The 57,384-nt window shown below is 66.0% G+C and carries 48 protein-coding genes (1 of these 48 only partly in view); 28 read left to right on the top strand and 20 right to left on the bottom strand.

Annotation, left to right across the window (positions count from 1 at the left end; genetic code table 11):
- Together P5705_RS11600 and P5705_RS11595 are read right to left on the bottom strand one after the other, a co-directional pair.
- A protein-coding gene (locus P5705_RS11600; RefSeq protein ID WP_277461012.1) for a sulfurtransferase crosses the window boundary here: on the bottom strand, positions 1-794 show its 5' portion. The gene continues 61 nt to the left of window position 1, outside the view; the window shows 794 of its 855 coding nt (coding positions 1-794); the start codon lies at positions 792-794; its stop codon lies off the left edge, out of view.
- A gap of 35 nt (positions 795-829) precedes the next feature.
- Complete coding sequence (locus tag P5705_RS11595; protein WP_277461010.1) at positions 830-1,495, bottom strand: TetR/AcrR family transcriptional regulator; 666 nt, start codon at positions 1,493-1,495, stop codon at positions 830-832.
- Positions 1,496-1,641: 146 nt separating this feature from the next.
- Here P5705_RS11595 and P5705_RS11590 point away from each other — a divergent pair, with 146 nt between their 5' ends.
- The 6 genes from P5705_RS11590 (at position 1,642) to ggt (ending at position 7,941) form a co-directional block, all read left to right on the top strand.
- Positions 1,642-3,072, top strand: coding sequence for a coniferyl aldehyde dehydrogenase (locus P5705_RS11590; protein WP_277461009.1), 1,431 nt, complete (start codon positions 1,642-1,644; stop codon positions 3,070-3,072).
- Positions 3,073-3,086: 14 nt separating this feature from the next.
- Positions 3,087-3,572, top strand: coding sequence for a twin-arginine translocation pathway signal protein (locus P5705_RS11585; RefSeq protein WP_277461007.1), 486 nt, complete (start codon positions 3,087-3,089; stop codon positions 3,570-3,572).
- Positions 3,573-3,694: 122 nt separating this feature from the next.
- On the top strand, positions 3,695-5,293 hold the full coding sequence (locus P5705_RS11580) for a GMC family oxidoreductase (protein WP_277461005.1): 1,599 nt from the start codon (positions 3,695-3,697) through the stop codon (positions 5,291-5,293).
- A gap of 111 nt (positions 5,294-5,404) precedes the next feature.
- Positions 5,405-5,884 carry a pantetheine-phosphate adenylyltransferase gene (gene coaD / locus P5705_RS11575; protein WP_011531712.1) on the top strand — a complete coding sequence of 160 codons (480 nt, stop codon included), beginning with the start codon at positions 5,405-5,407 and terminating at the stop codon, positions 5,882-5,884.
- Between the two features lie 108 nt (positions 5,885-5,992).
- A complete protein-coding gene (locus P5705_RS11570; RefSeq protein ID WP_011531711.1) occupies positions 5,993-6,244 on the top strand; it encodes a YfhL family 4Fe-4S dicluster ferredoxin in 252 nt (83 codons plus the stop codon).
- The gene (ggt, locus tag P5705_RS11565) at positions 6,244-7,941 is read left to right on the top strand and encodes a gamma-glutamyltransferase (RefSeq protein ID WP_277461001.1); all 1,698 of its coding nucleotides are present in this window, start codon (positions 6,244-6,246) and stop codon (positions 7,939-7,941) included. The genes P5705_RS11570 and ggt overlap by 1 nt, the downstream gene beginning before the upstream one ends.
- 109 nt (positions 7,942-8,050) lie before the next feature.
- Here the strand turns inward: ggt and mutM are convergent, their stop codons facing one another.
- Positions 8,051-8,863 (bottom strand): bifunctional DNA-formamidopyrimidine glycosylase/DNA-(apurinic or apyrimidinic site) lyase, encoded by an 813-nt coding sequence (mutM, locus tag P5705_RS11560; protein WP_277461000.1) that lies wholly within the window; start codon positions 8,861-8,863, stop codon positions 8,051-8,053.
- Between the two features lie 3 nt (positions 8,864-8,866).
- The gene (locus tag P5705_RS11555; protein WP_193383918.1) at positions 8,867-9,685 is read right to left on the bottom strand and encodes an HDOD domain-containing protein; all 819 of its coding nucleotides are present in this window, start codon (positions 9,683-9,685) and stop codon (positions 8,867-8,869) included.
- A 327-nt stretch (positions 9,686-10,012) separates the two neighbouring features.
- Here P5705_RS11555 and P5705_RS11550 point away from each other — a divergent pair, with 327 nt between their 5' ends.
- Positions 10,013-11,209, top strand: a complete 1,197-nt coding sequence (locus P5705_RS11550) for a class I SAM-dependent rRNA methyltransferase (protein ID WP_011531707.1) — start codon at positions 10,013-10,015, stop codon at positions 11,207-11,209.
- Between the two features lie 58 nt (positions 11,210-11,267).
- On the opposite strand, the gene P5705_RS11545 is transcribed toward P5705_RS11550, so the two are convergent.
- Positions 11,268-12,941: a DUF4153 domain-containing protein gene (locus P5705_RS11545; RefSeq protein ID WP_277460999.1), complete on the bottom strand. Its 1,674-nt coding sequence runs from the start codon at positions 12,939-12,941 to the stop codon at positions 11,268-11,270.
- A gap of 318 nt (positions 12,942-13,259) precedes the next feature.
- Between P5705_RS11545 and ilvD the strand changes: the two genes are divergently transcribed.
- The gene (gene ilvD / locus P5705_RS11540; protein WP_248918283.1) at positions 13,260-15,101 is read left to right on the top strand and encodes a dihydroxy-acid dehydratase; all 1,842 of its coding nucleotides are present in this window, start codon (positions 13,260-13,262) and stop codon (positions 15,099-15,101) included.
- Between the two features lie 208 nt (positions 15,102-15,309).
- Here the strand turns inward: ilvD and P5705_RS11535 are convergent, their stop codons facing one another.
- Positions 15,310-16,365, bottom strand: coding sequence for a haloacid dehalogenase-like hydrolase (locus P5705_RS11535; RefSeq protein WP_277460996.1), 1,056 nt, complete (start codon positions 16,363-16,365; stop codon positions 15,310-15,312).
- A gap of 247 nt (positions 16,366-16,612) precedes the next feature.
- Between P5705_RS11535 and P5705_RS11530 the strand changes: the two genes are divergently transcribed.
- Entirely contained in the window at positions 16,613-18,004 is a 1,392-nt protein-coding gene (locus P5705_RS11530; RefSeq protein WP_277460995.1) for an L-cystine transporter, read from the top strand.
- Positions 18,005-18,109: 105 nt separating this feature from the next.
- Here P5705_RS11530 and P5705_RS11525 read toward each other — a convergent pair whose 3' ends face one another.
- The 4 genes from P5705_RS11525 to P5705_RS11510 form a co-directional block, all read right to left on the bottom strand.
- Positions 18,110-20,497: a TonB-dependent siderophore receptor gene (locus tag P5705_RS11525; RefSeq protein WP_277460993.1), complete on the bottom strand. Its 2,388-nt coding sequence runs from the start codon at positions 20,495-20,497 to the stop codon at positions 18,110-18,112.
- Positions 20,498-20,621: 124 nt separating this feature from the next.
- Entirely contained in the window at positions 20,622-21,599 is a 978-nt protein-coding gene (locus tag P5705_RS11520; RefSeq protein ID WP_277460992.1) for a FecR family protein, read from the bottom strand.
- A complete protein-coding gene (locus tag P5705_RS11515; RefSeq protein ID WP_277460991.1) occupies positions 21,596-22,123 on the bottom strand; it encodes an RNA polymerase sigma factor in 528 nt (175 codons plus the stop codon). Before P5705_RS11515 ends, P5705_RS11520 begins: the two co-directional genes overlap by 4 nt.
- Before the next feature lie 140 nt (positions 22,124-22,263).
- Positions 22,264-22,779, bottom strand: coding sequence for a dihydrofolate reductase (locus P5705_RS11510; protein WP_277460990.1), 516 nt, complete (start codon positions 22,777-22,779; stop codon positions 22,264-22,266).
- 54 nt (positions 22,780-22,833) lie between these two features.
- On the opposite strand from P5705_RS11510, the gene P5705_RS11505 reads away from it, so the two are divergent.
- A complete protein-coding gene (locus P5705_RS11505) occupies positions 22,834-24,222 on the top strand; it encodes a DUF2868 domain-containing protein (protein ID WP_277460988.1) in 1,389 nt (462 codons plus the stop codon).
- Positions 24,215-25,579, top strand: a complete 1,365-nt coding sequence (locus P5705_RS11500; protein ID WP_277460987.1) for a GTPase/DUF3482 domain-containing protein — start codon at positions 24,215-24,217, stop codon at positions 25,577-25,579. The genes P5705_RS11505 and P5705_RS11500 overlap by 8 nt, the downstream gene beginning before the upstream one ends.
- A gap of 67 nt (positions 25,580-25,646) precedes the next feature.
- Here the strand turns inward: P5705_RS11500 and P5705_RS11495 are convergent, their stop codons facing one another.
- The 4 genes from P5705_RS11495 to P5705_RS11480 all read right to left on the bottom strand — a co-directional run bounded on the left by P5705_RS11495 (position 25,647) and on the right by P5705_RS11480 (position 30,156).
- A complete protein-coding gene (locus P5705_RS11495; protein WP_277460986.1) occupies positions 25,647-26,192 on the bottom strand; it encodes a phosphonate degradation HD-domain oxygenase in 546 nt (181 codons plus the stop codon).
- 126 nt (positions 26,193-26,318) lie between these two features.
- Complete coding sequence (locus P5705_RS11490; protein WP_277460984.1) at positions 26,319-27,341, bottom strand: putative 2-aminoethylphosphonate ABC transporter substrate-binding protein; 1,023 nt, start codon at positions 27,339-27,341, stop codon at positions 26,319-26,321.
- 30 nt (positions 27,342-27,371) lie between these two features.
- Positions 27,372-29,096: a putative 2-aminoethylphosphonate ABC transporter permease subunit gene (locus P5705_RS11485; protein WP_277460983.1), complete on the bottom strand. Its 1,725-nt coding sequence runs from the start codon at positions 29,094-29,096 to the stop codon at positions 27,372-27,374.
- Position 29,097: 1 nt separating this feature from the next.
- A complete protein-coding gene (locus P5705_RS11480; RefSeq protein ID WP_277460982.1) occupies positions 29,098-30,156 on the bottom strand; it encodes a putative 2-aminoethylphosphonate ABC transporter ATP-binding protein in 1,059 nt (352 codons plus the stop codon).
- 348 nt (positions 30,157-30,504) lie between these two features.
- Between P5705_RS11480 and P5705_RS11475 the strand changes: the two genes are divergently transcribed.
- Complete coding sequence (locus P5705_RS11475; RefSeq protein ID WP_277460981.1) at positions 30,505-32,175, top strand: FMN-binding glutamate synthase family protein; 1,671 nt, start codon at positions 30,505-30,507, stop codon at positions 32,173-32,175.
- Positions 32,176-32,205: 30 nt separating this feature from the next.
- On the opposite strand, the gene P5705_RS11470 is transcribed toward P5705_RS11475, so the two are convergent.
- Positions 32,206-33,528, bottom strand: a complete 1,323-nt coding sequence (locus P5705_RS11470) for an OprD family porin (RefSeq protein ID WP_277460980.1) — start codon at positions 33,526-33,528, stop codon at positions 32,206-32,208.
- Positions 33,529-34,020: 492 nt separating this feature from the next.
- Here P5705_RS11470 and P5705_RS11465 point away from each other — a divergent pair, with 492 nt between their 5' ends.
- Positions 34,021-36,123 carry a TonB-dependent receptor gene (locus P5705_RS11465; RefSeq protein WP_277460979.1) on the top strand — a complete coding sequence of 701 codons (2,103 nt, stop codon included), beginning with the start codon at positions 34,021-34,023 and terminating at the stop codon, positions 36,121-36,123.
- Between the two features lie 558 nt (positions 36,124-36,681).
- Here the strand turns inward: P5705_RS11465 and aguA are convergent.
- Together aguA and P5705_RS11450 are read right to left on the bottom strand one after the other, a co-directional pair.
- Positions 36,682-37,788: an agmatine deiminase gene (gene aguA / locus P5705_RS11455; protein WP_277460976.1), complete on the bottom strand. Its 1,107-nt coding sequence runs from the start codon at positions 37,786-37,788 to the stop codon at positions 36,682-36,684.
- Positions 37,789-38,031: 243 nt separating this feature from the next.
- On the bottom strand, positions 38,032-40,932 hold the full coding sequence (locus P5705_RS11450; protein ID WP_277460975.1) for an aminotransferase: 2,901 nt from the start codon (positions 40,930-40,932) through the stop codon (positions 38,032-38,034).
- A gap of 266 nt (positions 40,933-41,198) precedes the next feature.
- Between P5705_RS11450 and P5705_RS11445 the strand changes: the two genes are divergently transcribed.
- From P5705_RS11445 to P5705_RS11385, 13 genes are all read left to right on the top strand, one after another.
- The gene (locus tag P5705_RS11445; RefSeq protein ID WP_277460974.1) at positions 41,199-41,957 is read left to right on the top strand and encodes a WbqC family protein; all 759 of its coding nucleotides are present in this window, start codon (positions 41,199-41,201) and stop codon (positions 41,955-41,957) included.
- Complete coding sequence (locus P5705_RS11440) at positions 41,941-42,663, top strand: class I SAM-dependent methyltransferase (RefSeq protein WP_277460973.1); 723 nt, start codon at positions 41,941-41,943, stop codon at positions 42,661-42,663. Before P5705_RS11445 ends, P5705_RS11440 begins: the two co-directional genes overlap by 17 nt.
- Positions 42,663-43,514, top strand: coding sequence for an NAD-dependent epimerase/dehydratase family protein (locus P5705_RS11435; RefSeq protein ID WP_277460972.1), 852 nt, complete (start codon positions 42,663-42,665; stop codon positions 43,512-43,514). Before P5705_RS11440 ends, P5705_RS11435 begins: the two co-directional genes overlap by 1 nt.
- Positions 43,511-44,494, top strand: coding sequence for an ATP-grasp domain-containing protein (locus P5705_RS11430; protein ID WP_277460971.1), 984 nt, complete (start codon positions 43,511-43,513; stop codon positions 44,492-44,494). The genes P5705_RS11435 and P5705_RS11430 overlap by 4 nt, the downstream gene beginning before the upstream one ends.
- Positions 44,475-45,194 (top strand): metallophosphoesterase family protein, encoded by a 720-nt coding sequence (locus tag P5705_RS11425; RefSeq protein ID WP_277460969.1) that lies wholly within the window; start codon positions 44,475-44,477, stop codon positions 45,192-45,194. Before P5705_RS11430 ends, P5705_RS11425 begins: the two co-directional genes overlap by 20 nt.
- Positions 45,191-46,336: a dTDP-4-amino-4,6-dideoxygalactose transaminase gene (rffA, locus tag P5705_RS11420; RefSeq protein ID WP_277460968.1), complete on the top strand. Its 1,146-nt coding sequence runs from the start codon at positions 45,191-45,193 to the stop codon at positions 46,334-46,336. Before P5705_RS11425 ends, rffA begins: the two co-directional genes overlap by 4 nt.
- A gap of 62 nt (positions 46,337-46,398) precedes the next feature.
- Positions 46,399-47,484: a dTDP-glucose 4,6-dehydratase gene (rfbB, locus tag P5705_RS11415; RefSeq protein WP_277460967.1), complete on the top strand. Its 1,086-nt coding sequence runs from the start codon at positions 46,399-46,401 to the stop codon at positions 47,482-47,484.
- Complete coding sequence (rfbA, locus tag P5705_RS11410) at positions 47,481-48,356, top strand: glucose-1-phosphate thymidylyltransferase RfbA (RefSeq protein ID WP_277460966.1); 876 nt, start codon at positions 47,481-47,483, stop codon at positions 48,354-48,356. The genes rfbB and rfbA overlap by 4 nt, the downstream gene beginning before the upstream one ends.
- On the top strand, positions 48,353-48,898 hold the full coding sequence (gene rfbC / locus P5705_RS11405; RefSeq protein WP_277460964.1) for a dTDP-4-dehydrorhamnose 3,5-epimerase: 546 nt from the start codon (positions 48,353-48,355) through the stop codon (positions 48,896-48,898). The genes rfbA and rfbC overlap by 4 nt, the downstream gene beginning before the upstream one ends.
- Positions 48,895-49,755, top strand: a complete 861-nt coding sequence (gene rfbD, locus P5705_RS11400) for a dTDP-4-dehydrorhamnose reductase (RefSeq protein ID WP_277460963.1) — start codon at positions 48,895-48,897, stop codon at positions 49,753-49,755. The genes rfbC and rfbD overlap by 4 nt, the downstream gene beginning before the upstream one ends.
- A gap of 39 nt (positions 49,756-49,794) precedes the next feature.
- Positions 49,795-51,609 (top strand): sensor histidine kinase, encoded by a 1,815-nt coding sequence (locus P5705_RS11395; RefSeq protein ID WP_277460961.1) that lies wholly within the window; start codon positions 49,795-49,797, stop codon positions 51,607-51,609.
- Positions 51,606-53,018 carry a sigma-54-dependent transcriptional regulator gene (locus tag P5705_RS11390; RefSeq protein ID WP_277460960.1) on the top strand — a complete coding sequence of 471 codons (1,413 nt, stop codon included), beginning with the start codon at positions 51,606-51,608 and terminating at the stop codon, positions 53,016-53,018. Before P5705_RS11395 ends, P5705_RS11390 begins: the two co-directional genes overlap by 4 nt.
- Positions 53,015-53,470 carry a YiiD C-terminal domain-containing protein gene (locus tag P5705_RS11385; RefSeq protein WP_277460959.1) on the top strand — a complete coding sequence of 152 codons (456 nt, stop codon included), beginning with the start codon at positions 53,015-53,017 and terminating at the stop codon, positions 53,468-53,470. The genes P5705_RS11390 and P5705_RS11385 overlap by 4 nt, the downstream gene beginning before the upstream one ends.
- Positions 53,471-53,585: 115 nt before the next feature.
- Here P5705_RS11385 and cysQ read toward each other — a convergent pair whose 3' ends face one another.
- Together cysQ and nudE are read right to left on the bottom strand one after the other, a co-directional pair.
- Positions 53,586-54,419 (bottom strand): 3'(2'),5'-bisphosphate nucleotidase CysQ, encoded by an 834-nt coding sequence (gene cysQ, locus P5705_RS11380; protein WP_277460958.1) that lies wholly within the window; start codon positions 54,417-54,419, stop codon positions 53,586-53,588.
- A complete protein-coding gene (gene nudE, locus P5705_RS11375) occupies positions 54,416-54,982 on the bottom strand; it encodes an ADP compounds hydrolase NudE (protein ID WP_277460957.1) in 567 nt (188 codons plus the stop codon). Before nudE ends, cysQ begins: the two co-directional genes overlap by 4 nt.
- Before the next feature lie 64 nt (positions 54,983-55,046).
- On the opposite strand from nudE, the gene yrfG reads away from it, so the two are divergent.
- Positions 55,047-55,709 carry a GMP/IMP nucleotidase gene (yrfG, locus tag P5705_RS11370; RefSeq protein WP_277460956.1) on the top strand — a complete coding sequence of 221 codons (663 nt, stop codon included), beginning with the start codon at positions 55,047-55,049 and terminating at the stop codon, positions 55,707-55,709.
- A gap of 108 nt (positions 55,710-55,817) precedes the next feature.
- On the opposite strand, the gene lysM is transcribed toward yrfG, so the two are convergent.
- Complete coding sequence (lysM, locus tag P5705_RS11365) at positions 55,818-56,258, bottom strand: peptidoglycan-binding protein LysM (RefSeq protein WP_277460954.1); 441 nt, start codon at positions 56,256-56,258, stop codon at positions 55,818-55,820.
- A gap of 174 nt (positions 56,259-56,432) precedes the next feature.
- Here lysM and fdhD point away from each other — a divergent pair, with 174 nt between their 5' ends.
- On the top strand, positions 56,433-57,260 hold the full coding sequence (gene fdhD / locus P5705_RS11360) for a formate dehydrogenase accessory sulfurtransferase FdhD (protein WP_277460953.1): 828 nt from the start codon (positions 56,433-56,435) through the stop codon (positions 57,258-57,260).
- Positions 57,261-57,384 lie beyond the last annotated feature (124 nt).

The raw sequence follows: 57,384 nt of genomic DNA, 5'->3' as shown, positions 1-57,384 counted from the left end.
TACAACCGCCCCAATGGATATCCCGCCAGCGCCAGGGCGAACAGGTTGTGGCAGGCCGTCACGCCCGAGCCGCAATAGGCCACCAGGTGCTCCGGCGAGCGGCTGCCCAGCTTTTCGGCAAAACGCTGCTTGAGCTGCGCGGCAGGCAGGAACCGCCCGTCGGCACCAAGGTTGTCGGTAAACGCCGCACATTGTGCACCCGGGATGTGCCCGGCCACCGGGTCGATCGGCTCGACCTCGCCTCGGAAACGCGGCAACGCACGGGCATCGATCAGGGTCAGGTCCGCTTCGCCCAGGCGCTTGGCCAGGTGCCCGGCATCAATCAGCAGCTTCATGTCCGGCTCGCCGCTGAAGTTGCCCTCGCGCCGCGCAGGCGAGTCCAGGCTCAGGGGCAGGTGTGCCGCGTGCCAGGCTTTCAGGCCGCCATCGAGGATCGACACCCCGTCGCGCTTACCCAGCCAGGCCAGCAGCCACCAGGCACGGGCGGCAAACGCGCCGGGACCGTCGTCGTAGAGCACCACCTCGCTGTCATCGTCCAGGCCCCACTCGCGCAGGCGCTCGACCAGGCGCTGCGCATCGGGCAACGGATGCCGCCCGGTACGCCCCTTGACCACCGGCCCGCTCAGGTCACGCTCCAGGTCGGCGAAATGCGCTCCGGCGATATGCCCCTGGGCATAGCTGCGCTGGCCATAGTCGACATCTTCCAGGGCGAAACGACAGTCGAGGATCACCAGCCCGGGCGAGTCCAGGCGCTCGGCCAGTTGCTGCGGGGTGATCAGTTGCGCAAGGGGCATGACAATCTCCTGTTGAATGGCTCGAAAACCCCGGTTCAGTGCTCCAGGGCCTGGTTGAACGGAACGTGATACTCATCGCACAGCGCCTGCACGGCAGCCCGCGAGGCTGGGGTGACATAGCCCAGTTCCAGCACCACCACCTGATAGACGCCGCGCTTGAAGGCTTCTTCACCCAGGTGGGCGGTGTGCTCGCGGGTGGTGCTGAGGAAACGGACCCAGGACGTCAGGACGATCCAGGCATTGATCGTCAGCGACTCGATCTGCGTCGAATCCATGGCCAGGATCCCGGCGTCGACGAAACCACGGTAGATGGCCTGGCCATGTTGCAGGCAGCGCCGGGAAAACCGCCGATAGCGCGCGGCCAGCTCCGGGTCGCTGTCGAGCAGGTGCTCCAGGTCGCGGTGGAGGAAACGGTAGTTCCACATCGCCGCCAGCAAGGCCTTGAGGTAGAAACGTTTGTCCTCGACCGTGGCGGCCCGCCCCTGGGGGGCGCGCAGGAAGCTGTCGACCAGTTCTTCGTACTGGTTGAACAGCACGGCGATGATCGCCTGCTTGTTGGGGAAGTGGTAGTACAGGTTGCCGGGCGAGATTTCCATGTACGCGGCAATGTGGTTGGTGCTGACGCTACGCTCGCCCTGCTGGTTGAACAGCTCCAGGCTGTTCTGCACGATGCGCTCTCGGGTCTTCATGCGCGGGGCCATGCTCAGCTCCGGTCTCCAGGGTGAATGATCAGGGCCATCTTACGGCCTCCTGCCGGTCGGGTGCACCGCCAAGGTCATGAAAAAAGGTGCACCATCGTACCAATTAGAGTATATGCTCTAGCCATTCGCCACTCCTCGGAGCCGCCATGACCTCGCCTGCCGTTCTCCCTCCCGTGCAATCCGACCTCGACCTGCAAGCGACGTTCGACGCCCAGCGCCAGGCGTTCGCCAGCAACCCCATGCCCCCGGCCGCCCAGCGCCGGCAGTGGCTCAAGAGCCTGCGCGAGGCACTGCTGGCGGACCAGGAAACCCTGATCGCCACCATCGATGCCGACTTCAGTGGGCGTAGCCGCGATGAAACCCTGATCGCCGAGCTGATGCCCTCGGTGCTGGGCCTGCGCGATGCCGAGCGCCACCTGCAGCGCTGGATGCGCGCGTCGCGACGCAAGGTCGGCCTGGCCTTCCAGCCCGCCAGCGCACGGGTGCAGTACCAGCCACTGGGGGTGGTGGGGATCATCGTGCCGTGGAACTACCCGCTTTTCCTCGCCATCGGCCCGCTGACCGGCGCCCTGGCCGCAGGAAACCGGGTGATGCTCAAGCTCAGCGAGTCCACCCCCGCCAGCGGCCAGGCACTCAAGGCCCTGCTGGAGCGAGTGTTCCCCAGAGACCTGGTCAGCGTCGTGCTGGGTGAGGTGGAGGTCGGCCAGGCCTTTGCCCGCCTGCCATTCGACCACCTGCTGTTCACCGGCGCCACCAGCGTCGGCCGCCACGTGATGCTGGCGGCCGCGCAGAACCTCACCCCGGTGACCCTGGAACTGGGCGGCAAGTCGCCAGCTATCGTCTCGGCGGATGTGCCACTGGACACCGCCGCCGAGCGCATCGCCTTCGGCAAGACCCTCAATGCCGGGCAAACCTGCGTCGCCCCCGACTACGTGCTGGTGCCCCGCGAGCGCCTGGGCGCCTTCGCCGAGGCCTACCAGCGCGCCGTGCGCAGCGCCTACCCTCGCCTCGCCGACAACCCCGACTACAGCGCGATCATCAACGAGCGCCAGCTCGCCCGCCTGAACCACCTGCTGGATGACGCCCGTGCCCAGGGTGCCAAGGTGCTCGACCTGTATGCCGATGAGCCGCGCCAGGGTCGGCGCCTGCCGCCCCACCTGCTGCTGGAGGTGAACGACAGCATGCAGGTGATGCAGGATGAGATCTTCGGCCCACTGCTGCCGCTGGTGCCCTACGACCGGCTCGACGATGCCCTGGCCTACATCAACCAACGACCACGGCCACTGGCGCTCTACTACTTCGGCTACGACCGTGGCGAGCAGGCGCGGGTACTGCGTGACACCCACTCCGGTGGCGTGTGCCTCAACGACACCCTGTTGCACGTGGCCCAGGACGACCTACCGTTCGGCGGCATCGGCCCGTCCGGCATGGGGCACTACCATGGCCACGAAGGCTTCCTTACCTTCAGCAAGGCCAAGGCGGTGCTGGCCAAGCAGCGCATCAACGCTGCCAAGGTGATCTACCCACCTTATGGCAAGGCCTTGCAGCGCCTGGTCTACAAGCTGTTCATCCGCTGAGCGGGGGGCAGGTCATGCAGCGTCGCGACCTGCTCAGGTTCAGCCTGGGCGCCAGCCTGTTCCTCGGTGCCGCGAGCCTGGTCGGCTGCTCGAAAGAGGCGCCCTCCTCTGGCTATCAGGTGCTGCGCGAGGACGACCTGCCGCTGTTGCAGGCCTTGATCCCGATTGTGCTGGCGGGAACCCAGGCCTCCACCAACACGGTGCTCGCGAGCCTCGACCACAAGCTGGCGGCGCTTTCCCCGGCCATGCTCAAGCTGACCCGGCAGTTGTTCGATGTGCTCGGCATGCCTCTGACCCGTGGGCCATTGACTGGCGTCTGGGGCAGTTGGGACAACGCGACAGGGGCGGATGTGGAGCGGTTCCTGGATCGTTGGCGCGCTAGCTCCTTGAACCTGTTGCGCCAAGGGCATGCCTCGCTGCTACAACTGTTGCAGATGGCATGGTACGAGCGCCCGGAAGCCTGGGCCGCCTGTGGTTATCCGGGGCCGCCGAAGATCTGAACGGACACTCATGCACCGCCTGATGTGGGAACCAGGGATGTGCTTTGGCTGTACCGGCCCTTTCGCCGGCAAAGCCGGCTCCTACAGGGTTCGCCGCTGCCTTGCTCAGAAGGAATCACTTCATGCCCGTCCCTGACCCGTTCCGCCAAGGCCTTGAGCGAGGCTGGACAACCTACGATGGCTCACGTTTGGACCAGGACCTGGCGCTCGAAGCCGATGTCGCCGTGATCGGCAGCGGTGCCGGGGGGGCTACCACGGCCGAGTTGCTCAGCGCCGCCGGCCTGAAGGTGCTGCTGATCGAGGAAGGTCCACTGAAGACCAGCAGCGATTTCCATCTGCTGGAGCACGAAGCCTACGCCGACCTCTACCAGGAGGGCCTGGGGCGGATGAGCAAGGAGGGCGCCATCACCATCCTCCAGGGCCGCGCGGTGGGCGGCACCACGCTGGTCAACTGGACATCGAGCTTCCGCACCCCGCCACAGACACTGGAGCACTGGGCCCGCGAGCACGGGGTGAAGGGCCTGGACGGCGAAACCCTGCGCCCGTGGTTCGAGCGCATGGAGCAGCGCCTGGGGATCGCCCCCTGGGCAATGCCACCGAATGCCAACAACGACGTGCTGCGGCGCGGCTGCGAGGCACTGGGCCACCGCTGGGCGGTCATCCCGCGCAACGTGCGCGGCTGCTGGAACCTGGGCTACTGCGGCATGGGCTGCCCGGTCAACGCCAAGCAGTCGATGCTGGTCACCAGCATCCCCGCCACCTTGGACAAGGGTGGCGAACTGCTCTACCTGGCCCGTGCCGAGCGCTTCAGCCATGACGGCCAGCGCATCGACCACCTGCAGTGCCAGGCCTTGGACGCCAAGGGTATCCAACCGACAGGGCGCCAGGTCCGCGTGCGCGCCCGTCACTACGTGCTGGCGGGTGGCGGCATCAACAGCCCGGCCCTGCTGCTGCGCTCGCAGGCGCCCGACCCGCACCAGCGCCTGGGCAAGCGTACCTTCCTGCACCTGGTCAACTTCAGCGCCGCGCAATTCGCCGACAGGATCGACCCGTACTACGGCGCGCCGCAGTCGATCTACAGTGACCAGTTCCAGTGGCAGGACGGCGTCGCCGGCCCGATCGGCTACAAGCTCGAGGTCCCCCCGCTGCACCCGGCCCTGGCCAGCACCCTGCTGGGCGGGCACGGCCAGGACAATGCCCTGCGCATGGCCGAGCTGCCCCACACCCATGTGATGCTGGCGCTGCTGCGCGATGGCTTCCACCCCGACAGCCCGGGCGGGCAGGTGGAACTGCGTGGCGACGGCTCCCCGGTGCTCGACTACCCCGTCACCGACTACCTGCGCGACGGCCTGCGCCGGGCCTGGCACAGCATGGCGCAGATCCAGTTCGCCGCCGGCGCCCGCCAAGTGCTGCCGGTGCATGGCGACGCCCGCTACGTCGAGACGCCGGAGCAGGCCAAGGCACTGATCGACGGCCTGCCCCTGGCGCTGTTCCGCATGCGCCTGGGCAGCGCCCATGTCATGGGCGGCTGCGCCCTGGGCGAAGACCCGCGCCAGGCGGTGTGCGACAGCCTGGGCCGGCATCACCAGCTGGAGAACCTGTCGATCCACGACGGCTCGCTGTTCCCCACCAGCATCGGCGCCAACCCGCAGTTGTCGGTCTATGCCCTGGCCGCGCGGCTCAGCGACGGGCTGATCGGCCGCCTGGCAAACGGCGCATGACAGCCAATACACGCACTGTTTATAGTGCCATCAGCCAGCCACGCGACTTGGCCGGGCGCAATCGCTGCGCTACCATCCGACTCCCCAACGCACTCCAGCCAGGATGACGCGATGAACCGAGTGTTGTACCCGGGTACTTTCGACCCCATTACCAAAGGCCATGGCGACCTGGTCGAGCGCGCCTCGCGGCTGTTCGACCACGTGATCATCGCCGTGGCGGCCAGCCCCAAGAAAAACCCCCTGTTCCCGCTGGAACAACGGGTCGAGCTGGCCCGCGAGGTCACCAAGCACCTGCCCAATGTCGAAGTCATCGGCTTCTCCTCGCTGCTGGCGCATTTCGCCAAGGAACAGGGCGCGAACGTGTTCCTGCGCGGTCTGCGCGCAGTTTCCGACTTCGAGTACGAGTTCCAGCTGGCCAACATGAACCGCCAGTTGGCGCCGGACGTCGAGAGCCTGTTCCTCACCCCGTCCGAGCGCTATTCGTTCATTTCCTCGACGCTGGTCCGGGAAATCGCCGCGCTGGGCGGTGATATCAGCAAGTTCGTCCACCCCACCGTGGCCGACGCGTTGACCGAGCGCTTCCGCAAGTAACCACGCGGTCAGGATGTCGCGCCCACGTGCACTGCGGGCGCGAATCCGGCACAATTGCGCTTGTCGCTTTGAAACATGCCCGGGCCCGACGCCCCGGCCGGAGTCTCCATGTCCCTGATCATCACCGACGATTGCATCAACTGCGACGTCTGCGAACCCGAGTGCCCGAACGCCGCCATCTCGCAAGGCGAGGAGATCTACGTGATCGACCCGAACCTGTGCACCCAGTGCGTGGGCCACTACGACGAGCCCCAGTGCCAGCAAGTCTGCCCGGTCGACTGCATCCCCCTGGATGAAGCCCACCCGGAAACCGAAGACGAACTGATGGCCAAGTACCGCCGGATCACCGGCAAGGCCTGATGCCGTTCGTCGCCGCAGTTCGACGCTCACTCCTCGGCGCCGCCCTGGCGCTGCTGGCCACCGCCGCCCAGGCTGATGGCCCAGGCCGCGCGGCCATTGCCAGCCCGCACGGCGAAGCCACCGCGGCAGCCCAGCAGGTTCTCGCCCAGGGCGGCAACGCCTTCGATGCCGCCGTGGCCATCAGCGCCGCGCTGGCGGTGGTCGAGCCCTATGGCTCGGGCCTGGGCGGTGGCGGTTTCTTCCTGCTGCGCGAAAGCGGCGACTCACCACGCTACGCCTTCCTCGATGCCCGTGAGCGGGCGCCGGCCGCCGCCCGGGTGGACATGTACCTGAAAGACGGCAAGGTCCAGCCAGGGCTGTCGATCAACGGCCCTTTGGCCGCCGCCATCCCCGGCCTGCCCCAGGCGCTGGCCGACCTGGCCGCGACCCACGGCAAGCTGCCCTTGAAGGACACCCTGGCCCCGGCCATCCGCCTGGCCAACCAAGGCTTTGCCGTCGACCGCATCTACCGCGACCGGGCGACCATGCGCCTGGGTGCCCTGCGCGGCGACGCTGAAAGCGCCCGGCTGTTCCTCCGCACCCACGACGTGCCGGCGTTGGGCACGCTGATCCGCCAGCCGGAACTGGCCGCCACCTTGCAGCGTATGGCCGAACACGGCCGTGACGGCTTCTACCGGGGCCCGATGGCCCAGCGCCTGGTCGATGGCGTACGCCAGGCCGGTGGCATCTGGACCCTCGACGACCTCGCCGGCTACCACACCGCCTGGCGCGAACCTCTACGCTACTCGTTGGCCAACCAGCGCGAGCTGATCAGCAGCCCGCCGCCGTCGGCCGGTGGCGTGGCCCTGGCCCAGAGCCTGGCCATGCTCCAGCGCCTGCCCTGGCAAAGCGCCGAGCCGGTGCAGCGCAGCCATTATGTGATCGAAGTGTTGCGCCGGGCCTACCGTGACCGCGGCCTGCTCGGTGACCCGGACTACGTCGCCAACCCGATCAATCGCCTGCTGGCGCGCCAATACCTCACCGGGCTGGCCGACAGCATCGATGTGCACCAAGCCACGCCCAGCAGCGCCCTGCCGCCCTCGCCGGCCTGGCGCGAGGGCGACCACACCACCCACTTCACGGTGATCGACGCCGACGGCAACGCAGTGTCCGCCACGCTGTCGGTCAACCTGCCGTTCGGCGCGGCTTTCAGCGTGCCGGGCACCGGCGTGGTGTTGAACAACGAGATGGACGATTTTGCCGCCGACCCCAGCGGCAGCAACAGCTACGGCCTGGCGGGCAGCCCGGCCAACGCGGTGGCGGCGGGCAAGCGGCCGCTGTCGAGCATGAGCCCGACGTTCATCGAGAGCCCCAGCCAGTTCGCCAGTTTCGGCACGCCAGGCGGCAGCCGGATCCCGAGCATGGTGCTGCTGTCGGTGATGGGCTTCCTGGAAGGTCGGCCGGTGGCTGAATGGCCGGCGACGGCACGCTACCACCATCAGTACCTGCCGGACGTGGTCGAGCATGAGCCGGGGGCGTTCAGCCCAGGGCAGAAAGCCGAACTGCAAGCGCGTGGGTATCAGCTGAAGGACATGGGGCGCAGCTACGGGAACCAGCAGGTGCTGTATTGGGACAAGGCGGGAGGGACCGTGGAAGCGGCCAGTGATCCGCGAGGTGTTGGCGAGGCGGTGATTCTCGGCAAGGCAACACGGCCCTGAGGACTGCTGCGCAGCCCATCGCGGCGCAAGGCCGCTCCTACAGGGGATCGCGTTCCGTCTGTAGGAGCGGCCTTGTGCCGCGAAAGGGCCGCATAGCGGCCCCAGGGGATCAGCGCTGGCATTTCGGGCAGAACACGCTCGCCCGCTGCCCCAGCTTCACCTCTCGCAGCTCGGTGCCACACACCTTGCACGGCTGCCCACCGCGCCCATAGACGAACAGCTCCTGCTGGAAATACCCCGGCTGCCCATCGCCACCGATGAAGTCACGCAGCGTTGTCCCGCCCTGCTCGATGGCCGCCGCCAGCACGCGCTTGATCTCGATGGCCAGCTTCAGATAGCGCGCCCGGGAGATGCCCCCCGCCTCGCGGCGCGGGTCGATGCCCGCCGCAAACAATGCCTCGGTGGCGTAAATGTTGCCCACACCCACCACCACCGCGTTGTCCATGATGAACGGTTTGACCGCCATCGAGCGGCCACGGGACAGCTGGAACAGCCGCTCGCCATCGAACAGGTCGGTCAATGGCTCCGGCCCCAGGCGGATCAGCAATTCGTGATTGAGCGGGTCGAGGCTCCACAGCATGGCCCCGAAACGCCGTGGGTCGGTGTAGCGCAGCATCAATCCCGACTCCAGCTCGATGTCCACATGCTCGTGCTTGGCCGCCGGCAACCCCAGCTCGACCAGGCGCAGGTTGCCGGACATGCCCAGGTGGCTGATCAAGGTGCCGACCTCGGCGTTGATCAGCAGGTACTTGGCGCGGCGCTCGACGCTGATGATGCGCTGCCCCGACAGGCGCACGTCGAGGTCTTCCGGGATCGGCCAGCGCAGGCGCCGGTCACGCACCACCACACGGCTGACCCGTTGGCCCACCAAGTGCGGGGCGATACCGCGCCGCGTCGTCTCGACCTCTGGCAATTCCGGCATGGCTCAGTGCCCGCCCAGTTCGCGGATGTTCTGCTTGAGCTGCTCGAAGTCGTATTCGGTCAGGCCGATGTAGTCCAGCACCAGCGGCCCGACCATCTCCCACTCGTGGTCCACGGTCTGGTTGCCCAGCACGCGGTAGGACGCGCAGATGTGCTCGGACATCTTCAGCACCGCCAGCAGGTTCTTCAGCTGGGTCTGGGTGTTGCGCGAGGATTCGTCGCGGAACACCGCCAGGGCATTGTGGTGGTTGGCGATGGCGGCGCTGATGTGCTCCGGCAGGCGCCAGGACTTGGCGGTGAAGTAGCCGACCACCGAGTGGTTGGTGTTGAACACGCGGTTTTCGGTGTCCACCACGCGGATTTCGTCATTGGCCTTGGCGTAGGACTCTTCCAGCACTTCCATGTAGTTGGGGAAACGCTTGTGCATCAGCGGCACGCCGCAATCGTGGAACAAACCTAGCGTGTAGGCCTCGTCGACCGCCTGGATGCCGGTGCGCTTGGCCAGGGTCAGGCAGGTCATGGCCACGTCCTGGGCGGTATCCCAGAACGGGTTGAGGGTGACGATGGTCTCGTCGCTCATCTCGCCCTTGATCGACTGGGCGTTGATCAGGTTGATGATCGAGCGGCTGCCCAGCAGGTTCACCGCGCGCTGGATCGAGCCGATCTTGTTCGCCAGGCCGAACTGCGCCGAGTTGACCAGCTTGAGCAGGGCACCGGACAGGCCCGGGTCCTGGCTGATCAGCTTGGCGATGGTCTCAAGATCAGGGTCGGGCATGTACTGCTCGAACTGCAGGTCGACCATGATCTGCGGCTGTGGCGGGATGGTGATGCCTTGCAGGGCTTGCTGGATCTGTTCGGCGGTAAGTTCCTGGGACATAAGTACACACTCGCGGGGGACGGGGGATTCTAACCCTGTACGCCGGCAGGGCAACCTTTCAGTGGATCGTTGGATCCAGGAATTTCTTTAGCGCTGTAGGAGCCAGCCTTGCTGGCGAACACCGGCAAGGCCGGTGCCATGCACCGGGGCGCCTGGTTCGCCAGCAAGGCTGGCTCCTACAGGATGAAGCGATAAGCTCACGCTTGGTCGCGGCCCACAGCGAATCCGGGGCCAACACGGTATACTCCCGCTCTTTTTTCCCGGAGCGACGTCATGTCCCTGCCCAGCCTTCGCCTCAAAGCCAATGCCGACCGCCGCCTGCGCGCCGGCCACCTGTGGGTCTACAGCAACGAAGTCGACGTCGCCGCGACCCCGCTGCAGGGCCTGAAGGCCGGCCAGCAGGCGATCCTCGAAGCCGCCAACGGCAAGCCTCTGGGCGTGGTGGCCATGAGCCCGAACAACCTGATCTGCGCCCGTCTGCTGTCGCGCGACGCCAAGCTGCCGCTGGACAAGTCGCTGCTGGTGCACCGCCTGAACGTGGCCCTGTCGCTGCGCGAGCGCCTGTTCGACAAGCCTTGCTATCGCCTGGTCTACGGTGACTCCGACCTGCTCCCGGGCCTGGTGGTCGACCGCTTCTTCGACATTCTGGTGGTGCAGCTGGCCTCGGCCACCATGGAAGCCCATAAGGACGACGTGATCGCCGCCCTGGTGCAGGTGCTCAAACCCAGCGGCATCCTGTTCAAGAACGACTCCGCCGCCCGCGACGCCGAAGGCCTCGAGCGCTATGTCGACACCGTCTACGGCGAAGTGCCGGACTGGGTGGCGCTGGAAGAGAACGGCGTGAAGTTCGAAGCCCCGGTGCGTGAAGGGCAGAAGACCGGCTGGTTCTACGACCACCGCATGAACCGCGCGCGCCTGGCGCCCTACGTCAAGGGCAAGCGCGTGCTCGACCTGTTCAGCTACATCGGTGGCTGGGGCGTGCAGGCCGGCGCGTTCGGCGCCAGCGAAGTGTTCTGCGTGGACGCGTCTGGCTTCGCCCTCGATGGCGTGGAACGCAACGCCGCGCTGAACGGCATCAGCGAGAAGCTGACCTGCATCGAAGGTGATGTGTTCGAGGCGCTGCGTGAGCTGAAAGCCGCCGAAGAGCGCTTCGACGTGATCATTGCCGACCCGCCCGCCTTCATCAAACGCAAGAAGGACCTGAAGAACGGCGAGGCCGCCTACCGCCGCCTCAACGAACAGGCCATGCGTATGCTGAACAAGGACGGCATCCTGGTCAGCGCCTCGTGCTCGATGCACCTGCCGGAAGACGACCTGAACAACATCCTGCTGACCAGCGCCCGCCACCTGGACCGCAACCTGCAGCTGCTCGAGCGCGGCGGCCAGGGCCCGGACCACCCGGTGCACCCGGCGATCGCCGAGACCCGCTACATCAAGAGCATCACCTGCCGGTTGCTGCCCAACAGCTAAGGCGTTCGCTACAAGAAAATCCCGGCCATGCGCCGGGATTTTTCATGCCTTTGGAAGGCTACTTCTCCAGCCGCAGGGACAGTTCCTCGCCATTGAGGCTCAGGGTCTTGTACTTCGGCGTGACCGGTTTCATTGCCCCCTGGCGTATCTGCCTGACCAGTTCTTCGGTGTTCTCGAAATCACCGTACAGGGTGCCAATCTGGTGCCACCCGCCTTCACTGGCGAAGACGAACACGTTGGACGCATAGACATGACGTGGAATCATCAGCACTTCGTCGCGCCCATCGCCATCCATGTCCACCGCCCACAGGAAACAGCCTTTGCCGCCGCACTGGCTCTCGGTCATGACCAACGTATCGAATGCCTGGCTGTTGCGTACCGCGGCGCCCAGCCACTCGAGCTGCGGGCCACGGGGCTCTTCGACCGGCGGCTCATGCACCTTGGCCATGTTCAGCAGCAGCCGTTCGCGGCCGGCCTGGTCGAACAACTCCGGACCTTGCAGCTGCGCCTGCAACTCATCGAATGCCGCACGTCCCGGGTCGCCCAGGCGGTAGTACAGGTGGCTGGCATCGAACTCATCGATAGGCGTGCGCCCGCTGACCAGGCGTTCGACCTGGTTCTTCGCGCTCAGCGCCAGCGGATCCAGCAGCGGTGTATAGAACAGCACCACCAGCACCGCGCTGAGCAAGGCGATCCACGGGTTGCTCAGCCGCAGGCTGTACAGCCAGGCCTGCCGTGAACTCACCACCGCCCACACCGCCGCCAGGCTGTGCGCCACCATCACGCCCACCAACAGCATGGCCATGATGCGCGACGGGGTCAGCCCGTACTGGTCGATGCGCAACCAGCTGGCATAGGCCGCCAGGCCCACCAGCACCGGCAGGCACAACAGGCTGGCCTCGACCAGGCGCTTGAGCGGCGCAGGATAAGCGTTGCCTTGATGGCCGTCCTGGAACACACCATTGGTCAGGAACAGGTTGATGCCTGCCAGCACCAACAGCAGAGCGGTGGAATAACCAGTGTCCCACACGGGTTGCAGGCCGCTGAAAGGCAGTGTCAGGGTGAACACCACGGCGATCACCGCACTCAATGGCAACAGGAAGCGGCACAGTGTCAGCAGGATACCGCGCAGCAGCCCGATGACCTTTTCGTTTTCCCGGCCCATGCGCATCCCCAGGGAGAACACCACCGGCAACAGCAGACAGAGGAACTCGGGGGCCTCCACCACATGCTTGACCTGCGGGATGCCCAGCATGGCGAACAACAGTGCGCACAGCCAAAGCAGCTGCCAGAACAGGCCCATCAGCAACTGCGCCAGGAACAGGATGAACACGTTGTTCCAGGCATGCCTGAACAGGTCTTCGTAGCGTGGACGCAGCCCTTCGCGAGTCGGCCAGGCAAGAATGAACGCAGTGCCGATATACCCCAGCACGATGGCGGCCAGGCACCAGGTCTGCTGCAGCCATCCCAGGTGCTCGAAACGGGAGAGCCAGCCACTGATACCGCTGATCAGCACGGTCAGGCCCAGTACCAGCCAGCCTGTGCCACGTTGCAGCACCGCGCTGCCGAGCAACTGCAGGTTCAGCCCCGCTACCGCCACCGCGACGCACACAGCCACCGACAGGCTGAACCCCAGCAGTTCACCCTCTCCTTTCACGGTGGTGAGCACCACCAGGCCCTGGATCAGACCGATGATGACGTAGAACAGTAAAGAGCGACTTGGCGCTGGCATTGCAAATCCTTTTGGCCAGTGGGGTGGAAGGCGCGCAAGTCTACCGAAACCGGCCCGAATCACGCCAAGGGCTTTACCTTGCGGGCTGGCGGCAGCCAATTATCACAACGCCATTCCCTCGCGGGCGCGGCGGTGTAGAATCGAGCCATTCATCGCCAGACATCCCCGGCGGGTTTATGAGCTCTGGTCGAGCCTGCGGCGATCCCGCGCGGTCTTTCGATCCCCATCCGTGCCTGTGGCAACCGGCCTTCGGCGTATTTAGGACAAGAGAAGCTCACTCCCTTATTAGTGACCTGATTAAGCCGCCAGGAGTGCTTTATGCCTGATTATCGTTCCAAGACTTCCACCCAAGGCCGCAACATGGCTGGCGCCCGTGCCCTGTGGCGCGCCACCGGGATGAAGGACGAAGACTTCAAGAAGCCGATCATCGCCATCGCCAACTCGTTCACCCAGTTCGTCCCGGGGCACGTGCACCTGAAGGACCTGGGCCAGCTGGTCGCCCGCGAGATCGAACGCGCCGGTGGCGTGGCGAAAGAGTTCAACACCATCGCCGTGGACGACGGTATCGCCATGGGCCACGATGGCATGCTGTACTCGCTGCCCAGCCGCGAGATCATCGCCGACGCCGTCGAGTACATGGTCAACGCCCACTGCGCCGACGCCATCGTCTGCATCTCCAACTGCGACAAGATCACCCCCGGCATGCTGATGGCCGCCCTGCGCCTGAACATCCCAGTGATCTTCGTTTCCGGCGGCCCGATGGAAGCCGGCAAGACCAAGCTGGCCAGCCACGGCCTGGACCTGGTCGACGCCATGGTCATCGCCGCCGACTCCAGCGCCTCCGACGAGAAGGTCGCCGAGTACGAGCGCAGCGCCTGCCCGACCTGCGGTTCGTGCTCCGGCATGTTCACCGCCAACTCGATGAACTGCCTGACCGAAGCCCTGGGCCTCGCCCTACCGGGCAACGGCTCGACGCTGGCCACCCACTCGGATCGCGAGCAACTGTTCCTCACCGCCGGTCGCACCATCGTCGAGCTGTGCAAGCGCTACTACGGCGAGAACGATGAGTCGGTACTGCCGCGCAGCATCGCCAACTTCAAGGCGTTCGAGAACGCCATGATGCTCGACATCGCCATGGGCGGCTCGACCAACACCATCCTGCACCTGCTGGCCGCGGCCCAGGAGGCGGAAGTGGACTTCGACCTGCGCGACATCGATCGCCTGTCGCGCAAGGTGCCGCAGCTGTGCAAGGTGGCGCCGAACATCCAGAAGTACCACATGGAAGACGTGCACCGCGCCGGGGGCATCTTCAGCATCCTCGGCTCGCTGGCCCGTGGCGGCCTGCTGCACACCGACCTCCCTACCGTGCACAGCCGCAGCATGGAAGAAGCCATCGCCAAGTGGGACATCACCCAGACCGATGACGAAGCCGTGCACACCTTCTTCAAGGCAGGCCCGGCCGGCATCCCGACGCAGACCGCGTTCAGCCAGTCGACCCGCTGGGAGACGCTGGACGACGACCGCGCCGAAGGCTGCATCCGCAGCGTCGAGCACGCCTACTCGCAGGAAGGCGGCCTGGCGGTGCTGTACGGCAACATCGCCCAGGACGGCTGCGTGGTGAAGACCGCCGGCGTGGATGACTCCATCCTGGTGTTCGAAGGCAACGCGAAGATCTTCGAGAGCCAGGACAGCGCCGTGCGCGGCATCCTCGCCGACGAAGTGAAGGCCGGCGACATCGTCATCATTCGCTACGAAGGCCCGAAGGGCGGGCCGGGCATGCAGGAGATGCTGTACCCGACCTCGTACCTGAAGTCGAAAGGCCTGGGCAAGGCCTGCGCCCTGCTCACCGACGGCCGCTTCTCCGGCGGCACCTCGGGCCTGTCCATCGGCCACGCTTCGCCGGAAGCGGCGGCGGGCGGCGCGATCGGCCTGGTGCGCGATGGCGACAAAGTGCTGATCGACATCCCCAACCGTTCGATCAACCTGCTGGTCAGCGATGACGAGCTGGCCGCGCGTCGCGTCGAGCAGGACAAGAAGGGCTGGAAGCCGGCTGAAGTGCGACCACGCAAGGTGACCACCGCGCTGAAGGCCTACGCCCTGCTGGCCACCAGCGCCGACAAGGGCGCGGTGCGCAACAAGGCGATGCTCGACGGGCTGTGAGGCTTTGAAGGCATAAAAAAACCGGCGCCTGGTGCGCCGGTTTTTTTATGCCTGCTTTGCGCAACACACACCTCCTGTAGGAGCGGCCTTGTGCCGCGAAAGGGCTGCGTAGCGGCCCCAAAAATTCAGCCTAGATGCAAAATTGCCGGGGCCGCTTTGCGGCCCTTTCGCGGCACAAGGCCGCTCCTACAGGTGAACGCAGTGTCAGTTACTGAATCTGCTCCGGCGTCACGATCACCCAGTTCTTGTCCGCCGTCACCGGCAACCCTTCCTTGGCCTGGGCCGCCGCATGCTTGGCGATCATGCCGTTCAGCTGGTCCATGTACTTGGCCTTGCGGTTTATCCACAGGTGGATGCCGCCCTTGCCCACGTCGACGCTGTGGAACTGCATGTAGCCATCGCTGGTCGGGGTGTCGCCGCCCACCAGTACCGGCTTCTTCCACTCATCGATATAGGTCAGGATCGCCGCTTGCTTGCCGGCCATCCAGGTCGCCGGTGTCCACAGGTAAGGGGTCAGTTCCAGGCCTTCGTTGGCCTTCGGATCGTAGTGCCCGGCGGTGATCTGCTTGCGCGCGGTGGTCAGCTGGCCAGTGGCGCGGTCCTTGAGCAACAGGCTGACGCCGATCACATTCTCGGGTTTGACGTTGTAGCCATACTTCGGATCGGCGGCGACCATGCGCACCAGCTCTTCCGAGGCGGCGGAAATCACGTACACCTCGATGCCGTTCTCCATCAGCTTGTTGTACAGCTCGGCCTGGCCGGTGAACACCTTGGGTGGCTGCACCTCGATGGCCTTGACCTGGTCACCCTCGAAATAGGTGCTGGGGATCGGCTTGCCCGAAGCCATCAGCTCGTCGACCTGCTGCTTGAGTTCCTTGAGGGTGAACCCCGAGAACACCTGGGCCACCCAGGGGTAGCAGACCATGTCGTCGATCTCGCACAGGCGGTAGTAGTAGCTGAACAGGCTCTCCTTGTGCTCGGCGGTATCCTTGAACGGGATCAGCTTGAGCGAGGGGTCGAGCTTGTCGCGGGTCAGCAGGCCCTTGTTCTCCATGAACGGCAGCAGCGCCTCCTCGAGGTCGAAGCGGTAGCTGGTGTTGTCCATGTCGAACACCGCGTAGTTACCTTTGTTGGCATTGGCGGCAATCATCGCGTCGAGCTTCTGGGCGGCTTCGGCCGGCCAGTGCTTGAGCTCGGTGGCCGCCCAGCTGCTGGCACTCAGCAACAGGGCCAGGCCGCCGGCAAGGATTCTCGGAGCAGACATCATGTGCGGTTCTCCCAAAGACGTGGCCGCTCAACCCTATGCCTGATTTGTGACAGGCAGGCACTCGCGACCGACGTCGAGGCAACCGCAAACGCCATGTTCATTGCCAATTGCGACAAGGCGTTATTCCATAAGCGACTATGCAAATTACTTTTAGGTATAAATTCGTTTGTTTTCAGGCTGTTAGCATTTCCGTTCGTAATCGCTCACAGAGGCGATGCCTCTTCCGCCTTTTCCTGGAGCTTCAATGAACCTGCCGCTGTCACTCAACCTGCTGGCGTTCCTGGCCCTGTTGCTGGGCCTGGCGCAAACCCGCCGAACCGACTGGAGCCTGGCCAAGAAGGTGCTGCTGGGCCTGGTGCTGGGCGTGGTGTTCGGCCTGGCCCTGCACACGGTCTACGGCGCCGGCCATCCGGTACTGAAAGCCACCCTGGCCTGGCTGGACCTGGTCGGCAACGGCTACGTCGGCCTGCTGCAGATGATCGTCATGCCGCTGATCTTCGCTTCGATCCTCAGCGCCGTGGCCCGCCTGCACAACGCCTCCTCGCTGGGCCGCATCAGCGTGCTGAGCATCGGCACCCTGCTGCTGACCACCGCCATCGCCGCGCTGATCGGCATCGCCCTGACCAACCTGTTTGGCCTGAGCGCCGAGGGGCTGGTGGCCGGCGCCCAGGAAAGCGCCCGCCTGCAAGCCATCAACAGTGACTACGCGGGCAAGGTCGCCGACCTCAACATCCCGCAACTGCTGCTGTCGTTCGTGCCGACCAACCCGGTGGGCGACCTGGCCCGGGCCAAGCCGACCTCGATCATCAGCGTGGTGATCTTCGCCGTGTTCCTGGGCCTGGCGGCGTTGCAGCTGATCAAGGACGACAAGGACAAGGGCGCGCGCGCGCTGTCGGCCATCGACGTGCTGCAGGCCTGGGTGATGCGCCTGGTGCGCCTGGTGATGAAACTCACCCCCTATGGCGTGCTGGCATTGATGACCAAGGTGGTCGCCAGCTCCAACCTCGAGGACATCCTCAAGCTGGGCAGCTTCGTGGTGGTGTCGTATATCGGCCTGGGCCTGATGTTCGTGGTCCACGGGGTGATCCTGGCGCTGACCGGCGTCAGCCCGCTGCGTTTCTTCCGCAAGGTGTGGCCGGTGCTGACCTTCGCCTTCACCAGCCGCTCCAGCGCCGCCAGCATCCCATTGAACATCGAGGCGCAGACCCTGCGCCTGGGCGTGCCGCAGTCGATCGCCAGCTTCAGCGCCTCGTTCGGCGCGACCATCGGCCAGAACGGCTGCGCCGGCCTGTACCCGGCGATGCTCGCGGTGATGGTGGCTCCGGCGGTGGGCATCGATACCTTCGACCCGCTGTGGATCGCCACCCTGGTGGCCATCGTCACCCTGAGCTCGGCCGGGGTGGCCGGGGTGGGTGGTGGCGCGACCTTCGCCGCGTTGATCGTGCTGCCGGCCATGGGCCTGCCGGTCGAGCTGGTGGCCTTGCTGATCTCGGTGGAACCGCTGATCGACATGGGCCGCACGGCGTTGAACGTGAACGGCTCGATGACCGCGGGCGTGGTCACCAGCCAGTTGCTCAAGCAGACCGACCAGCAGGTGCTGGGCGGGGATGAGCATGCCGAGTTGAGCCATTCCTGAGGCCGCATTCGCCGGCAAAGCCGGCTCCTACAGCTAATCGCGCCGCTTCGATTATCCCCTGTAGGAGCCGGCCTTGCCGGCGAAAGGGCTGCAAAGCAGCCCCCTTCAGTACGTCGCCCGCAACGACAACGTCAGGTTGCGCGGCTCGCCATAGAAGTTCGACCCCCAGGCGCTGTCCACCCGCTCGTAATACTTACGGTCGAACAGGTTGTTGGCCGTGAGCGTGGTCGACAGGTGCTTGTTGAAGCGATAGCCCAGCTGCGCCGTGGCCACGCTGTAGCCGCCCTGGACGAAGTCCACTTCATTGCGCGTGTAGTAGGTGGCGCTGACCACCCGCACACCCCCGCCCACACTGAACCCTTCCAGCGGCCCATCGGCGAATGCGTAGCGCGTCCACACATTGAAGTTGTGCTTGGGCGTGATGCTGATGCCCTGGTAGTCGCCCTGTCGCCCCGACTCCAGCCGGGTGAAGGCATAGCCGGTGCTGATGCTCCAGTTGTCGGTGAGGTTGCCGGACAGCTCGGTTTCCCACCCCTGGCTGCGCACCTTGGCCTGGGCCTCGTAGTAGGGTGTCTGGCCGATCTGCTGGGCGCGGTTCTCGTCATAGATGCGGAACACCGACACGCTGCCATTCAACCGGCCATCGAAGAACTCGCGCTTGAGCCCCAGCTCATACTGCTTGCCCTCGCGCGGCGCCACCGTGCTGTCGCCCCCCGCCATCTGCGTCTGCGGCTTGTACACGGTGGTGTAGCTGGCATAGGCCGACAGCTCGGGGGTCAGCTTGGCGACCAGCGCGCCGTAGGGGATGACCTTGCGGCGGACGCTGGTGTGGGGGTCGGAGAACTCGTTGAAGAACGGGTTGGCGTTGTGGCCATCGCTGTCGAACCAGATCACCCGGCTGCCGAGGATCACGTCCAGCCAGTCGTTGGCGCTGACCTTGGTGCGCGCGTACAGCCCGTACTGGTTCGACTTGGACGCGTTGCCGTTGTCCATCGCGTAGTCGATCTTGGGGATGTTGATGCTGCCGGGGTCGAACACGTTGATGTCGAACCACTCCCGGCCGCCGTAGCGGAAGTCCTTGTCCACATGCTGGTAGTCGGCGCCCACGGTGAGCTCGTGGGTGCGCCCGAAGGCCTCGAACGGCCGGGTGACGAAGCTGTCCAGGCCGAGGGTCTTGATGTGTGTGTAGTAGTTGTAGGCCACGGCGGAGCTGGCGCCGGTGGCCGGGTCCACGGCGCCGTCGGTCCAGGTGAAGTTGCGCGTCGGCGCCTCAGCGTCGCGGTAGGTCAGCGAGGTCTTGAACTGGCCGCCGTCGTCCAGCACATGATCGACTTCGAAGAAGCTTTCCCAGACCCGCTCGTCCAGCTCGTTCCACTTGGCGTCGACAAAGGTCGAGCGCTTGATGTCGAGCAGCTTGCCGCTGTCATAGGCCGGCAGGCCGAAGGCGGGCACCGACTTGTTGCGCTGGTAGGCGCCACCCAGGGTCAGGGTGGTGGCCGGCGACAGGTCGTACTCGAGGCGGCCGTACATCATCGGGCGCTCGTTCTGCGCGTAGTCGACGAACGCCTGGTTGTTCTCGTAGGCGGTGACGAAACGCCCGCGCAGGCTGCCATCGCTGTTCAGCGGCCCGGTGACATCGACCGTGGAGTGGTAGCGGTCGTAGCTTCCGGCCGACAGTTCGCCGGACAGGGCGAACTGCCCCAAGGCGCGCTTGCGCACTAGGTTGATGGTGCCGCCAGGCTCTCCGGCGCCTTGGTACAGGCCCGAGGGGCCACGCAGCACTTCGACGCGGTCGTACAGGGCCAGGTCGAACGCCGTGGCCATGTCGCCCTGCCCGGTCGGCTGGGTGACGCCATCGACCTGCACCAGGTCGACCGGGAAGCCGCGCATGTAGACGTCGTTGAGGTTGGAGCCGGTGTTGTAGCTCTTGATCGTGGTGCCGGTCACCTGGCGCATGGCGTCCTGCAGGCTGTTCATGTTCTGGTCGTCCAGCCGCTGGCGGGTGACCACCGAGACCGACTGGGGGATATCCTTGAGCTTCTGCTCGCCCTTGCCGATCGTCAGCGCGCCGGTGGTGTAGGAACCGCTGCCTTCGGTGGTGGCACCCAGCTGGGTGCTGCCGATGTTGACCGCACCCAGTTGCACCGACTTGTCGCCCGCGGCGCGCTGGCGCTCCAGCGTGACGCTGTCGCCATCGATGTAGGCGGCGCTCAGGCCGGTCCCTTGCAGCAGGCGGGCCAGCGCCTGGTCTTGTGGATAACTGCCGCTCAGGCCCGGTGAGCGCAGCCCCTGGGTGAACTCGCCCGGCACCAGCACCTGGACCCGGGTCACCGCGCTGAACGCGGCCAGCGCCGAATCCAGCGACTGCGCAGGAATCTCGAAACGGTAAACCTGCGCCTGCGCGGCGGCGGTGGCGTGCAGCGGCGCGGCCAGGCTCGCGCAGCCAAGCGCGATAGCCAGGCCGAGTGCGGTCCGGGTGGCGGTCATCTTCATCGGTGGAGCTCCCCAAAATCGTCCAAGTCGTCGACTGGCGCCGCACTATCTGAGAGTGCTTATTATTTGCGCCTTCCCACACAAGGACGTCGGCCCCGCGAGAATCCCCGAAACTTTTTTTCCTTCAACTTTCGCGAAGGATCCGCAGGTAGGGGGTGTACTGCTCGGCGCGCACCCCCAGGGTGTGGGTCAGGGCCTTGAGCACGGCCTCCGGCTTGTCGATCTCGAACACCCCGGAGACCTTGCGCCCGCGCAGCGCATCGCCCAGCACCAGGGTCTGGCCAGGCCAGTAGCGGTTCAACTCCTCGACCACTTCAGCCAAAGGTTGCTGGCTGAACACCAGCTGGCGCTGGCGCCAGGCGAAGGCGCGGGTCGGCTCGAACGGGTGAACGGCACCGACGCCGCTGGCCGTGTATTCCAGCGCCTGCCCGGGTTGCAGGAACACACTCGGCGCCTGGCCTGCACGCACCTCCACCTTGCCCCGGTCCAACTGGACACGGGTCTGGCGATCATCCCGGGCAACGCTGAACTGGGTGCCGACCACCCGCACCCAACCGTCGCCCGAGCGCACCAGGAACGGCCGTGCGCCATCGTGCGTCACCTCGAACCAGGCCTCGCCGCGCAACAGCCGGACGCGCCGCTCGCCCTCGGTCAGCTCGACTTGCAGGGCGCTGTCGGTATTGAGCTGGATGCGCGAGCCATCCTCAAGCTGGATGCTGCGCGACTCCCCGGTGGCGGTGGCGTAGTCGGCGCGCCAGCGGTCGGGCCAGGACGTCTGGCTGACCAGCAGCCCCAGCAACAGCATGGCCGCCGCGGCACCCGCCACTTTGGGCCAGGCCCGACGCGCAGGCCGGCGCCACAGTTGACGTTGCTGTTCACGCAGCTGCCTGGCCGGTGCCTGCAACGCGCCCAGCAAGGCCAGCACTTCATCCCAAGCCTGCGTCTGCTGCGGCCCCTGCTCCCGCCAAGCAGTGAACGCCTGCTGCTCGGCCGAGGTGACATCGTCGGCTTGCAGGCGGTAGTACCAGGCCGTGGCCTCGGCAAACAGACGCTCGCTGTCGGGCATTTCGCTCATCGGGGTGACCGTATTCTCAAGGCTCATGGGCGTTGCCCCCGCACCGCCAGGCGCGCCTTGATGAAGGCACGGCAGTCGAGCAGCGCCCGGCGCAGCTGGTATTCGACGCTGCGCGGCGTGACGCCCAGGCGCTCGCCGATCTGGCGGTAGGTGCAACCGTCGACATGATAGAGCAGGAAGATATGCCGGGTCGCCTCGGGCAGGGCCTGGATCGCTGCCTGCATCAACGCTTGCTCCTGCTGCGAGGCGAGCTGTTCGTCGGCGCCGGGGGCCTCGCTGGCGATCTCCTCGCTTGGCTCGCCCGCGTCCAGGCGCTCACGGCGGATGACCTGGCGCTGGTGATCGCGCACCAGGTTGCTGGCGATGGTGAAGAGAAAGGCTGGCAGGTTGTCGATCTGCTTGTCGGCCGGCAGCCGGGCCAGGCGCAGGAAGGACTCCTGGGTCAGGTCGGCGGCCACCTGGGCGTTACCGGTGCGCCGGGCAACGAAAGCTTCGAGGGCCTTCTTGTGCTCGGTGAAAAGGCGGGCGATCTGCTTGTTCCACGAAGACACGGCACATCCTGGCTCAGGGTCTCAAGAGGAGCGCACGCTAGCAGAAGATGAGATGAATTCGCAATTGCCGTGACACGCACCGGCTGCCTTCTGTAGGAGCCGGCTTGCCGGCGAACGGGCTGCAAAGCAGCCCCGCAATCTCAAGCCTTGTCCCAAACCTCGAAGTGATAGACCGGCTTGCCCTCTTCAGCCTGAGGCGCGCTGGACGCCAATTGCCACTGCCCCTTGTCGAACTCGGGGAACCAGGCGTCCCCCTCCGGCGACAACTCAACCCGGGTCAGGTACATCCGGCTCACCAGCCCCTTCTCCAGTGCCTGCCCATACAGCTGCGCCCCGCCGATCAGCATCAGCTCACCGACACCCTGTTCCCGCGCCCACTGTTCGGCGCGCACCAGCGCCGCTTCCAGGGAAGCGAACACCTCGGCACCTGGCAGCTCGAGCCCCGGCTGGCGGCTGACGACGATATTCAGCCGCCCCGGCAGCGGCCGCCCCAGCGAGTCCCAGGTCTTGCGCCCCATGATGATCGGCTTGCCCAGGGTGGTCGCCTTGAAGTACTTGAAGTCCCCCGGCAGGTGCCAGGGCATGGAGTTGTCGATGCCGATCACACGGTTCTCGGCGAGCGCCGCGATCAGGCTGAGGGGAAGTGTCGTATTCATGCCGGCGAGGATAGCACCGGGCACGTGGGTTATGCTTCTGCCCTGACCTGTGCAATGGAAGACCTCGTGACCGCACCGACTCCCCTCGACAGACGCTGGCTCACCGAAGCGGTGCGCCTGCGCGAAGAGCACGCCGGCCCCCTGGAGGACCAGGAAGCCAACCGCCGCGCCCGCCAGCAGGGCGGCGACCTGGCGGCACGCATCGAGACCCGCGCCCTGTGGCTGGCCGAACGCGACGGCATGGCCAGCGCGCTGCGCCACTGGAAGCAAGGCGCACGCCTGGCCCTGCTGGCGCTGATGCTGTTCGCCGTGCTCAGCGGCGCCGGGCTGGGCTTGGCGGCCCTGGGCGATGGCCAGCGCCCGGTAAACGTGTTCTGGGCCCTGGGCAGCCTGCTCGGGCTCAACCTCTTGCTGCTGTTCGGCTGGGCCCTGGGCTTCTTCGCCGGCGAGCAGGGTGCCGCCCTGGGGCGGTTGTGGCTGTGGCTCAGCGAACGCTTCGCCCGCGACGCCAAGGCTGCGCAACTGGCCCCGGCACTGCTGGTGCTGTTGCAGCGCCAACGCCTGAACCGCTGGCTGCTCGGCCTGCTGGTGCATGGCCTGTGGGTGCTGGCGATGGTCGCGGCGCTGGGGATGTTGCTGACCCTGCTGGCGACCCGGCGCTACGGCTTCGTCTGGGAAACCACGCTGCTCGCCGCCGAGCCCTTCATCAGCCTCACCCAAGCCCTGGGCGCCCTGCCTTCGCTGCTTGGCTTCGGCGTGCCGGACGAGGCGATGATCCGCGCCAGCGGCGCCACCCTGCCAAGCCTGGACCTGGCTCGCCAAGCCTGGGCCAGCTGGCTGCTTGGCGTGGTGCTGGTCTACGGCCTGCTGCCGCGCCTGACGCTGGCGGCGCTGTGCCTATGGCGCTGGCGCCAGGGCCGCGAGCGCCTGTCACTCGACCTCAACCTGCCCGGCTACGCCCAGCTGCGCGACGCCCTGATGCCCCGCAGCGAACGGATCGACGTGCAGGATGCCGCACCCGATACGCTGCCGCGCTTCGAGGCCGGCCAACTGGAAAGCGGCAGCAGCGGCGCCTTGCTGGTCGGCCTGGAACTGGACGACCAGCGTCCCTGGCCGCCAACCCTGCCGAAGGCAGTGACCGATGCCGGCGTACTCGACAGCCGCGAATCACGCAACAAGCTGCTCGAACAGCTCAACCGCTTCCCCCCCGCCCGCCTGGCCATCGCCTGCGACCCACGCCGCTCGCCAGACCGTGGCAGCCTGGCGCTGCTCGCCGAACTGGCGCGCAATGCCGGCGCCACGCGCATCTGGCTGCTCCAGGCGCAACCTGGCCAGGCACTGGACGCCGCACGGCTGGGCGACTGGCACGAAGCCCTCGACCGCCTGGGCCTGCCCCACGCCGACACCTCGCCGCTGACCTGGCTGGAGCATGGCCATGACTGAGCCGCTGAAACTGGCCGTGGTCGGCCACACCAACGTCGGCAAGACCTCGCTGCTGCGCACCCTGACCCGCGACGTGGGCTTCGGCGAGGTCTCCCACCGCCCCAGCACCACCCGCCATGTCGAAGGTGCTCGGCTTTCGGTCGATGGCGAGCCGTTGCTGGAGCTGTACGACACCCCTGGCCTGGAAGACGCCATCGCCCTGCTCGACTACCTGGAACGCCTGGAACGCCCGGGCGAACGCCTGGACGGCCCGGCCCGCCTGGAGCGTTTCCTCCAGGGCAGCGAAGCGCGCCAGCGCTTCGAGCAGGAAGCCAAGGTGCTGCGCCAGTTGCTGGCGAGCAATGCCGGGCTGTATGTGATCGACGCCCGCGAACCGGTGCTGGCCAAGTACCGCGACGAACTGGAAGTGCTGGCCGGTTGCGGCAAGCCGCTGCTGCCGGTGCTCAACTTCGTCGCCAGCAGCCAGCACCGCGAGCCGGAATGGCGCGAAGCCCTGGCGCGCCTGGGCCTGCACGCGTTGGTGCGCTTCGACAGCGTGGCCCCGCCCGAAGACGGCGAGCGCCGCTTGTACGAAAGCCTCGCCCTGCTGCTGGAAGATGCCCGCCCGGCCCTGCAACGGCTGATCGATGACCAGCAGGCCCAACGCCTGGCCCGCCAGCACAGCGGCAAGCGCCTGATCGCCGAGCTGTTGCTGGATTGCGCCGCCTGCCGGCGCAGCGTCGAGACCGAGCCCGCCGCCGAGGCACACGCCATCGAGGCCCTGCGCCAGGACGTGCGCCAGCGCGAACAACGCTGTGTCGAGGCGTTGCTCAAGCTCTACGCCTTCCGTCGGGAGGACGCCCAGGCCGGTGATCTGCCGCTGCTGGATGGACGCTGGGGCGATGACCTGTTCAATCCCGAAACCTTGAAGCTGCTGGGAGTGCGCCTGGGCAGCGGCGTGGCCGCCGGAGCGGCGGCCGGCGCCGGGGTGGACCTGCTGGTTGGCGGCTTGACCCTGGGTGCCGCCGCCCTGGCTGGCGCCATCGCCGGGGGCGCGCTGCAGACTGCGCGCAACTATGGTTCGCGCCTGATGGGCAAGCTCAAGGGGCAGCGCGAATTGACGGTGGACGACACAGTGTTGCGTCTGCTGGCGCTGCGTCAGCAGCAGTTGATGGTGGCGCTGGACGGTCGAGGGCACGCGGCGCAGGACAGCATTCGCCTGGCAGCGCCGGATGAGAAAGCCTGGCGGGAAGGCAAGCTGCCGGAGGCGCTGAGCAAGGCACGGGCGCATCCGCAGTGGTCGACGCTCAATCCCGGCGCGCGGGTGAACCAACCCGAACGACAGGAACAACTGGATTCGCTGGTAGCGGACCTGTAGGAGCCAGCCTTGCTGGCGAACAGCGCAACCCGAGGTTGGGCGCACGGTTCGCCAGCAAGGCTGGCGCCTACAGGAGTGCGCGGGCCTTGGTCTTCAGCATGTGCAGATCTATCAGCGGTATCCCGACCTCCTTGGCCATCTCGTCCCATTCACGCATGCGCAGGCTGATGGCAAACAAAGGATCCCCTTCGAACGCATCGGCCTCAATATCGCTCATCACCCCGCCCTGGTACGCCAGCGTCCGCCGGCTCGCCTCGCTCAACCGCTCGAAGTACCCCGGCTGGCGCAAGGTAAGGTAGCGCTTGGCTTCGACGTGGTACTGCACCAGCCGCGCCATGCGCTCGCCAAAACCGCAGCGACGCAGGTACTCGGCGCCGATGCGTTCGTGGCTGACCACGCCATAGCCACCCATGTCCTCGCCTTCGCAGAGGTGGCCGATGTCGTGGAAGAAGGCGGCGAGGACCACTTCATCGTCGTAGCCCTCGGCCATGGCCAACTGCGCGGCCTGGGACATGTGCTCGAGCTGGGTGATGGCCTCGCCGATGTAGTCGGCGCTGCCGTGGCGCAGGTAGAGGTCGAAGGTGTCCTGGATGATTTGCTTGGTTGTAGCCACTGGCAGGCTCCTGATGTGCACGGGAGGGTCGCCTGTAGGAGCGGCTTCAGCCGCGATCACCCGCGAAGCGGGTGCCAACCGCATCGCGGCTGAAGCCGCTCCTACAGCGAGTCGAGGCCGCGGGCCTTACTGCTGCGCCACCTTCTCCGACTTGCCGTCATAGCGCTTGCGCCACTCGCTGAGGATCTCGTCACGGTTTTTCGAGGCCCAGGCAAAGTCGTTCTTGATCAGGCGCTGCTCGTAATCGGCCGGCAGTTCGGTCTGCGGCTTGGCGATCCCTGGCGCGGCGAGCACGGCGAAATTCTCCTTGTACAGCTCCATGGCCGCGGGGCTGGCGGAGAAGTCGGCCAGGCGCTTGGCCGCATCGGCTTTCGGCGAACCCTTGATCACGGCGGTGGCCTCGATCTCCCAGCCTAGCCCCTCCTTCGGCAGCACGATGTCCAGCGGCGCGCCCTGGCGCTTGAGCTGCACGGCCGGGTATTCGAACGAGATGCCGATCGGGAACTCGCCGGCCGCCGCCAGCTTGCAGGGTTTGGAACCGGAATGAACGTACTGCCCGATGTTCTGGTGCAAGGCGTCCATGTAGGCCCAGCCCTGGGGCTCGCCGAAGGTCTGCAGCCAGGCGCTCACGTCAAGGAATCCGGTGCCGGAGGACGCCGGGTTGGGCATGACGATCTTGCCCTTGTACTCGGGCTTGGTCAGGTCCTGCCAGCTCACCGGTTTGCTCAGGCCCTGCTTCTCGGCCTCGACGGTGTTGAAGCAGATGGTCGCGGCCCACACGTCCATGCCCACCCAGGCCGGCGGGTTGGCGGCGTCGCGGTAGTTGGCGGAGATCTTGCCCAGGTCCTTCGGCGCATAGGCTTCAAGCATGCCGTTCTGGTCGAGGATGGCCAGGCTGGAGGCCGCCAGGCCCCACACCGCGTCGGCCTGCGGGCGCTCTTTCTCGGCCAGCAGCTTGGCGGTGATGATGCCGGTGGAATCGCGCACCCACTTGATCTCGATGTCGGGGTTGGCCTTTTCGAAGGCCTGCTTGTAGCTCTTCAGTTGCTCGGCTTCGAGGGCGGTATAGACGGTCAGCTGGGTCGCGGCCGAGGCCTGCAGGCTGAAGACGGCGGAGACGGCAGCGGCAAGTGCGAGGGGCTTGAACATGATGCGGTTCCTATCAGTGTGGGCAGTCGGTCAATGGCCGGGAGCGCGCTGGCGCCAAGCCTGGGAGCGGCGCAGCAGGCCGCGTGAAGCGCCGGCCAGCAGCAGCGAGGCGGCGGCGCTGGTCAGCAGGATCAGGGTGGACATGGCGGCGGCGCCGCCGACGTTGCCGGCGTCGTCCATGTTCAGCACGGCGACGGCGGCGAGGATGGTGTCGGGGCTGTACAGGAAGATCGCCGCCGACACCGTGGTCATCGCCGAGACGAACAGGTAGCGGATGATGTCCAGCAGCGCCGGCAGGCAGATCGGCACGGTGACCCGCATGAAATGCTTGTACAGCGGCGCCTTGAGCGATAGCGCAGCGGCCTCGAACTCGCCGTCGAGCTGGCGCAGCGCGGTGGTGGCGGTCATCTGTGCGGTGGTCAGGTAGTGGGCGATGGTGCACACCACCAGCAGCGTCATGCTGCCGTAGAACACGTGCAGCGGGTTGCCGTTGAGGTTGAAGAAGAACACGTAGCCCAAACCCAGCACCAGGCCGGGGACCGCCATGGGGATGAAGCTGAGCAGGCGCAGCAGTTGGTTGAGCAGGCGCTGGCCCTGGGTCTTCTCCATCAGGTAGGCGCCGCTGAAGATCACCACGCTGCCGATCAGCGCGGTGCCGATGGCCATGGTCACGCTGTTGCGGTAGGCCAGCCAGCCGCCCCCGGCCGTGTCGTCGAACAGGTAGTGCTTGAACGACAGCGACAGGTTGTAGGGCCAGAACTTGACCAGCGACGAGTACACCGCCATGCCGATCACCCCCAAAAGCGCCGCGCACACCAGCAACACGAGGGCCAGGTAGCAACCGTCGCGCAGCTTCGACGGCTTGGGCTCGAACACCTGGGCGCGGCCGCTCATGGCCTCGCGCTGGCGGCGGCGCAGCCAGGCATCGACGGCGAAGCTCAGCAGCGCCGGCACCAGCAGCACCATGCCGATCAGCGCGCCACGGCCAAACTGCTGCTGGCCGACCACTGCCTTGTAGGCTTCCAGCGCCAGCACCTGGTAATCGCCACCCACCACCACGGGCACGCCGAAGTCGGTGATGGTCAGGGTGAACACCAGGCAGAACGCGGCGAACACCGCCTGGCGCGTGGCCGGCCAGGTGATGCTGCCGAAGGCCCGCGCGGGGCCGGCGCCCATGCTCGATGCCGCGTCGAACAGCCGTGCGTCGGCCAGCGACAACGCCGAGAGCAAGATCATCAATGCATGGGGAAAGGTGTAGATGGCCTCGCCGAGCACAATGCCCCAGAAGCCGTAGATGTTGTCACTGAGCAGCCCGCGCAGCAGGCCCTGGTTGCCGAACAGGTACACCAGCGCGATGGCCGGCAGCATCGACGGCGCCAGCAGCGGCAGCAGCGAAATCCCCCGCCACAGGCCCTTGGCCGGGATCAGCGTGCGTTGCAGGGCATAGGCGAACAGGTAGGCCAGCGGCACCACGATGGCGGCGACGGTGAAGGCCACCGACAGGCTGTTGCCCAACAGCCAGTGGAAGTTGGCGCTGGCGAACAGCTCACGGGCGGCCTCCAGGCCACCGCCCTGCCCGGCATCGCCGCTCAGGCCACGCCAGAAGATCGCCAGCAACGGCATCAGCACCGCCAGCATCAGCAGGATCAGCAGCAGGCTCTTGCCACCGACGACGAACAACCGGTCACCCAGGGCGACACCCTTTTGCGGCGCGGCCTTGGCGTGGCCGAGCGGCAGGGTCATGGGCGCGGCCATCTCAGGCGAACACCTGCAGGCTCTGCGGCGGCAGGGCCACCCAGATGTCCTGCGAGCCCAGGCGTGGCATGGCTTCCGGCGCCAGCTCGGCGAGCAGCGCGTGGCCCGGCAGTGCCTTGAGCTCGAAACTCATGCGGCAGCGGTTGCCGAGGAAAGTGATTTCGCGAACCTTGGCCGGGAACAGGTTCTCTTCATGCACCACCGGGTTGACGGTGATCGCCTCCGGGCGGCAGAACAGCCGACCACTGCTGGCGTTGCCAGCGTTCGGCGCCAGGCGCATGTTCATGCCGCCGACCTGGGCGAGGCTGTCGCCGCGGCGCTGGAACGGCAGCCAGTTGCCTTGGCCGACGAACTCGGCGACAAACGGCGTGGCCGGCTGGTCGTAGATTTCCTGGGGCGTGGCGTACTGCTCGACCTGGCCGTTGTTCATCACGGCGATGCGGTCGGCCATCAGCATGGCCTCGTCCTGGTTGTGGGTGACCATCAGCGTGGTGATGCCCAGCTGGCGTTGCAGCTGGCGCAGCTCGGTGCACAGGTGCTCGCGGACCCGGGCATCGAGCGCCGACATCGGTTCGTCCAGCAACAGCAGCGAGGGCGACGGCGCCAGGGCGCGGGCCAGGGCCACACGCTGTTGCTGGCCGCCGGAGAGTTGGCCGGGGTATTTCTTCTCGCTGCCCGCAAGGCCCACCAGCTCGAGCATCTCAGCGACCCGCTGGCGCGACGCTTCGCGGCTGCTACCGGTCAGGCCGTAGGCGATGTTGGCTTCGACCGTGAGGTTGGGGAACAGCGCGTAGGACTGGAACAGGATGCCGTAGTCGCGTGCCTGGGGCGGCAGTTCGGAGATGTCGCGCTCGCCGATGTACAGCGCGCCGCGGTCCTGGCGCTCGAGGCCGGCGATGCAGCGCAGCAGGGTGGTCTTGCCACAGCCCGACGGGCCGAGCAGGCACACCAGCTCGCCGGCGGCGATGTCCAGGGACACGTCGTTGAGCGCGGTGAAGGCACCGAAGCGCTTGTGGATGCCGCGCACTTTCATCTGCGCGCCCGGGGTGGCGTTGTTCATGGCGAGTCCTCATCGAAGCGATGGGGCCATGCTAGGAAGGGTATGCGAAGGTTCTGTGGCGTTGGGGCAAAAGCGGGTGATAGTGGTATAGGCAGATTTTGTAGTGGCGCGCGCGCAATCGGGCGCCGCCGCGCGGCGCATCGCGGATGAATCCGCTCCTACAGGCAGCCGAAAAAACGTGTCCACGAACAACCTCATGGTCACGTTGCAACGAGTGTAGGAGCGGATTCATCCGCGATGCGCCGCACCTCTCCCGCCCAACCCGTAATAGTCTTTTACCGATTCCCCAGGTTTTCCGGCCCATGGCTTTACCTATCCTACGCAGGTCATCCCGCCTGCGATGGACCCATGAAAGACTCGCTCCCCAGCCGCTACGCCTGCCTGGCCGCATGCCTTATCTTCACCGCCGCCAGCGCCCCCTTCCTGCCCGAGCACACCTGGCTCTGGCCATTCACCCTGGTCAGCGCCCTGCTCAGCCTGGTCGGCCTCAACGACCTGCGCCAGAGCCACCACGCGGTGCGGCGCAACTACCCGATCCTGGGCAATATCCGCTACCTGATCGAGACCATCCGCCCGGAAATCCGCCAGTACCTGATCGAAGGCGACGACGACAAGCTGCCGTTCTCCCGCGCCCAACGCTCGCTGGTCTATGCCCGGGCCAAGAACGAGAGCGCCGAGAAGGCCTTCGGCACGCTCAACGATGCCTACAAACCCGGCTTCGAGTTCATCAGCCATTCGATGCTGCCGGTACCGATGGCCAACCCCGCCTCGTTCCGCATCCGTATCGGCGGGCCGCAGTGCACCCAGCCCTATTCGGCGTCGATCTTCAACATCTCGGCCATGAGCTTCGGCGCCCTCAGCGCCAACGCCATCGGCGCGCTGAACAAAGGCGCGCGCCTGGGCCGCTTCGCCCACGATACCGGCGAGGGCAGCATCAGCCCCTATCACCGTGAACACGGCGGCGACCTGATCTGGGAGATCGGCAGCGGCTATTTCGGCTGCCGCACCGAGCATGGCCACTTCGACCCCGAGCGCTTCGCCGTGCAGGCCCGCGACGGCCAGGTGAAGATGATCGAGATCAAGCTCAGCCAGGGTGCCAAGCCCGGCCATGGCGGCATCCTGCCGGGGCACAAGGTCAGCGCCGAGATCGCCGCCACCCGTGGCGTGCGCGAGGGCGAGGACTGCATCTCGCCAGCCGCCCACAGCGCCTTCCGCACCCCCGTGGAGCTGCTGCGTTTCGTCGCCCGGCTGCGCGAGCTGTCCGGCGGCAAGCCAGTGGGTTTCAAGTTCTGCCTGGGCCACCCTTGGGAGTTCATGGGCATCGCCAAGGCCATGCTGGCCACCGGCATCACCCCGGACTTCATCGTCGTCGACGGCAAGGAAGGTGGCACCGGCGCGGCGCCCCGGGAGTTCTCCGACAACATGGGCGTGCCGCTGCGCGATGGGCTGATGTTCGTGCACAACACCCTGGTGGGCCTGAACCTGCGCGAACGCATCCGCATCGGCGCGGCGGGCAAGCTGGTCAGCGCCTTCGACATCGCCAGCGTGCTGGCCATCGGCGCCGACTGGGTCAACTCGGCGCGTGGTTTCATGTTCGCCATCGGCTGTATCCAGTCGCAGAGCTGCCATACCAACAGATGCCCGACCGGGGTGGCCACCCAGGACCCACTGCGCCAGCGGGCGCTGGTGGTGCCGGAGAAGGCCGAGCGGGTGGCCAGCTTCCATCGCAACACTCTGCATGCCCTCGCCGAGATGCTCGCCGCGGCGGGTCTAGCGCACCCGTCCGAGCTCAAGCCCAAGCACCTGGCGCGGCGCATCAGCGCCAGTGAGATCAGCCTGTTCTCGCAGCTTCATACTTTCCTCAAACCGGGGGAACTGCTCAGCGGGGCGATAGACAGCGAGTTCTATGCACGGATGTGGCGGATGGCGCGCAGTGACAGCTTTGCGCCGGAGACGGGGGAGATCGAGGTGGCGCCGGCAGCGATTGCCAAGCCCCGGAAAGCAACAACCCCGGCATAGGCCGGGGTTGTCGGTGACGCGGGATCAGGATCAGAAGATGCTGATCGGGTACTCGACGAATACACGGACTTCGTTGCCGTCGTCGGTGTAGTTGCCGTTCTGCTGGACGGCGTTGTTGGTGCGCAGGAAGGAGCTACGCAGCTTGATCGACAGGTCTTTGGCCGGGCCTTCCTGAACGACGTAGCGGATCTGGTTGAAGATCTCGCGCTCTTTACCTTCACCGTAGCCTTCCGGCTTGCCGACGGTACGGGTGTTGATGTTGTCACCCACCACATAGGCCAGCTTGTAGGTCAGGCCCGGGATACCGAAGGCACCGAAGTCCAGGCCGTAGCCCAGTTGCCAGGAACGCTCGTCCTCGGCGTTGAAGTCGGACCAGTAGCTGTTGGCCAGGTAGATGGTCGAACCACCGTCACCCGTGCCGCCGGCGTTCTGGTACCAGCCGTACTGGTAGCCGGTGCTGCCGGTGCTGCGCTGGTGCGCCAGGGTGAACGAGTGAGGACCGTAGGCGTAGGTGGCCGCCAGGCTCCAGATGGTGTTGGAGTCGCCAGTCAGCTCGGCCTTGTTGACGTACTTGTGGTCGATGTCCGACTTGTAGCCGTTGAAGTCCAGGGTCAGGGACTGGTCGCTGGCGATCGGGAAGACGTAGTTCAAGCCCAGGTAGTGCTTCTTCTGCACGTCTTCGTTGTCGGCGGTGTACAGCGACGCGGTGAAGTTGTCGGTGAACTTGTAGCTGCCGCCGAACACGTTGATCGACTTCAGGCCACCGCCATCACGACGCTCGGCGCTCTTGCGCGCTTCCTGGGTGAAGCGACCGGCGTTCAGTTCCAGGCCCTTGATCTCCTTGGAGGTGATCAGGGTACCGGTGAAGCTTTCTGGCAGCAGGCGGCCATCGTCGTACTGCAGCACAGGCAGGGTCGGCATCTGGTCACCGTACTTCAGCACGGTGTTGGAGATGCGGAACTTGATGGCTGCGCCAGCACGGGCCAGGTCGTGCGGACCGCTGGCGTTGCCGTCGGCATTCTTGGTGTTGTGCGGCTTGAAGAAATCGACACCAGCGCCGCCGTTGTGGCCTTTGCCGCCATCGAGGCGCACGGCGTACAGGCCGAAGGCGTCGACACCGACACCGACGGTGCCTTGGGTGAAGCCGGAGGAGAAGTTGGCGATGGCGCCTTGGCCCCATTCGATCTGGTCATCAGTGCCGTGCTTCTTGTCACGGTTGATGTAGGCGTTACGCAGAAGGACGTTGGCGTGGCTGTCCTCGATGAAGCCCTTGCTGTCGGCCTGGTCGTTGGCCTGTGCCTGGGTCGCGGCGATCATCGCCAGAGCGACCAGGCTGATCCTGGTTTTCAACATCTTATTTTCCTTATTTCGTATTCAAAAACGCGCTGCATTAGAACGCCCAGAACCAACGCCCCTTCGTAGGTTCGACGCTATGCGGATCCCGGCCGAAAGGCCTGCAGAAGGTCTGCAACGGCCCTTACGACCCCATGGCCAGGTCATGGCCAGCAGGCGTAGAGGCCGAATCCTAGCCCCGCCTGCTCATACCTGTCAAAAAAACGTGAAATGCAGGTTGATATAACCAAAAACAAGGTCAGCGGCGGTGCATTTCCATGCATATCTGCCGCGTGTCAGCGCAAATTTGTCTCTTTTATGCAAACGCGGTGACAACTGCACAATTGTCATTTATCACCCGTACGCGCATGAACGTTGCCCCTATATATCCAAAGGGATAGTAACAAATTGATACAAATGTAAAGACAAGCCTTTACGAATAGACATGCAACAGCAAATAGCAAGCATTACCATTCGCGCCCAATTTCTCACCTCCCTTACCGGACGCCCGCGATGCTTGCTCCCTGCCGCCTTTCGCCCCTGACCCTGGGCCTGTCGCTGATGTTCAGCGCAGGGCTGGTCAATGCCGCCACCACCACCCTGCCGGAAACCTCGATCACCGCCGACAACGAGCGCGAAGAGGACAACCCGCGGGTCAGGGACGTGACCACCGCGACCCGTACCTCGACGCCGGCGCGCTATGTGCCCCAGGCCATCGACTCGGTGAAGACCAGCAACGTGCTGGACTACGGCAGCAGCAACCTGGGCAAGGCGCTGGAGGGCATTCCCAACGTCAGCGCCGGTGGCGACACCCGCTTCGACAGCCTGCGCATCCGCGGCTTCGACGCCAGCAACGACTTCTACCTGGACGGCATCCGCGACGACAGCCAGTACACCCGCGACCTGCACAACATCGAGCGGGTCGAGGTGCTCAAGGGCCCGGCGGCGGTGCTGTACGGCCGTGGCAGCCAGGGCGGCATCGTCAACCGGGTGAGCAAGGCCCCGGAGCACGGCCGCCGCTCGACCATCGAGGCCCAGGGCGGCAGCCAGGACCTGCGCAGCCTGTACGCCGACCTCAGCGCCGACCCGAGCGAGAACATCAGCCTGCGCCTGAACATGGGCAACGAGGACAGCAACAGCTTCCGCAAAGGCATCGACGGCAACCGCCAGCTGTTCGCGCCGTCGATGAGCTGGCAGCTGACCCCCGACCTCAACTGGCTGGTGCAGTACGAGTACAGCCGCTACAACCGCACCCCGGACCGTGGCATCCCCGGAGCCAACGGCCGCCCGGCGGACGTCAGCCGCAGCACCACCTACGGCGACACCCAGCGCGACTACATCGACGACAAGGCGCAGTCGCTGCGCTCGCGCCTGAACTACCAACTGAGTGACAACTGGCAGCTGCGCCACACCCTGGGCCTGTTCAAGCTCGACAGCGACTTCGACAACACCTACCAGACCGGCTACGACCCGCGCACCAACCTGGTCAGCCGTCAACGCTGGCAGCAGGACCTGAGCACCCGCAACCTGTTCAACAACCTCGAGGCCGAGGGCGATGTCAGCACCTGGGGCCTGGAGCACAAGCTGTTGGTGGGCATGGAGTTCGGCAACCAGCGCCGCGACCCGCTGTTGTATACCGCCAAGGCGGTCAGCGCCGGCGGCACGGCGGTGCCGTCCCTGGACCTGAACAACCCCAACCGCGCGCTGCAACACAACGGCCCGATGGTGGTGTCGAGCAACAACCACACCGTGGTCGACAGCCGTGGCGTCTACCTGCAGGATCAGATCCGCCTCAACGACCAGTGGCAGATCCTCGCCGGCGTGCGCTTCGACCAGTTCGAGGTGGAAACCACCAACAAGCTGCGCAATATCGCCGAGAAACAGAAGGACAACAGCTTCAGCCCACGCCTGGGCGTGGTCTACACGCCGTGGCGCGACCATTCGTTCTATGCCTCCTGGAGCAAGACCTACTCGCCGGTTGGCGGCGGCCTGATCGGCATCACCCCGGGCGCGGCGGGCAACACCAACGAAACCGAACCGGAGCTGACCCGGCAGAAGGAGATCGGGGTCAAGAGCGACTGGTTCGACGAGCGCCTGAGCACCACCCTGGCGGTCTACGAGCTCGAACTGTACAACCGCCGCACCCGCGACCCGCTCGACCCGAACATCACCCTGATGACCGGCCTGCAGCGCTCGCGCGGTATCGAGCTGACCGCCACCGGCAACGTCGTTGGCAACTGGTATGTGCGCGGTGGCATCGGCCTGCAGGACGCGACCATCGTCAAGGACAACAATGGCCAGGAAGGCAACCGCATCAACGACGTGGCCAAGCGCAACGCCAGCCTGTTCGTGACCTGGAAACCGGAGCTGGGCTGGTACGCCGAAACCGGCCTGACCCTGGTCGGCGACCGTTACGCCGACAACCAGAACACCGTGGTGCTGCCGGGCTACGGCCGCTGGGACGCGCTGGCCGGCTACCGCACCCACGACTGGGACGTGCGCGCGGCGCTGAGCAACATCACCGACAAGACCTACTACAGCTCGGCGACCAGCGCCGCGCAAATCCAGGTCGGCGACCCGCGCAGCCTGGTGGTGACCGGCAGCTACAGCTTCTGATCCCGAGCCTCGCGCAATCCCTGTAGGAGCGGCTTCAGCCGCGATCACCCGCGAAGCGGGTACCAGGCACCGCGTTGCCTGCATCGCGGCTGAAGCCGCTCCTACGAATCAGGGTTAAAACGAAAACGCCACCGCAATGCAGTGGCGTTTTTTTATTGCGACAGGATCCTTCCTACTCAGTGCCAGACCGCCATCAGAGCCTCGAGCTCCGCATCGCTGATCAGTCCCTGAGGGTATCGCCCGTCCAGCAGACGTCGTGGGTCGGTCCTCCTGACCCGGATGCTTCCATGGTGTTTCAACCACTGCGCCAACAGCTTGAGCGATTCGTGATTCACGGCCGATGGGGGCAAAGCCGACTCACTTGCTGCATTCATTTCCACACGCACTCCTGGGCCCGTGAGCGGCTAACTTACGTAAGGTTTGTTACAGAACGGCGTAGCCCTATCTGTCTGAAACACAATGGAAAAACAATACAAGAGGTGTGCCATCTAGCCGCCCCGATGGTCGCCGCCCACAAAAAAGCCCGTCATGGGACGGGCTTTTTCGTTCAGCGGGGAATCAGCGCTTGAGCGGCGCCGGCTGCTGCTGGGTCAGGCAGTGGATGTTGCCGCCCCCGAGCAGCAACTCACGGCCTGGGATCATCACCACTTCGTGGTCCGGGAAGACCTTGGCCAGGATCGCTCTGGCCTGCGCATCGGCCGGGTCGTCGAAGCTCGGGGCGATGATGCCGCCGTTGACGATCAGGAAGTTCACGTAGGAACCGGCCAGGCGCACCGAAGGATCGCGCTCCTGGCTGCCGGCCACATGATCGACACCGTCGCACTCTACCTGGGTGGCATACAGCGGGCCCGGAATCGGCATCTTGTGCACCACGAACTCACGCCCTTTGGCGTCACGGGTGTTTTTCAGCACCTCGTAGGCGGCGTGGCAGCGTGCGTAGTTGGGGTCATTGGAATCATCGGTCCAGGCCAGTAACACTTCGCCTGGGCTGACGTAACAGCAGAAGTTGTCGACGTGGCCGTCGGTCTCGTCGTTGTACAGACCGTCCGGCAGCCAGACGATGGTCTCCACCGCCAGGTGCTCGCGCAGGATGTCCTCGATCTGCTCACGGTTCAGGTGCGGGTTGCGATTGCGGTTGAGCAGGCATTCTTCGGTGGTGATCAGGGTGCCTTCGCCGTCGACGTGGATCGAACCGCCCTCGAGCACGAAGCCTTCGGTGTGGTAGCGCTGCACGCGCTCCATCTCCATGACCTTGGCGGCCAGTTCCTCGTCACGGTTCCACGGTGCGTACAGGCCGCCGTCGAAGCCGCCCCAGGCGTTGAAGCCCCAGTCCACGCCACGCACCTCGCCATGGTCGTTGATCACGAAGGTCGGGCCGGTGTCGCGCACCCAGGCGTCATCGTTGCTGATCTCGACCACCCGGATGTTGGGCAGGTCAAGCTGGCGGCGGGCGTTCTCGTACTGAGCGGCAGACACGGCCACGGTCACCGGCTCGAAGCGGGCGATGGCCTTGGCCAGGGTCACGTGCGCGGCCTGCGCCGGCTTGCCACCCAGGCGCCAGTTGTCCGGGCGCTCCGGCCAGACCATCCATACCTGGGTCTGCGGAGCCCATTCGGCGGGCATGTGGAAGCCGTCGGCGCGGGGGGTCGAGTTGAGCGTTTTCATCGATGACCTCTAGATAGCAACTGTCGGTGGACCGGGGCCCGCTGCGCGCGCCTTTCGCGGCACAAGGCCGCTCCTACAGGTCGAACGCTATCCCTGTAGGAGCGGCCTTGTGCCGCGAAAGGACCGCAAAGCGGTCCCGACTGCTTTATGACGAACACTTATATCCGATAAATATCGACTTTTAAAGCAAGCCAAGAGACCGTTTTTGCATAAGCCGTCATTTCAAATCGATAAGAATCGATTTTATAAGCCCTCACCCAGAATCCGCTCCACACTGTCGACAAAGTAGTCCACGCTCGCCCGTGTGGTGCACATCGGCGGCTTGATCTTGAGAATGTTCAGGTAGTCGCCGGTCGGCTGCATGAAGATCCCCAGCTCACGCAGGCGGTCGCACAGGATCATCGTCTCCTCGGTGGCCGGCTCCAGGGTCTGGCGATCGCGCACCAGCTCCAGCCCCAGGTAGAAGCCCGAGCCATGGGCGGCACCAGCAAGCGGATATTTGTCGACCAGCGCCTCGAGGCGCGCCTTGAAGTGGCGCCCCACGTCTCGGGCGTTGTCCCACAGCCCTTCGTCGCGCATCACATCCAGCACCGCCATGCCGATACGGCAGCTGACCGGGCTGCCCCCTGCGGACGAGAAGAAGTAGCCCTCGGCTTCCAGCGCCTCGGCGATCTCCCGCCGGGTGATCACCGCCCCCAGCGGCTGGCCGTTGCCCATGCCCTTGGCCATGGTGATGATGTCCGGCACCACGCCCTGCTCCTCGAAACCCCAGAAGTACTCGCCCAGGCGGCCATAGCCGACCTGCACCTCGTCGGCGATGCACACCCCGCCGCGTTGGCGCACCTTGGCGTAGGCCTCGCGCAGGTAGCCCGCCGGCAGTGAGATGCCGCCGGCGTTGCCATACACCGGCTCGCAGATCATGCCCGCCAGCTGGCGGCCACGGGCATCCAGGTCGGCCAGCTTCGCATCGACGTCGCGCAAGTAGTCGGCGGCGCTGTCGGCCCCCCGGAAGCGACCACGGAAGGTATTCGGCGCCTCCACCGGGTGGACCCAGTCCGGCCGGGTTTCCAGGGCCTGGGGGTTGTCGGCGATAGAGGTGGAGATGGCATCGGTGGCCACCGACCAGCCGTGGTAGGCCTCGAGCACGCTGAGCAGGTCGCGCCCGCCGCTGTAGGCCCAGGCCAGGCGGATCGCCAGGTCGTTGGCCTCGGTGCCGCTGTTGACCAGGAACACCCGGTCGAAGCCTTCCGGCGCCACGTCCAGCAAGCGCTCGGAAAACTCGGCGATGGCGGCGTAGTGGAAGCGCGAGTTGGTATTGAGCAGCGACCACTGGCGCGCCGACTCGGCGACCATGCGCGGATGACCATGGCCCAGCACGGCGACGTTGTTGAGCATGTCCAGGTACGAGCGGCCCTGCATGTCGATCAGGTAGTTGCGCCAGCCACGCTCGATATGTGGCGGCTGGGCGTAGTAGTGCTTCTGCGAACGGGCGAAGCTGGCGTCACGCCGGGCCAGCAGCGCCTGCGGGTCGGCCAGTGGCTCGGCGTCGCAGTCGAAGCCGAGCAGTACCCGTGGCGAAGGGCACAGGGCCAGCCAGGCATCGGCGTGGGAGGGTTTGGCGAAGAACGGCGGCTGCGCCTCTCCCTCCAGGCACAACTGCACACTGAGGAAACCGCAGGTGGCGCCCAGCACCTGGCCCTTCTCCAGCACCTGGCCATCCGCCGGAGCCTCCTCCAAGCCGTTGAGCCACAGTTGCCAGTTCGCCGTGCGCAAGCAGCCGCGGTTATCGCCGCCGCGCTGCCAGACGCCCGCCTCGGGGGCCTGCAGCACGGTGCCGGGGAACAGGTTGAGTTCCACCCCCAATGCGCAAGTGGCAGGCTCATCGGGTCGATCGATGTGGGTCTGCGACAGTCGATACTGACCGTGCAGGCTGCTGGAAGGCGCCGGCTGCGCGACCAGCAGGCGCTGGTCGAACCCTGGCTGCTCCCAGTTGCCGAACTCGCAGTGCGGGCTGAGCACCCCGAGATCGACACGGCTGACCGCCTGCCCCGCCAAGGCCGGCAACAGCGCCAGGCTGCCACTGAAATCAGGTGCCTCGGGCACCCTGCCCGCCGCTTGCAGGATCGCAGCCTCCATCAGCGCCACCGGCACCGCGCAGGCGGTATCGAAGATTTCCCACTCATGGGCGATGTTGTCGAGCACGTACTGGTTGCCGGGGTCGACGACCAGCTGCTGCTCGCTGCTGAGCACCAGCACCGCCGCGCGATTGAGCACCAGGGGCCACAGCGCGCGCAGCTCGGCGTCCTCGAGCGGGTTCAGCGCCTGGTAGGCGGCAATCGCCGGGAGAATCCGCAATGGGTCGCCTTCGGCGTGGTGCAGCAGCGCCGCACAAGTCACCGACAGATCGGCGACGCGCCAGGTGCGGCAGAGGTCGCCGAAATCGATGACCCCTTGCAATTGCCACTGCCGCTGGTCGTCACGACGCCAGACCGTGTTGTCATCGGTGATGTCCAGGTGCACGGCCTGAACCGGCAACAGGTCGACCAAAGGCTGAAGGCGCTCGGCCGCCTGTCGGGTGACCCGCTCGACCTGCTGGCGCCGCGCACCAGCTTCAAGGGCCGGCAACAAGTGTTCGATCAGGGCCTGGGCATGCCGAGGATCCCACTGCAAGGTGCGCTCCAGGCCCGGATGGTCGAAACCGGCCAGGGCCTGGTCGACCCGGGCACAGAGCGCGCCCAGCTCAGCCACCAGCCGTGCAGGCAGGTGCTCGAGGCGGGTCAGCGGCTGGCCTTCGATGTAGTCGAGCAACCGGGCACGCAATGGCTGGCCCTGAATGTCCAGCGCCAGCAGCGTGTCACCGGAAACGGCCGGCCGCACGGCCGGGACGGGGATGCCTTCGTTGCGCAGGAACGCCAACGCCGCGTGCTGCGCCTGCAGCTCCGATTCGGCGTAGCTGCCATGGCAGACCTTGAACACGAAGCGGCCCTGATCACTGTCCAGCCAGAAGTTCACGTCCTGCTGGCTACCGAGGGGCACCAACGCGCCATGCAGGCCGTAGTAGGCCTGCACAGCCTGCTGGGCCTGCGCTTCGGAAACCACGGGACGGGACTGGCTGGAGCGGTGGAGCAGGGTGTGCAACGGCATGGTGTGAACCTCGGCCTCTTTTTTGCTTATATCGCCATTACCACTGCCCGGAAGCAAGAGGGACGATCCGGCCCGCCAGGCAACCGGACTCCGGTATCGCCCAGCAAAACCACGGCGCAGAGCGCCCCGCATCGCCCCCAGGCCAACAGGAAGCAACCCGATATGTCCGACGATCAGCTGGCTATTCCCCGGCGCCTTGACGCCAACTCCAGGCCGAATGCTCCATTCGCGTCAGAAGTACGTCGCGCCAGCTTGGGCGTGCGCCCATGAAGCGGGTCGCCATCCTGCAGTCGAACTACATCCCCTGGAAGGGCTATTTCGACCTGATCGCCGCCGTGGACGAATTCATCCTCTACGACGACATGCAGTACACCAAGAACGACTGGCGCAACCGCAACCAGATCAAGACGCCCAAGGGTGTCGAGTGGCTGACGGTGCCCGCCGGCCAGGATATCGACCGGCGCATTCGCGATGTCGAGCTGCGCGACAGCCGTTGGCAGGTCAAGCACTGGAAGACCCTGGAAGCCAACTACGCCAAGGCTCCCTGCTTTGCCGAAATCGCCCGCTGGCTCAAGCCCCTGTACCTGGAGCAGACGCACGGCAACCTCAGCGCGCTCAACCAGGCCTTGCTGCAAGCGGTCTGCGACTATCTTGGCATCACCACGCGCATCAGCCGCTCCTGGGACTACCGGCTCGGCGAAGGCAAGACCGAGCGCCTGGTCGACCTGTGCCGGCAGGCCGGCGCCGGCGAATACCTGTCGGGCCCTGCCGCGCGTGACTACCTCGATGAACGCCAGTTCGACGCCGAAGGCATCGCCGTCACCTGGTTCGACTATCGCGGCTACCCCGAGTACCCACAGCTGTGGGGCGCGTTCGCCCATGGCGTGAGCATCCTCGACCTGCTGTTCAACTGCGGCCGGGAAGCCCCGCGCTACATGAAGCACGTGCTCCCGCCCGCCTCCGTATCCACCGCGCCAGAGCGCGCCGAAACCGACCTGCGAGCCCCCCATGACCAACACGCTTGATAGCTACATCGGCGCCTACAGCGATCGCTTCGGCTACGCCTTCGACAACGACATCATCCTCAACTGGTACCCCCAGCGGATCATGCAGCTGTGCCACGCGCAGGACTCGATCCTCGAGCTGGGTGTCGGCCATGGCTTCTCCACCAACCGCTTCTCGCAGTTCTTCGCCTCGCACACCGTCATCGACGGCTCGGCCTCGGTCATCGCGCAGTTTCGCGAGCAGTTCCCCGATAGCCCCGTGGACATCGTCGAGGGCTATTTCGAGCACTTCGACAGCCCGCGCACCTTCGACCTGATCGTCATGGGCTTCGTCCTCGAGCACGTGGACGATCCGCAGGCCGTGCTGCAGCGCTTCCGCCGCTTCCTCGCGCCCGGTGGCCGCCTGTTCGTGCTGGTGCCCAACGGCGAGTCGCTGCACCGCCGCTTCGGCCATGCCGCCGGCCTGCTGGGGAACATGATGAGCCTCGGCCAGGGCGACCTGGAGCTGGGCCACCAGCGTGTCTATTCGCTGGACAGCCTGACCCGCGAGCTGACCGACGCCGGCTACCAGGTCACCCGCAAGGAGGGCGTGTTCCTCAAGCCGTTCATGACCTCGCAGCTGGTCAAGCTTGAACTCAGTGAACAGATCACCGGCGCCATGTGCACTGTCGGCATCGACTACCCGGAGCTCAGCTGCGCGCTGATGCTCGAAGCGACGGCCAACTGATGCGCAGCCTGGTGATCGGCAGCACCTCGACCCTCGGCCAGGCCCTGGGCCAGGCCTTGGCGCAGCTGGGCGAGGTGCGCTTCGCCGGGCGCCGCGAGGCGGACATACCGTTCGACCTGAGCGATTGGCAAACACCTGCGCAGGTCAACGAACGCTTCGAGCTGGTCGTGCTGGCCGCCGCCGATTTCGGTGGCCCGAGCGCGGACGACCTGGTGCGCGCGGAACTGGTCAACAGCGTCGGCACCCTCGCCGCCTGCCGCCTGGCCCAGCACTGTGGCGCGCGCCAGGTGATCCTGCTGTCGTCGTTGTCAGCGCTGTACCTACCAGGCGACCGCTACTACGGCGCCTATAGCCTGTCCAAGCGCCACGCCGAGGAAGTCGCGGCGCTGTTCTGTGCCCAGCAAGGCCTTGAACTCACCGTGCTACGCCTGTCGCAGGTTTATGACAGCCAGGCCCGCTGCCGACGCCACCAACCCCTGCTGTACGCCATTGCCGACAACGCCCGCGCGGGCCAGGCCCAGCCGTTCCATGGCACGCTCGACGCCCGGCGCAACTACCTGCACCTCGACGACCTGGGTGAAATCTGCACCCGCGTCGCCGCCCAGCGTGTCACCGGCACCTTCACCTGCGCCCATCCCGACGACCTGCGCCTGTCACAGATCGCCCGGGCGGCCTTCGAGGTGTTCGCCACGCCTGAACGCATCAGCTTCGACGCCAGCAAGCCAGACCTCCCGGACCTGCCCATGGCCAGTGGCTGCGAAACGCTCTATCAACGCATCGGCTACTGGCCGGCCACCGATCTGCACACGGGCCTGACCCGCCTCAAGCAACACCAGGAGAAACACCGATGAGCACCATTCTGGTCACCGGCGTCGGCGCGATCATGGGCTACGGGCTGCTCAAGTCGCTGCGCGCCGCCGCCCCCGACGCCATACTGGTGGGCACCGACATCTACGCCGACGCCGTCGGCCAGGCCTGGTGCGATCACTTCCTGCAAGCACCGCTGACCGCCGCGCCGGAGTATTCGGCCTGGCTGCTGGACGTGATCGAGCGCTATCAGGTCGACCTGCTGATTCCGGGAATCGAGCAGGATGTGCACTGGCTCGACGCGCACCGTGCCCTGCTCGCCGACAGCCGCTGCCGCGTGGTGGTCAACGACGCCCGGTTGATCGAGCTGACCCGCGACAAGTACGCCATGGACCAGGCCCTGCTGGCGGTCGAGGACGACAGTCGCATCCCCAGCCACCTGACCGGCGACTTTGCCTCGCTGAGCGCCGAGCTCGGCCTGCCGTTCCTGCTCAAGCCTCGCCGCAGCTACGCCTCCAAAGGCCTGGTGTGGGTGCGCGAGGAGCGTGACTTCACACCCTGGGCGCCCTTGCTCGGCGAGGTGCTGATGGCCCAGCCGATCATCGGCAGCGCCAACCAGGAATACACCGTGGCCGTGTTCGGCGATGGCAATGGCAATGGCGCAGCCTGTGCCTCGATCACCTTCCAGCGCAGCCTGGCCTCGGACGGTTCCACCGCCAAGGCCTGGGTGCGCCACGAGCCGACCCTGGACGCCGTGGTAGCCCGACTGTGCCGCCACTTCAAGCCGGTCGGCCCGACCAACCTGCAGTTCCGGCGCGCGGCGGACGGTACCTGGAAGCTGTTGGAGATCAACCCACGCATCTCCTCCACCAGTTCCATCCGCACTGCGTTCGGCTACAACGAGGCGGCCATGTGCCTGGCCTGGTACCTGAAAGGCGAAACGCCCGCGCAGCCGGCCATCCGCCCGGGCTTCGCCGTGCGCTACATCGAGGACTACGTGGTTCATGATCGGGATCATTTCTGATATCCACGGCAACCATGCCGCGCTGTCCGCCGTGCTCGCCGAGCTCGACCGGCTGGGCGTGGACGAAATCATCTGCCTGGGCGACACCGCCGGCTACTACAGCGAGATCAACGCCTGCTGCGACGCCCTGCGCGCGCGTGGCATCTTCTCGCTGCTGGGCAACCACGATGCCTACATCGCCCGCCGTGAGCCCTGCCCGCGCTCGAACAGCGCCAACGCCTGCCTCGACTACCAGCACAAGGTGATCAGCGCGGCGAACCGCGCCTGGCTCGAAAGCCTGCCCGAACGCGCCAGCCTGCATGGCCTGGAGCTGATCCATGGCGGCTGGAACGACCCGCTCGATGAATACCTGGAGCCCTCCGACGCCTACTTCGCCGAGCGCCCGGGGCGCTTCTTCGCGTCCGGACACAGCCATGTGCAGTACCTCTGGCACGGCAACGGCAAGACCTGGTGCAACCCCGGCTCCGTGGGCCAACCACGCGACGGCGACCCGCGCGCGGCGTTCGCCACCTGGGACGGCCAGGCCTTCACCCTGCATCGCATCGCCTACGACATTGCAGCCGCCCAGCGCGCCATGGCCCAGGCCGGCTTCACCGACTACTTCTACGACAACCTTGCCAAGGGCACCCAGATCGGCGGCCGCATCAGTGCGATCCGCAGCGACCAGACGCCCCTCGCCCCCGCAGGAAACCGCCCATGAGCCTCGACCAGATCCCTTTCAATCGCCCGCACATGACCGGCAAGGAGTTCCACTACATCGCCGAGGCCAACTTCGGCCACATGCTCGCCGGTGACGGCCCCTTCACCAAGCGCTGCCATGCCTGGCTCGAAGAGCGTACCGGGTGCGGCAAGGCCCTGCTGACCCACTCCTGCACCGCGGCGCTGGAAATGTCCGCGTTGCTGCTCGACCTGCAGCCGGGCGATGAAGTGATCATGCCGTCCTACACCTTCGTCTCCACCGCCAACGCGTTCGTCCTGCGCGGTGCGATACCGGTGTTCGTCGATATTCGCGAAGACACCCTCAACCTCGACGAAACACTGATCGAGGCGGCGATCACCCCGCGCACCAAAGCCATCGCGGTGGTCCACTACGCGGGTGTGGCCTGCGAGATGGACACCATCATGGCCATCGCCCGCAAGCATGGCCTGCGGGTCGTCGAGGACGCCGCCCAAGGCGTGATGTCGAGCTACAAGGGCCGTGCCCTGGGCAGCATCGGCGACCTGGGGGCGTTCAGCTTCCATGAAACCAAGAACGTGATCTCTGGCGAGGGGGGCGCGCTGCTGGTCAACGACCCGGAATTGGTCCTGCGCGCCGAGATCATCCGCGAGAAAGGCACCGACCGCAGCCGCTTCTTCCGTGGCCAGGTGGACAAGTACACCTGGCAGGAAGTGGGCTCCTCGTTCCTGCCGGGCGAGCTGATCGCCGCCTTCCTCTGGGCCCAGCTGCAAGAAGCCCGTACCATCACCGACCAGCGCCTGGCCAGCTGGTACCACTATCACGACACCCTGGCCGAGCTCGAGGCCCAAGGCCTGCTGCGACGCCCGATCGTGCCCGCCGACTGCCAGCACAACGCGCACATGTACCATGTGCTGCTGGCGCCGGGCGTGGACCGCCAGGCGGTGATCAGGACCCTGCGCGCCGAAGAGATCTACGCCGTGTTCCACTACGTGCCGCTACACTCGTCGCCAGCAGGCGAGCGCTACGGCCGTGTGCACGGTTCGATGCAGCAGACCGACAGCCTGTCCGAGCGCCTGGTGCGCCTGCCGTTGTGGTGCGGGCTCGCGCCTGCCCAGCAGGACCGCGTGGTCGACACCCTTGGCCGGGCGTTGACGCGCCGTTGAGCCTGGCCGACGGCAGCACCACGCCACACCTCTTAAATCGACTAGCTGCAGGGACACAACACATGCGCATTCTCGTCACTGGCGGCGCCGGCTTCATAGGGTCGGCACTGGTCCGCCACCTGATCGACAACACCGAGCACGAAGTACTCAACCTCGACAAGCTGACCTACGCGGGCAACCTGGAGTCGCTGCAAGGCATCGCCAGCAACAGCCGCTATGAGTTCGTCCAGGCCGACATCGCCGACCAGGCCACGGTCAGCGCCCTGCTCGAACGCTTCCAGCCACAGGCCATCATGCACCTGGCCGCCGAGTCCCACGTCGACCGCTCCATCGACGGCCCGGCCGCGTTCATCCACACCAACATCGTCGGCACCTATGCCCTGCTGGAAGCCACCCGTGCCTGGTGGAACGGCCTGCCCGCCGACGCTCGCGCGGCGTTCCGCTTCCACCACATCTCCACCGACGAGGTATACGGCGACCTGCACGGCGCCGACGACCTGTTCACCGAGACCACCCCCTACGCACCGAGCTCACCCTACTCGGCCAGCAAGGCGGCCTCGGACCATCTGGTACGCGCCTGGCATCGCACCTACGGCCTGCCGGTGCTGATCACCAACTGCTCGAACAACTACGGCCCGTATCACTTCCCCGAGAAGCTGATCCCGCTGATGATCCTCAACGCCCTGGCCGGCAAGCCATTGCCCGTCTATGGCAACGGCCAGCAGGTTCGCGACTGGCTGTACGTCGAGGATCACGCCCGCGCCCTGCTGACGGTGGTGACCACCGGCAAGATCGGCGAAACCTACAACATCGGCGGCCACAACGAGCAGAAGAACCTCGACGTGGTGCACACCCTCTGCGACTTGCTCGAAGAGCTCGCCCCCGACCGCCGCCCGGCCGGCGTGGCCCGCTACGTCGACCTGGTCACCTTCGTCCAGGACCGCCCCGGCCACGACCTGCGCTACGCCATCGACGCCAGCAAGATCGAACACGAGCTAGGCTGGAAACCGGATGAAACTTTCTTCACAGGGCTGCGCAAGACCGTCCAGTGGTACCTCGCTAACCTAGACTGGTGCAAACACGTTCAGGATGGCAGCTACCAGGGCGAGCGTCTGGGCAACTCCGACTTCAAGGACCTGATCGCATGACTAAAGGTATTGTCCTGGCCGGTGGATCCGGCACCCGCCTGCACCCGATCACCCTCGGTGTGTCGAAGCAACTGCTGCCGATCTACGACAAGCCGATGATCTACTACCCGATCTCGGTGCTGATGCTGGCCGGGATCCGCGACATCCTGCTGATCTCGACGCCCCGTGACCTGCCGCAGTACCGCCAGCTGTTCGGCGACGGCAGCCAGTTCGGTGTCAACATCAGCTACGCCGAACAGCCCTCGCCGGACGGCCTGGCCCAGGCGTTCCTGATCGGCGAGCAGTTCATCGGCGATGATTCGGTGTGCCTGATCCTCGGCGACAACATCTTCCATGGCCAAGGTTTCGGCGAACAATTGCAGCGAGCGGTCAAGCACCCCTCCGGCGCCACCGTATTCGGCTACTGGGTCAAGGACCCGGAGCGTTTCGGCGTGGTCGAGTACGACGCGCAGGGCCGTGCGTTGTCGATCGAGGAAAAGCCCGCGCAGCCGAAATCCAGCTACGCCGTGACCGGCCTGTATTTCTACGACAACGATGTGGTGAAGATCGCCAAGGATATTCGTCCTTCCGCCCGTGGCGAGCTGGAGATCACCGACGTCAACAATGCCTACCTCAAGCGTGGCGACCTGCGTGTCGAGCGCTTCGGCCGCGGCTTCGCCTGGCTCGACACCGGGACCCACGAAAGCCTGCTGGAAGCGGCGCAGTACGTGCAGACCATCGAGAATCGCCAAGGCCTGAAAGTGGCCTGCCTTGAGGAAATCGCCTTCCAGAAAGGATGGATCGACCGCGACAGCCTTCTGGCCAAGGCAGCGGAGTTGAAAAAGACAGGATATGGCCAGTACTTGCAAAAGTTGGCTGAAGAGACCCCATGAATATCGTCAAGACCGCCATACCCGAAGTCCTGATCATCGAGCCGAAAGTGTTCGGTGATGACCGCGGCTTCTTCTTCGAAAGCTTCAATGCCCGCGAGTTCGCCGAAAAAGCCGGCTTCGAGGCAGCGTTCGTGCAGGACAACCACTCACGCTCGCAACGCGGCGTGCTGCGCGGCCTGCACTACCAGATCGACAACCCGCAGGGGAAACTGGTGCGGGTGGTCCAGGGCGAAGTGCTCGACGTGGCCGTGGACATCCGGCGCAGCTCGAAGACCTTCGGCAAGTGGGTCGCCACGCGCCTTAGCGCCAAGGATCACACGCAGTTCTGGATCCCGCCGGGGTTTGCCCATGGGTTCCTGGTGCTGAGCGAAACGGCCGACTTCCTGTACAAGACGACCGATTACTACAACCCCAAGGCCGAGCGCTGCATCCGCTGGGATGACCCTGAGCTGGCAATCGAATGGGGGCTCGAGGCCGAACCGATCCTGTCGGCCAAGGACCAGGCCGGCGCGTTGTTGCGCGATGCCGAGCTGTTCCCATGAAGATTCTCGTCTGTGGCCACAACGGCCAGGTCGCCCAAGCCCTGCAAGGCGCGCTGGACGGCCTGGGCGAGGTGCTGGCGCTTGGCCGCGACCGGCTCGACCTCGCCCGGCCGGAAGCCTTGCGCGACCCGCTGCGCCAGCTGAAACCCGACCTGATCATCAACGCCGCCGCCCACACGGCAGTCGACCAGGCCGAAAGCGAACCAGAGCTGGCCTTTGCCATCAACGCCGAAGCCCCGCGCGTGCTCGCCGAAGAGGCCGCGCGTCTTGAAGTGCCGCTGATCCACTATTCCACCGACTATGTGTTCGATGGCGCCAAGGCCACGCCTTACAACGAGGATGACGCGACCAATCCCCTGGGGATCTACGGCAGCAGCAAGCTGGCCGGCGAACAAGCGATTGCCGCGGTCGGCGGCCAGCACCTGATCCTACGCACCAGCTGGGTCTACTCGCTGCATGGCCGTAATTTCCTGCTGACCATGCACAAGCTGCTGCAGGAGCGACCACAGCTGAAGGTGGTGGACGACCAGGTCGGTGCCCCCACCTGGGCCGCCACCATCGCCGCCAGCACCCGTGCGCTGGTCGAACGTTGGCGGCAAGGCCAGGCTGGAGCCTGGGGCACCTACCACCTGACCGCCCAGGGCGAGACCTCCTGGTTCGGCTTCGCCCAGGCCATCGGCGAACAGCTCAAGGCACGGGGCCTGCCCTGCGCCGAACTGCTGCCGATCCCTTCCAGCGAGTACCCGACGCCGGCCAAGCGCCCGCTCAATTCGCGCCTGGACTGCTCGCGCCTGGCCCGGGAATGGCAGGTCAGCCAACCGCATTGGCATGAAGCGCTGATCGACTGCCTGAAGTAGCGCATAATTGCGCCAGACTTTTCTGGCGCAATGATCGCGATGATTCCAAGACCTACGCCTCCACGCCGCCCCCGCTGGCGCAGCCTGGCGCTGCTGGCCCTGTGCCTGGCGCCACTGCTGTGGCCGCTGCACCACCTCGCCGAACGCTACTACCAGGACGAACTGGCCTCGCAGAACCGCCAGACCCTCGACCTCTACGTGGCCAACCTGCTCGGCACCCTGCACCGCTACGAGACCCTGCCGCAGATCCTCGGCGACCTGCCGGCCCTGCGTGGCGTGCTGGCCGACCCGTTCAAGCTCGAGGCGGTGACCAACGCCAACCGCCTGCTCAAGGACATCACCCACCAGACCGGCGCCGAAGTGATGTACCTGATGGACGTCAGCGGCAACACCCTGGCCGCCTCCAACTGGGACAAGCCTGACAGCTTCCTCGGCCGCAACTTCTCTTTCCGCCCCTACTTCATCGAGGCGATGGAGGGCCACCTGGGGCGCTTCTTCGGCCAGGGCACCACCTCGGCCAAGCGCGGCTACTTCTTCGCCGCGGCGGTGCGCGACCGCGAGCGGGTGATCGGCGTGCTGGTGGTCAAGGTCGACCTCGACCACACCGAAACCCTCTGGGGCCGCACCCCCGAGCAGTTGCTGCTGACCGACCAGAACGGCGTGGTGGTGCTGACCTCCCGCCCGGACTGGCGCTTCCGCGCCACCCGCGAGCTGACCGAAGCCGAGCGCCAGGCGATCATCGCCATCCAGCCCTACCCGACCCAGGCCCCACAGCCACTGACCCTCGACCAGGCCGCCTGGCTGATCCAGACCCGCGACATCAAGGAAACCGGCTGGCAGGTCAGCATCCTCGCGCCGCGCACGCTGGTCGACCGCTCGGTGCAGACCGTCATGGCCATCGGCGGCGCCGCGCTGCTGGTGGCCATGCTCCTGGCCGGCCTGGTGATGCAACGCCGCCGCCACTACATCGACCGCATCGACTTCGAGGCCCGTGCCCGCCAGGAGCTGGAAAAGCGCGTGATCGAACGCACCGCCGACCTCGAAGGCCTCAACACCCGGCTGAAAAGCGCGGTGCTGGAGCGCGAGAACACCCAGCAGGAGCTGGTGCGCGCCCAGGACGAGCTGGTCCAGGCCGGCAAGCTGTCGGTGCTGGGCACCATGTCGGCAAGCATCAGCCACGAACTCAACCAGCCGCTGGCGGCGATCCGCAGCTACGCCGAAAACGCCGAGATCCTCCTCGATCATCAACGTTCCGAGGACGTGCGCAGCAACCTCAAGCTGATCGGTGAACTGACCGGTCGCATGGCCTCGATCATCGCCCACCTGCGCGCCTTTGCCCGCCGCGACCGCCACGCCCCGGAAAGCGTGGCCCTGCAACCGGCGCTGGACGACGCCCTGGCGCTGCTGGCCAAGCGCCGCCGGGCCATGGCCGTGGAGCTGGTGCGTGACCTGCCGGAAGCCACCCTGTGGGTGCAGGCGGGCGAAACACGCCTGCGCCAGGTACTGGGCAACCTGCTGGCCAACGCCCTCGACGCCCTGACCGAGAAAGCCAATCCGCGCAAGCTCTGGTTGAGTGCCGAACGGCAGGACGACTGCGTCTACCTGTACATCCGCGACAACGGCCCCGGTTTCAGCCGCCAGGCGCTGGAGCACGCCAAGGAGCCGTTCTTCACCACCAAGACCCGCACCCAGGGCCTGGGGCTGGGGCTGGCCATCTGCGAAAGCCTGATGCGCGCCCTGGGCGGCGAACTGCTGCTGGCCAACCACCCGGAAGGCGGCGCCCTGCTGACCCTGCAACTGCGCGTGGCCAAGCCCGGCGCCAACCTGCAATCTTCGGAGGACACCTCGGCATGACCACCGAGACACTGATCGACAGCCGTGCCCAGGTGATCCTGGTCGATGACGACCCGCACCTGCGCCAGGCCCTGAGCCAGACCCTCGACCTGGCCGGGCTCAAGGTCGTGCCACTGGCCGATGCCCAAGGCCTGGCCGCACGCATCGAAGCCGACTGGCCGGGCGTGGTGGTCAGCGATATCCGCATGCCCGGCATCGATGGCCTGCAATTGCTGGAACAACTGCACGCCCGCGACAGTGAGCTACCGGTGCTGCTGATCACCGGCCACGGCGACGTGCCGCTGGCCGTGCAGGCCATGCGCGCCGGCGCCTACGACTTCCTCGAGAAACCCTTCGCCACCGACGCCCTGCTCGACAGCGTACGCCGCGCCCTGGCCCTGCGCCGCCTGGTGCTGGACAACCGCAGCCTGCGCCTGGCGTTGAGCGACCGCCAGCAACTGGCCACGCGCCTGGTTGGCCAGTCGCCGGGCATGCAGCGTCTGCGCGAGCAGATCGGCGCCCTCGCCGGGACCCGGGCCGATGTACTGATCCTCGGTGAGACCGGCGCCGGTAAAGAGGTGGTAGCTCGCGCCTTGCATGATCTTTCCAGTCGCCGTGACGGGCCGTTCGTGGCGATCAACGCTGGCGCCCTGGCCGAGTCGGTGGTCGAGAGCGAGTTGTTCGGCCATGAGCCCGGTGCCTTCACCGGCGCGCAGAAGCGCCGTATCGGCAAGTTCGAGTTCGCCAATGGCGGCACTCTGTTCCTCGACGAGATCGAGAGCATGAGCCTGGACGTGCAGGTCAAGCTGCTGCGTCTGCTGCAGGAGCGCGTGGTCGAACGCCTGGGTGGCAATCAGCTGATCCCGCTGGATATCCGCATCATCGCCGCAACCAAGGAAGACCTGCGCCAGGCCGCCGACCAAGGGCGCTTCCGCGCCGACCTTTACTACCGCCTGAATGTCGCGCCGCTGCGGATTCCAGCCCTGCGTGAACGGGGCGACGACATTCTCGTCCTGTTCCAGCATTTCGCCGATGCCGCCAGCGAGCGTCATGGCCTGCCGCCGCACACCCTGCAACCGGCCCAACGCGCCCTGCTGCTGCGCCACGACTGGCCGGGCAACGTGCGCGAGCTGCAGAATGCCGCCGAACGCTTCGCCCTCGGCCTGGAACTGGCCCTGGATGGCCAGGCGCCTGCCAGCGCCCATGACGTTCAAGGCCCTGTATCGACCGGCAACCTCAGCGAACAGGTCGAGCATTTCGAGCGTTCGCTGATCGCCGCCGAACTGACCCAGCCCCACGGTTCGATGCGCAGCCTCGCCGAAGCGCTCGGTATCCCGCGCAAGACCTTGCACGACAAGCTGCGCAAGCACGGCCTGAGCTTCGACGGCGGCAGCAGCGGGCACGACGACCAGGAGGACAACCGTCCATGAGCACCGATAGCCAATACCTTCAATCCGTGCTGCACGGCGATATTCCGTTGACCCGCGAGATGGGCATGGAAGTCATCGACTGGCAGGGCCACTGCCTGCGCCTGAAGCTGCCACTGGCGCCCAACGTCAACCACAAGAGCACCATGTTCGGCGGCAGCCTGTACTGCGGCGCGGTGCTTGCAGGTTGGGGCTGGCTGCACTTGCGTCTGCGTGAGCTGGGGGTCGATGACGGGCATATCGTCATCCAGGAAGGGCAGATCAGCTATCCGCTGCCGGTCACCGGCGCGGCGGTGGCGAGTTGCCCGGCGCCGGACGACAAGACCTGGGAGCGGTTCCTGACGATGTACCAGCGCCGAGGGCGGGCGCGGCTGACGCTGGAGACGATGGTGTGCAACGAGGGTAGCGCCGAGCCTGCGGTAAAGTTCAGCGGGCAGTACGTGCTGCATCGCTGACGCCTTGGGGCTGCTGCGCAGCCCATCGCGGGTAAACCCGCTCCTACAGGTTCAGCGATATCCCTGTAGGAGCGGGTTTACCCGCGATGGGCCGCAAAGCGGCCTCCCGACGCGTTCAATCGTTGATCACGCTGGCCAACCGGACAAGCGCCGCACGCCAACCGGCAGCACGGGGCAAGGCCAGGAAAAACGGATTGAGCAGCGACTCCCGCGCCGGATACTGAAACGGCAACCCCTCCAACCCGATCACCTCGCCCCCGGCCCCCTCCAGCACACCTTGCGCAGCCGCCGTATCCCACTGCGAAGTCGGCGCCAGCCGCGGATAGCAATCGGCGCTCCCTTCCGCCAGCAGGCAGAACTTCAACGAGCTGCCAATATTGGCCAGCTCCAGCTCACCCACCGCCCCACCCAACCCGGCCAGCAGCGCCTCCTGCTGCGGGCTGGAATGACGGCGGCTGGCGACGACCGTGAAGTTCTTCCCGGGGGGCGGCACATCGCGCACCTGGATCGACTGCGCTGCGCCATCACGCTCGGCACGCCAGGCCCCCAGTTCGCGCCCACCGAAATAACAGCGCCCGTTGGTCGGCATCGCCACCACCCCGAACACCACCTCGCCACGTTCGATCAATGCGATGTTGACGGTGAACTCCTCACTGCCGGCGATGAATTCCTTGGTACCGTCCAGCGGATCGACCAGCCACCAGCGTTGCCAGCTTTCACGGGTCGCCAGCGGGATGTCGCAGTCTTCTTCGGACAACACAGGGATCTCAGGCGCCAGCGCCAGCAGTCCATCGGCAATCACCCGGTGCGCCGCCAGGTCGGCAGCGGTCACCGGCGAGTCGTCGGCCTTGTTGCTCACCGCCACGTCGGCGCGCCAGAACGGCAGAATTGCCTCGCCCGCCCGCAAGGCAAGTTGCACCACGCCCTGCATCAGCTGCCGATCGTTCATACGCTCAACACCCCGCGCTGGATCAGCAGGTCACGGGCCAGGTACAGCGCCGCCAGCGCGCGACCTTCGCTGAACTGCGGGTGCATGGCCAGGGCCGAGAGCTCACGCAGGTTGACCTTGTCGACACGCATCGGCTCCGGCTCGTCGCCCTCCAGACGCTCTTCGTACAAGTCCGTGGCCAACACCACCTGGATCTTCTGGCTCATGTAGCCGGGCGACAGCGACAGCTCGGTCAGGTGCTCCAGCTGGCGCGCGCCGAAACCGGCCTCTTCCTTGAGCTCCCGGTCAGCGGCGGCCAGCACGTCCTCGCCTGGCTCGATCAGGCCCTTGGGCAGCGAAAGTTCGTATTCGTCGGTACCACCGCAGTACTCCTCGACCAACACTGCGTGTTCCGAGTCGAGCATGGCCACGACCATCACCGCGCCGTAGCCATTGCCACGACCGACCAGGCGCTCGTAGGTGCGTTCAGTGCCATTGGAGAAACGCAACTGCACGGCTTCGACCCGGAACAGGCGGCTGCTGGCGACGATTTCGCGGCTGAGGACGGTGGGTTTCTGGCGCATGGTGCGGCTCCTTGGCGTGAACGGGTTACTATACCGTGGCTTGCCGACTGATCGAGAGTTTCCCATGCCTGTTCTTCCCTGGTCCGCCATCGACACCGTCCTGCTGGACATGGACGGCACCCTGCTCGACCTGCACTACGACAACCGTTTCTGGCTGGAGCACCTGCCCCAGCGCTATGCCGAGCTGCACGGCGTGAGCCGGGCCATGGCCGAGCTGGAGTTGCGCCCACTGTTCGAGCAGCATGCCGGCACGCTCAACTGGTACTGCCTGGATTTCTGGAGCCGCGAGCTGCGCCTGCCGATCCGCGAACTGAAACAGGAGATCGCCGACCTGATCGCCCTGAAGCCGGATGCCGACACCTTCCTCGCGGCCGTGCGCAAGGCGGGCAAGCGGGTGGTGATGATCACCAATGCCCACCGCGACTCGCTGTCGCTGAAACTGGAGCGGGTAGAGCTGGCACCGTATTTCGAACGGCTGATCAGCTCGCATGACTATGGGTATCCGAAGGAGAGCCCGCAGTTCTGGGAGGCGTTGCAGGCGGACATAGGCTTCGAGCCGGCGCGCAGCCTGTTCATCGACGACACCCTGGCGATTCTGCGCAGCGCCCGGCGGTTCGGGGTGGGGCACCTGCTGGCGGTGCGCCAGCCGGATAGCCGGGCTGAACCGCGGGACACCCAGGAGTTTGCGGCGGTCGAGGATTACCGGGCCTTGCTGGAAGGGTTGTAACGACGCATTCACCCCGTAGGAGCGGCTTCAGCCGCGATCACCCGCGAAGCGGGTGCCGGGCACCGCGATGCCCGCATCGCGGCTGAAGCCGCTCCTACAGGTGCCCCCTCAGTCCGGAATACGCAGCACCTGCCCCGGATAGATCTTGTCCGGATGCTTGAGCATCGGCTTGTTCGCCTCGAAGATCTTGTTGTACTTGTTGGCGTCGCCATACACCTTCTTGGAGATGGCGCTGAGGGTGTCGCCCTTTTCCACCGTGACGAACCGCGCCGCCTGGGCAATGGGCCCAGTGACGGTGATCTGGTCGTCCACCGAGGCAACGCCGGCGATATTGCCGGCAGCCAGGATGATCTTCTCCTTCTCCTCCTGGCTGGCAACCTCACCCTTGAGGATGACCTTGTCACCCTCTACTGTGGCCGAAATGTTCGGGTTGCCCAGGCCAACGCTCTCGACGTGTTTCTTCAACTGTTCCTCGGCATTGGCATTACCCGGCGTCAGCAGGTCGATCAACTTCTCGCCGGCTTCCTTCACGAAACTGAACAGGCTCATGTGGCGCTCCTTTGATGGTGAATCCATGGAAGCAGCAGTCTAGGCCAGGATCGACCACCTCGCCCCCCTGCGACTGATCGACGCGCTCTATCACGGCATAGATGCTAGCGATTAGACGGCACTTGCCCACCGGCCTAGGCTGGGAGGGTCAAACTGCCGCCGGTATTCGCTCCGATGAACAGCAAGCCCCCGGTCTGCGCGGCGTCCACGCCTTTGGCCCTCCCCGCCGCCAGCAACACCTACGACTATGTGCAACTCTCCGATGCCGCGCATGACACCACGCCGCTGGCCGAGGAAGTGGCCCTGGCCATCGTCTACAACGGCCTGAACCAGGCGGTGATGCTGGTCAGCCCCACCGACCTGGAAGACTTCGCCGTGGGTTTCAGCGTGGGCAGCGGCATCGTCGCCAGCACCGATGAAATCTATGACGTGAAGCTGTCCGGCAGCGGCTCGGCGCTGTATGCCGACCTGGAAATTTCCAGCCGTGCCTTCTGGAACCTGAAGAACCAGCGTCGCCAACTGGCCGGTACCAGCGGTTGCGGCCTGTGCGGCGTCGAGGCCCTGGAGCAGGCGCTGCCCGAGCTCGACGTGCTGCCCGGCGCGCCCCTGCCGCCCGCGCACTGGCTCAAGGACCTGCGCCAGCGCATCGATGCCTTCCAGCCGTTGGGCCAGCATTGCGGCGCGGTGCACGCGGCGCTGTTCATGGACCACGACGGCCAGCTGCTGCTGGGCCGCGAGGACATCGGCCGGCACAACGCCCTGGACAAGCTGATCGGCGCCCTGCTGCGCCAGCGCATCGACACCACCGGCGGCCTGGCCATCGTCACCAGCCGCTGCAGCCTGGAACTGATCCAGAAAGTCCTGCGCGCCGGCATCCAGACCCTGGTCAGCCTCTCCGCGCCCACGGGCCTTGCCCTGCAATGGGCGCGCAAGCACAACCTCAACCTCATCCATCTGCCCAAACACAGCGCACCGCGGGTGTTCAGCCCAGCGGCGGAGTAGCAACAGCCGTGACCTCCTACGAAAAACTGCCAGACAACGCCCCCGCCTCTTCCCCCCGCTACAAACCCTACCCCGGCCCCGCCGGCGGTTGGGGCGCGCTGCGCAGCGTGGCCAAGGCCTGGGG

The organism is Pseudomonas entomophila (assembly GCF_029478665.1).
Classification (GTDB): Bacteria; Pseudomonadota; Gammaproteobacteria; order Pseudomonadales; family Pseudomonadaceae; genus Aquipseudomonas; species Aquipseudomonas entomophila_F.
This window is presented reverse-complemented; position numbering and strand designations above follow the sequence as displayed.

Bases quoted from the DNA above. Each gene is read 5' to 3' on its own strand.
- P5705_RS11570 (WP_011531711.1), top strand. From the start codon at position 5,993: ATGTCCCTGATCATCACCGACGATTGCATCAACTGCGACGTCTGCGAA.
- P5705_RS11390 (WP_277460960.1), top strand. From the start codon at position 51,606: ATGACCACCGAGACACTGATCGACAGCCGTGCCCAGGTGATCCTGGTC.
- P5705_RS11585 (WP_277461007.1), top strand. From the start codon at position 3,087: ATGCAGCGTCGCGACCTGCTCAGGTTCAGCCTGGGCGCCAGCCTGTTC.
- rffA (WP_277460968.1), top strand. From the start codon at position 45,191: ATGAGCCTCGACCAGATCCCTTTCAATCGCCCGCACATGACCGGCAAG.
- P5705_RS11505 (WP_277460988.1), top strand. From the start codon at position 22,834: ATGGAAGACCTCGTGACCGCACCGACTCCCCTCGACAGACGCTGGCTC.
- rfbD (WP_277460963.1), top strand. From the start codon at position 48,895: ATGAAGATTCTCGTCTGTGGCCACAACGGCCAGGTCGCCCAAGCCCTG.
- P5705_RS11435 (WP_277460972.1), top strand. From the start codon at position 42,663: ATGCGCAGCCTGGTGATCGGCAGCACCTCGACCCTCGGCCAGGCCCTG.
- rfbA (WP_277460966.1), top strand. From the start codon at position 47,481: ATGACTAAAGGTATTGTCCTGGCCGGTGGATCCGGCACCCGCCTGCAC.
- P5705_RS11485 (WP_277460983.1), bottom strand. From the start codon at position 29,096: ATGGCCGCGCCCATGACCCTGCCGCTCGGCCACGCCAAGGCCGCGCCG.
- rfbB (WP_277460967.1), top strand. From the start codon at position 46,399: ATGCGCATTCTCGTCACTGGCGGCGCCGGCTTCATAGGGTCGGCACTG.
- P5705_RS11465 (WP_277460979.1), top strand. From the start codon at position 34,021: ATGCTTGCTCCCTGCCGCCTTTCGCCCCTGACCCTGGGCCTGTCGCTG.
- mutM (WP_277461000.1), bottom strand. From the start codon at position 8,863: ATGCCGGAATTGCCAGAGGTCGAGACGACGCGGCGCGGTATCGCCCCG.
- P5705_RS11545 (WP_277460999.1), bottom strand. From the start codon at position 12,941: ATGCCAGCGCCAAGTCGCTCTTTACTGTTCTACGTCATCATCGGTCTG.
- P5705_RS11425 (WP_277460969.1), top strand. From the start codon at position 44,475: ATGATCGGGATCATTTCTGATATCCACGGCAACCATGCCGCGCTGTCC.
- yrfG (WP_277460956.1), top strand. From the start codon at position 55,047: ATGCCTGTTCTTCCCTGGTCCGCCATCGACACCGTCCTGCTGGACATG.
- P5705_RS11395 (WP_277460961.1), top strand. From the start codon at position 49,795: ATGATTCCAAGACCTACGCCTCCACGCCGCCCCCGCTGGCGCAGCCTG.
- aguA (WP_277460976.1), bottom strand. From the start codon at position 37,788: ATGAAAACGCTCAACTCGACCCCCCGCGCCGACGGCTTCCACATGCCC.
- nudE (WP_277460957.1), bottom strand. From the start codon at position 54,982: ATGCGCCAGAAACCCACCGTCCTCAGCCGCGAAATCGTCGCCAGCAGC.
- P5705_RS11595 (WP_277461010.1), bottom strand. From the start codon at position 1,495: ATGGCCCCGCGCATGAAGACCCGAGAGCGCATCGTGCAGAACAGCCTG.
- P5705_RS11500 (WP_277460987.1), top strand. From the start codon at position 24,215: ATGACTGAGCCGCTGAAACTGGCCGTGGTCGGCCACACCAACGTCGGC.
- P5705_RS11430 (WP_277460971.1), top strand. From the start codon at position 43,511: ATGAGCACCATTCTGGTCACCGGCGTCGGCGCGATCATGGGCTACGGG.
- fdhD (WP_277460953.1), top strand. From the start codon at position 56,433: ATGAACAGCAAGCCCCCGGTCTGCGCGGCGTCCACGCCTTTGGCCCTC.
- P5705_RS11530 (WP_277460995.1), top strand. From the start codon at position 16,613: ATGAACCTGCCGCTGTCACTCAACCTGCTGGCGTTCCTGGCCCTGTTG.
- P5705_RS11490 (WP_277460984.1), bottom strand. From the start codon at position 27,341: ATGTTCAAGCCCCTCGCACTTGCCGCTGCCGTCTCCGCCGTCTTCAGC.
- P5705_RS11590 (WP_277461009.1), top strand. From the start codon at position 1,642: ATGACCTCGCCTGCCGTTCTCCCTCCCGTGCAATCCGACCTCGACCTG.
- P5705_RS11520 (WP_277460992.1), bottom strand. From the start codon at position 21,599: ATGAGCCTTGAGAATACGGTCACCCCGATGAGCGAAATGCCCGACAGC.
- P5705_RS11445 (WP_277460974.1), top strand. From the start codon at position 41,199: ATGAAGCGGGTCGCCATCCTGCAGTCGAACTACATCCCCTGGAAGGGC.
- P5705_RS11550 (WP_011531707.1), top strand. From the start codon at position 10,013: ATGTCCCTGCCCAGCCTTCGCCTCAAAGCCAATGCCGACCGCCGCCTG.
- rfbC (WP_277460964.1), top strand. From the start codon at position 48,353: ATGAATATCGTCAAGACCGCCATACCCGAAGTCCTGATCATCGAGCCG.
- ggt (WP_277461001.1), top strand. From the start codon at position 6,244: ATGCCGTTCGTCGCCGCAGTTCGACGCTCACTCCTCGGCGCCGCCCTG.
- P5705_RS11525 (WP_277460993.1), bottom strand. From the start codon at position 20,497: ATGAAGATGACCGCCACCCGGACCGCACTCGGCCTGGCTATCGCGCTT.
- P5705_RS11535 (WP_277460996.1), bottom strand. From the start codon at position 16,365: ATGTCTGCTCCGAGAATCCTTGCCGGCGGCCTGGCCCTGTTGCTGAGT.
- P5705_RS11470 (WP_277460980.1), bottom strand. From the start codon at position 33,528: ATGTTGAAAACCAGGATCAGCCTGGTCGCTCTGGCGATGATCGCCGCG.
- P5705_RS11580 (WP_277461005.1), top strand. From the start codon at position 3,695: ATGCCCGTCCCTGACCCGTTCCGCCAAGGCCTTGAGCGAGGCTGGACA.
- P5705_RS11440 (WP_277460973.1), top strand. From the start codon at position 41,941: ATGACCAACACGCTTGATAGCTACATCGGCGCCTACAGCGATCGCTTC.
- P5705_RS11385 (WP_277460959.1), top strand. From the start codon at position 53,015: ATGAGCACCGATAGCCAATACCTTCAATCCGTGCTGCACGGCGATATT.
- lysM (WP_277460954.1), bottom strand. From the start codon at position 56,258: ATGAGCCTGTTCAGTTTCGTGAAGGAAGCCGGCGAGAAGTTGATCGAC.
- P5705_RS11510 (WP_277460990.1), bottom strand. From the start codon at position 22,779: ATGAATACGACACTTCCCCTCAGCCTGATCGCGGCGCTCGCCGAGAAC.
- ilvD (WP_248918283.1), top strand. From the start codon at position 13,260: ATGCCTGATTATCGTTCCAAGACTTCCACCCAAGGCCGCAACATGGCT.
- P5705_RS11480 (WP_277460982.1), bottom strand. From the start codon at position 30,156: ATGAACAACGCCACCCCGGGCGCGCAGATGAAAGTGCGCGGCATCCAC.
- P5705_RS11450 (WP_277460975.1), bottom strand. From the start codon at position 40,932: ATGCCGTTGCACACCCTGCTCCACCGCTCCAGCCAGTCCCGTCCCGTG.
- coaD (WP_011531712.1), top strand. From the start codon at position 5,405: ATGAACCGAGTGTTGTACCCGGGTACTTTCGACCCCATTACCAAAGGC.
- P5705_RS11475 (WP_277460981.1), top strand. From the start codon at position 30,505: ATGAAAGACTCGCTCCCCAGCCGCTACGCCTGCCTGGCCGCATGCCTT.
- cysQ (WP_277460958.1), bottom strand. From the start codon at position 54,419: ATGAACGATCGGCAGCTGATGCAGGGCGTGGTGCAACTTGCCTTGCGG.